The sequence below is a fragment of the uncultured Sphingomonas sp. genome (genome assembly GCF_964237335.1).
Taxonomy (GTDB): domain Bacteria; phylum Pseudomonadota; class Alphaproteobacteria; order Sphingomonadales; family Sphingomonadaceae; genus Sphingomonas.
The window spans coordinates 1-56306 of record NZ_CAXSHM010000006.1; the positions used below are offsets into that span (position 1 = coordinate 1).

Consider the following 56306-nt stretch of genomic DNA (forward strand, 5'->3'; position numbering starts at 1 on the left):
CGGGTGAGCTCGACGCGGTCCGGCAGCAGGATCAGCGGCGTCAGGCAGACCTGGTCAACGATGCCGCCGCGCCGCTCGAACTGCCATGCCGCCAGCGGCCTAGCGGTGGACCGGACGACCTCCAGCGCACGCGCGACCCTTGTCGTGTCGGCGGACGCCAGACGGGCTGCCGCCCCCGGGTCCTCCCGCCCGAGCGCCTCGTGAGCGTCGGCGACGGACAAGGCGCGGACGGCAGCGCGGATCGCGGGATCGATCGGCGGGACCGGCGCGATGCCGTCGAGCAACGTGCGCAGGTAGAGCCCGGTGCCCCCGACGAGGATCGGCAGGCGATCGGCCGCCCACGTCTCCTCGATCGCCAGCGTCGCATCGGCCGCCCAACCGGCGGCGTTGGAGGAGCAGGCACCGTCCACATAGCCGAACAGCCGGTGCGGTACGCGGGCCTCCTCCTCGGGCGACGGCCGCGCGGTCAGGACGCGCAGGTCGCGATAAACCTGGCTCGCGTCGGCGTTGATGATCGTGCCGCGGTGCTGCTCGGCCAGCGCCAGCGCCAACGCGGACTTGCCGCTCGCGGTCGGCCCTGCGATGACGACGAGGGGAGGGAGTGTCACGCTCTTATCCCCGTCCGTGCTGAGCTTGTCGAAGGACGTGCCACTCGCGCCTTCGTTCGAGGCGGTAGCGCGTGTTTCGACAAGCTCAACACAAACGGGTCTTTGGGGATAATGTCTCGGCCATGTTCATCGCAACGCTTGTAGCAGCGGGAGCCCTCCCCAAAGAACTGGTGCTCGCGGCAGGCAGTCGTCTGCTGCAAGCTGGCTGCGGTCCCGATCCATTTAGCTGGATTGAGTACGGACAAGCCGCCGATATCCCCTTCCAGTGGGGGCTGACGACCGCCTGTAGCGAATTGCACAGGTTGGCTGAAGGTGTCGACGTGGTCGTTCAGCCCTCCGGGTGTCGCGAGAAGAAGCTGCTCGTTGCCGACATGGATTCCACCATGATCACGGTGGAGTGTCTCGACGAGCTCGCCGATTACGCCGGGATCAAGCCGCAGATCGCCGCGATCACCGAGGCGGCAATGCGGGGCGAGCTCGGTTTCGCAGGTGCGCTCGATGCGCGGGTGGCGCTGCTCGCCGGGCTGGACGAGCGGGCGATCGATCGCTGCCTCGCCGAGCGTGTGCACCTGATGCCGGGCGCGGCCGAGCTGGTGGGCACCATGCGCGCGCGGGGCGCGTACACCGTGCTCGTGTCGGGCGGCTTCACCCGCTTCGCCGAACCGGTCGGGCGGAAGCTCGGCTTCGATCGGGTGATCGCCAACCGGCTGGAGATCGCCGACGGCCGGCTGACCGGCACGGTCGCCAAGCCGATCGTCGACGCCGCCACGAAGCGCGCGACGCTGATCGAGGAACGGACGCGGCTAGGCCTGGGCGACGATGCGACGCTGGCGGTGGGTGACGGCGCGAACGACCTCGACATGATCCGTCTGGCCGGACTGGGCGTCGCCTTCCATGCCAAGCCGGTGGTCGCCGCCAGCGCCGCGGCGCGGATCGACCATTGCGACCTAACCGCGCTCCTCTACGCGCAGGGCATCCCACGCGCCGACTGGGTGCAGTCAGGGCACCACGACACAGCTTGACTCAGCGGCATGGCAGGCGCGCTCGGCATCGGCCCTGGTAGCGAACGGACCGGCCTGGAGCCGCGTGACCCCGCCCGCCTTGGCATAGCTGGGCTGCCCACCGACGCGCCCGGCGACCTTGGCCCATAGCGCATGCGCATTGCCCTCGTCTCGGAACGCGCCGAGCTGCACCCGCCAACGTCCGCCCGTCGCCACCGCCAGGCGAGGATGGAGCGGCTTGTCATGTGGCAGGGTTGCCGCAGCAGTGTGCCGCTCCGGCTTTGGCTGGACCACCACGGCAGGCGCCGGTCCTGCATCGGTCAGCGGCATACCATGTGTTCCGGGCGGCGACAGGCGCTTCGATGCGGACGAGGGCGGCAGATCGGCCGTCGCGATCGAGCCTGGTGCTGGCCGGTCAATGCGAGGGGTGGTTATGGCGTGGGCGGGAGCCGGGAGTTGTCCGATCGGGCCACCGACGCCGCGCACGGCCGACGGGGTCGCGAGCGCCGCCATCTGCGCCGATCGGCCCTGGTCGGCGATGCGGGTCGCGAGCGCGATACCCTGCTGGCGCTGTTCGGGGCTGAGATAACCATCCATCTGGGCGAGTGTCTGCGACGCCTGCGGCAGCCCCTGCTGCGACGAACGATTGACCAGCCCATAGGCGCGGACCCAGTCCTTGGGCACCGCGTCGCCGTTGAACAGCATGTCGCCCAACACGAGCTCGGCACGCCTCTCGTCGCGGGCGACCGATTTCTCCAGCCACGGCAGCGCGTCGGCCGCGTGGCCGTCCTGGAACAGCGCGAGCCCGAGATTGTCCTGCGCCATCGTGTGCCCCTGCGCAGCCGCCTTCTCATACCAGGACTCGGCTTGAGTAAGATCGGCCGGGACCCCGCGCCCCAGCTTGTACGCTTGCCCCATGTTGTATTCGGCGTCGGGATCGCCCGCGAGAGCGGGGCCGCGCCACTCGGCGACGGCGCGCGCATAGTCGCCCCGGTTCCAGGCGTCGACGCCCGCCTTGACGTCGGCGAGCGCGGGGACGGCGGCCGTTGCCATCGTTCCTGCCACCAGCCAGCGCCAGATCATCCGTGTCCTCGTCATGACCGTCCCCGCCTCGCCACGTGGCCTTATCATGACGCGTCCGCGCGCGAATGGCAAAGGCGGCGTTCACCTCAGTCCCGGAGCGGTACGGCGACGCGTTAACCCGATGTTAGCGCCCCCCGTGCGACCCAGCCGATCGAATAACACCACGGGGGCACATGCGCGTTCTGGCCTTGGCATCGCAGAAGGGGGGATCGGGCAAGACGACCTTGTCCGGGCATCTCGCCGTCCAGGCGCAGGCGGCGGGCGCGGGTCCCGTGGTCCTGATCGATATCGATCCGCAAGGCTCGCTCGCCGACTGGTGGAACGAGCGCGAGGCGGAGTATCCGGCGTTCGCCCAGACCACCGTCGCGCGGCTCGCCGCCGATCTGGAGGCGCTGCGCCATCAGGGCTTCAAGATGGCGGTGATCGACACGCCGCCCGCCATCACCATGGCGATCCAGAGCGTGATCGCGGTCGCCGAGCTGATCGTCGTGCCCACGCGCCCGAGCCCGCACGACCTGCGCGCCGTCGGTGCCACGGTTGATCTATGCGAGCGCGCCGGCAAGCCGCTGGTGTTCGTCGTCAACGCAGCGACCCCCAAGGCCAAGATCACCTCGGAAGCCGCCGTGGCGCTGTCGCAGCACGGCACGGTCGCGCCGATCACGCTGCACCAGCGCACGGACTTCGCCGCGTCGATGATCGACGGGCGCACGGTGATGGAGGTGGACCCGAAGGGCAAATCCGCCGCCGAGGTCGCGGCGCTGTGGGTCTATGTCGCCGACCGGCTCGAGAAGAACTTCCGTCGCACGGTTTTCGCCGCGCCCAATTCGGCCGCGGGCCGGTTCGCGGGCAGCGGGTTCGGCCGGCGCGGGGTGGCGTGATGCTGGGCGGCATCCGGCCGATCGCGACGCTGTCGTCGGGCCTCCTCGCCCGCAAGGGCCATGCGCGTCCGGCGATGCGGCCGCAGGGGTTCGCCGGACCGATCGTGCCGACGGTCGACGATCTTGGCTGGAACGACATGGGTGCCCCCGAACCGGCAGCCGAGCCATCGGCACTGCCCGCCTCAGAGGAGAGACCGGTCGTGGACCTGCCCCCCGTCCTGGTCGAACGATCCGTGCTGCTGGACGAGGTGGCCCGGATCGTCCCGTCGGAGCCCGCCGCCTCGGCACTTGTTGCCCTGATCCACCCCGACATCGCCCGTCCCGATATCGCCCGCACCGGCAAGGCTGCCTTCACGCTCCGGCTGGCGGCCGATCGTCACTTGCGCCTGCGCCTGGCCGCCGCCGTCACGCATCGGTCCGCGCAGGCCATCGTCACCGAAGCGCTCGACGCCTTTCTGTCCACGCTGCCCGAGGTGGAGGAACTCGCCGGGCGATGCTCCACGCCGGATCTATTGGGAAACCGCTCATGAACAAGCACTCCATCGTCTCGCTGTCACTGTCCGCCCTGATGCTGGGCGGCTCGGTGGTGGGTTGCGCGGGCGGCGGTGACCATGTCGCCTCCGCCGGCGACATGAGCCCGAAGGTCGCGGCGACCGCGGCCGATCAAGCCGGCAAGGCCCTGGTGCGCGGTCGCGCGGACGAGGCCGTGCGGCTTTCCGAGCAGGCCGTCGCCGCCCGACCGCAGCAGGTCGATTACCGCCTCCTGCTCGGGCAAAGCTATCTGAAGGCCGGTCGCCTGACCTCGGCGAGCCAGGCGTTCGCGGACGTGCTGCGGCTTCAGCCCGACAACGGCAAGGCCGCGCTCAACCTGGCTTTGGCGCAGACCGGGCTGGGCGACTGGGCCGGCGCGCGCACGACGCTGGACGCCCACGCGGCCACCATACCCGCTGCCGATCGTGGCCTGGCGATGGCGCTGGCGGGCGATCCCTCCGGAGCGGTGGAGCTGTTGACGGCGGCGGTCCGGTCGCCGGACGCCACCGTCAAGACGCGTCAGAACCTGGCCCTCGCCCTCGCGCTCGCCGGTCATTGGGCGGAGGCCAAGATGGTCGCCGCGACCGATCTTGCTCCAGCCGATGTTGATCGCCGGATGATGCAATGGGCTGCGTTCGCCCGGCCCGCTGGCGCGGCCGATCAGGTGTCCTCGCTGCTCGGCGTGGTACCGGTAGTCGACGCGGGGCAGCCGGTAGCGCTCGCGCTCGTCGCCCCCGCGTCGATCGGAGCCGAGCCTGTCAAGGTTGCAGACGCCCCGGTCGCGGTCGCACCGGAAGCCGCACCCGTCGAAGTGGCGGCGAGCCCTGTTCCGGTCAGCCCGGTCGTCGCGACGCCAGAGCCGCTGTCCACCAAGCCCGCGCCGGGGGATCATGACGTCGCTCTGGCGGCATCGTCGCCCCAGCCGGCGCGCGTCGCGTCCGTCCGCCACGCCGCGACCGGCAAGTGGTTTGTCCAGATCGGTGCGTTCCAGTCCGCGGGCATAGCGCGCAACGGCTGGACTCTGGCGTTGCGACGCGATGCGGCGCTCAGGGGGCTGATGCCGGAGGGCACCGGGTTTCGGGCACATACCGGTCAGGTCTATCGCCTGTCGGTGGGCGGCTTTTCGCGCGGCCAGGCGGATGCGATGTGCCGAAGCTATCGCGCGCGGGGCGGCGCCTGCTTCGTCCGGTCCGCGGCCGGGGACCAGATCGCGCAATGGGCGCGCAAGGACGTCCAGTTCGCGTCGCGCTGACGTCTAGCCTGCGATCTCCCGTCCGCCCTTCCACAGTCGCAGCGCGCGACCCTGAACCGGCAGGCCATCGAACGGCGTGTTGCCGGCAAGGCCGGGCAGCGTTTCGGCGTCGATCAGCCAGGGCCGGTCGGGATCGACCAGCACCAGGTCCGCCGGCGCGCCCGGCTCCAGCGTGCCGGCCGCGACCCCCAGCACGCGCGCGGGGTTGGCCGCGAGCAGCGCGAAGAGCCGGTCGATCGTCACCAACCCGTCGCGCACCAGCGTCAGCGCGAGCGCGAGCAAGGTAGCCGCGGCCGCCATGCCGGGGCTGGCATCGGCGAACGGCAGCCGCTTCTCCTCCGGCCCGCGCGGGTCGTGGCCCGAGGCGAGGACGTCGATCGTCCCGTCGGCGATGGCCGCCAGCACCGCGCCCCGGTCCGCCTCGTCGCGCAGCGGCGGCGAGAGGCGGGCGAAGGTGCGGAAGTCGCTGACCGCGATATCCGACAGCAGGAAATGCGCGGGCGTCACACCGCAGGTGACCTGCACACCCCGGCGCTTGGCGGCGCGGACCAAGTCGAGCGCCGCCGTGGTGGTCACCTGCCGGATGTGCAGCCGGGCGCCGGTCTCCTCCGTCAGCATCAGATCGCGCGCGACCGCCAGCGCCTCGGCGAGCCCAGGCGCGGCGGGCAGGCCCAGACGGGTGGCCGTCTCGCCCTCGGTCGCCACCGCCTCGCCCACCAGGCCGCCGTCCTCCCCGTGCGCGATCACCGCCAGGTCGAGATCGCGCGCATAGGCGAGCACGCGACGCATCACGCCCGCGTCCGCGATCCAGCCGATGCCAGTCCCCAACGCCCGCGCCCCGGCAGCGCGGCACATCGCCGCCTCCGCCAGTTCGGTGCCGGCGAGCCCGCGCGTGGCGGCGGCGATCGGGTGGATCCACAGGTCCGGCTTGCCGATCAGTGCCGCGCGCTGGACGAGGCCCGGTCCGTCCAGCACCGGTGACTGGTCCGGCATCAGCCCCACGCGGGTGATCCCGCCCGCCCGGCACGCCGCGCGGTCGATCGCGAACACGCCGAGGTCGACGATGCCGGGCGCGAGCAGCTTGCCCCGGCAATCGACCACCTGCGCGTCGGCTGGCACCTCGACCGGCCCGGCCGCCGCGATCGCGCCGCCGACGGCCAGCAGCGACCCCTCGCGGACGCCTCCGACCGGACAGACCAGCCGCGCGTTGACGAACGCGACGACAGTCGAGCCCGCGCTCACGCCCATCCCTCCACCCCGCGCGCGGCCCTCGTCAGCACGTCAAGGCAGGCCATGCGGACCGCGACGCCCATCTCCACCTGCTCGGTAATCGCCGAGCGTAGCGGATCGTCGGCGACGGACGAGCTGATCTCGACACCGCGGTTCATGGGTCCGGGGTGCATCACCAGCGCGTCCGGCTTGGCGCGCGCCAACCGCTCCGGCGTCAGCCCGTAGCGGGCGTGGAACTCGCGTGGGGAGGGGACGTAGGCGCCCGCCATCCGTTCGGTCTGCAGCCGCAGCATCATCACCACGTCCGCGCCGTCGAGCGCACGGTCGAAGTCGCTGAACGGCTCCGCGCGCATCCGTTCGATCGCGGCGGGCATCAGCGTCGAGGGCGCACACACCCGAACCTCGGCGGCCAGTGCCGACAGCGCCAGGATGTTCGACCGCGCGACCCGGCTGTGCAGCACGTCGCCGCAGATCACCACCCGCTGCCCCGCGACGCTGCCGCGCCGCCGCCGGATCGTCAGCGCGTCGAGCAGCGCCTGCGTCGGATGCTCGTGCCGCCCGTCGCCCGCGTTGATGACGGGGCAGTCCACCTTGTCGGCGATCAGCCGCACCGCGCCGGAGCTTGCGTGCCGGATCACGATCGCGTCGGCGCGCATCGCATTCAGCGTCTGCGCCGTGTCGATCAGCGTCTCACCCTTCTTCACCGAGCTGGTCGAGCCGTGCATATCGATCACGTCCGCGCCCAGCCGCTTGCCGGCGATAGCGAACGACAGCAATGTCCGCGTCGAGTTCTCGAAGAACGCGTTGATGACGGTCAGGCCCGCCAGCCTCTTGTCGGGCGCCGACCCGCCGCCGTGGCCGCGCGAGCGGTTCGCCTCCACCCATCCTTCCGCCTCGTCGAGCAGGAAGCGGATCTCGTGCGGCGCCAGGCCCGCGATGCCGGTCAGGTGCCGGTGCGGGAAGACGGCGCGTCCCGCGATCATCGTTCCGGGGCGGTGGTCCGAGCGGGTCATCGAGGGCGGCGCCTAGCCCGTGGCGCATCGTCCGGCAATGTACCGCTTGGCGGGGACTGGCGGACCGCCGCGGCTTGCGGCAGGGTGTCGCCGTCACAGGAGCGGGCGAATGGGCTGGTTCACACGATCGTCGAGGCTAAGCGACACCCAGATCGCACGCGATCGCGAATGGGGTATGGCGCTCGCCGCCGGCACGCTGCCCGCCCATGTCCAGCAGCGCCTGGGTGAGGCGCGGGCCGGGCGCGCGGCCTGGGTCGCGACAATGACGCCGGCCGAGCTGCTGCTGGGGAAAAGCCACGGCATCCGCCCTGTCGCGACGGTGTCGGGCACTTGCTGGTTCCAATATGGCTGGAGCTGGACGGAGGGTCATGCGCACGGCTGGCACACCGCGCTCGACCGGTTGCGGCAGGAGGCGCGGGCGGCGGGCGCGAATGCGGTGGTGGACGTGCGGATGCGGACGCTAAACCATCGGATGGGCGCGAGCATGGACTTCACGCTGATCGGCACCGCCGTCCGCATCGACGGCCTGCCCGCCAGCCCCGATCCCGCCGTCGCGACTGTCCCTGCGCTGGAGTTCGTGCGGCTGCTGGAAGCGGACATCGTGCCCGTCGGCATCGCGGTCGGCGCCCAATACGACTGGTTTCCACCACAATGGGGAAGCGGTCTTGGGAGCGGCGGCTGGGGTGCCGGCTGGCAGACGAACCGCGCGATCAACTCGTGGAGCTCGCAGGCGCTGCCCGAGCTGACGCAGTTCTGGGAGCGAATCCGCCGCGACGCGCATGCCGAGTTGCGCAAGGCGGCGGCGAGCCAGGGCAACGGCGTTCTCGCGCACACGCACTTCGGCCAGCTGATCCGGCAGGAGCGCGACAAGCAGCCGCCGCGCTATCTCGGCCGGCATATCGTGATCGGCACTGTGGTCGACACGCGGGCGGGCGCCCCCGTGCCGATGGCGATCGAGCCGGTGGTAGACATGGTGGACGGGCCGAGCCCGCTGGCACGCAGCGACGGCCCGCGGCACAGCGGCTATGGCGATCTGGGCGATACGGAAGGGGCGATCTGATGAGCGACGATCTGTCGACGAAGGCGGGGGCGATCCCGCAGCATGCGCTGGCCCGATTGCAGGGGCTGCGGCGCGAGGGGCACCCGGGCGGCATCTTCACGTCCGACTTCACGGTCAACGAGTTCCTGCTGGTCCGCAAGGCGGGATTCGAGCCGGTGGGCCTTTGCGTCGGATCGTGCATCTATCACCTGGGCTTCCAGTTCGCCGGCTGGTCGCCGAGCGTCGAGCTGGAGACGCTGTCGACCGCGATGTACGAGGCGCGTGCTTTGGCGATGGAGCGGATGCGGCAGGAGGCCGCGAACATGGGCGCGGACGGCATCGTCGGCGTGCGGCTGACGGTGAAGCGGCTGGAATGGGACAGCAAGGTGCTGGAGTTCGTCGCGATCGGCACCGGCATCGTCCACGCCGGCGGTCAGACGGCATTCAAGGGGCCGAACGGCCAGCCGTTCACCTCCGCGCTGTCGGGCCAGGACTTCTGGACGCTACTCAAGGCCGGCTATCGCCCGCTCGAAATGGTGATGGGAAGCTGCGTCTATCACGTCGCCCGGCGCGGCCCGCTCGCATCGCTCGGCAGCGTCGGGCAGAATGTGGAGCTGACGAACTTCAGCCTCGCGCTCTACGAGGCGCGCGAGATCGCGATGGAGCGGATGCAGCTCGAGGCGACGCAGGCGGGGGCGGAGGGCGTCGTCGGCGCGGACCTGCACGAGGGCAGCCACGGCTGGGCGAGCCACGTGATCGAGTTCTTCTCGATCGGCACGGCCGTGGTGCCCATCCCGGGCCATGAGCATGACGACATCCCCGATCCGGCGCTGGTGCTGTCGGTCAACGGGTAGGAGGCGGAGTGGTGAGATCGAAGCGGTACGCTTGCTTCTGATCCTCCCCCGCCAGGGGGAGGTGGCCGGCATAGCCGGACGGAGGGGGCGGAAGGGCTGACGTTTGGGGTGCCTCCCCCTCCACCGCCTTCGGCGGTCCCCCTCCCCCTGGCGGGGGAGGATGAGGAAGAGGCGACGGTCGCGGTGTTTTTGCGGGCGTCGACGAAAGTAGGTAACAGTAGGTAACACCAAAACGCGGTGTCCGGCCGATGTCGACGGGCCGGCCGCGCGTCGATCTGGCGGGTTGCGTGAGTGCGGCGATGGGAAAGAGCGGCAACATGCTGTCACGCGATTTCCAACATCGCAAGTCCGCTCGCGTCCGACTGTTCGTACTTCGTCAGGAGAGCGAATCGCCCGCCGGAGTGTCCCCGTACTTTCCCTCCAGATATCGGTCGTGCGTCGACAGGCCGTCGGCGGCGCCGGCGCCGATCCGGCGGGTGAGGTCGGTCAGCTGGCGGTCGACGACGGCCAGTCCGTGGAGCAGCCGCGCGTCCGGCGTGGCGCCGTCGTCGCGTGCCTCGCCGCGCAGGCCCGCCGGGATCGCGCGATACTGGTCGACCAGGCCGGGCAGTTCGGTGCCGACCAGCTTGCGCAGTTCCTCGGCCGGTGCGCCGGTCTCGTCCAGCGACGCCAATTGCGGGCGCAGGCCAGCGATCCGAAGGCCGATCGCGTCGAGCAGCGTCACTGCCGGCGCGGGCAGGGCGGGGCGCTGGGTCGCCATCCAGGCCTCGGTACGGTCGGGGAGCAGCGGCAGGTCGCCGGGGCCGACGGCGGGTTCGGCCGTCCGCTTCTCGCGCCCGAGGATCGCGACGAGCGCGCAGCCGAGCAGGAGGAAGGCTATCGCGATCGGGAAGCCGGTCGGCCCGAACGGGCCGATCGCGGCGCTGAGCAGATAATAACCCGCGATTACCGTCATAGCGACTGCGCCACACCGGATTGCCAGCCGGCGCGTCCGCCGCGCCCTGATCTCGCGCAGCCGCCGCGCCTCCGCCCGGCCTTGCGGGGAGACGCGGCGGATCATTGCCTGTGCCTGGTTCGCCTCTGCCAGCGCGTCGTCCATCGCCTCGCCCTCGTGGTTTGCCGCCAGCCTAGGGACTGATACGACCATGCTCAACGATTCTCGGCACCGTACCAAAACCGGACGTGCCGTTTTGACCCCGCGTTGCCGATGGTCCGAAATCCTGACGCGGCGTTAACAGGCGTCATGACCAGGAACCTAGTGCTCACCAACGAAGCCGCCCGCCATCCTTTCCGCGCCTCGCTGCCGCCGCCCAAACCCGTCATCGTCTCCAATGAGGATCAGGACTGGAAGCTATTCCTGCTCAGCTTTTTCGCTTTTTTCACTTGCTTCTACACGCTGATCTTCTGATCGCGCCTTAATGGCAGGCGCGGTGCAGCTTCTGCGCGAGCCAGGCCGCGACCAGGCACATGGCGGCGACCAGGAACAGCATGTCCTGCGACCGGACACCCAGGTAGCTGATCCCGAGCACCGCGCCCGCGCCAGCGACCATCGCGGCAGAGTTGACGACGTTGTTCGCCGCCACCGTCCGTGCCGTCTGGTCCTTGCCGACCGTGGTCGTCAGGAACGCATAGAGCGGCACGACGAACATGCCGCCGAACACCGCGATCGCGGTCAGCGAGCCCAGCACCGGGATCGCTCGCGGCTGCACGATGAATTCGCTCCAGGCGTATAGATGCCCCGCCGGCGCCGGCACCCATAGCCGCACGACGAACGAGAAGACGATCACGCACACCCCCATCGCGATGATCGAGGCGGGCGCATAGCGGGCGGAGATATGCCCCTTCAGCAGCGTGTTGATGACCACCGATCCGATCGCGATGCCGATCGACAGCGTGGCGAAGAACAGGCTCGCCACCTCCTGCGTCGTCGTCAGCACGTTCTTCACCAGCGGCGGGAAGATGATGATGAGCACCGCGCCGATCGTCCAGAACAGGCTGATCGAGCAGATCGCCAGGAACAGTCGCGGGATGTGCAGCGTCGCGCGGATCAGCCGCCATGACGAGGTGAACGGGTTGAAATTGACGCGCAACCGAGGTCCCATGCGCGGCGCTGCCGGGATCGCGCGGGCGGTGAACCAGCCGATGCCCGCGACCGCCAGCACCAGGATCGCGGTCGCCTCGATCGGCATCCAGCCCGCCAATATCGTGCCGAGCAGGATCGACAGATAGGTGCCAGCCTCGACCAGGCCGGTGCCGCCCAGCACGTCATCCTCGTGCAGATGCTGCGGCAGGATCGCGTATTTGATCGGGCCGAAGAAGGTCGAATGGACGCCGAGCAGGAACACCGCACCCAGCATCAGGATCAGGCTGGTATGCGCATGGCCGCGCTCGGCAACCAGCAACCCCGTCGCGCCCAGCAGCATGATGCCGATCTCGGCCGTCTTGACGATCCGGACGATGAACGCCTTGTCCAGCGTGTCGGCAAGCTGCCCCGCCAGCGCGGACAGCAGGATGAAGGGCAATGTCGAGATGCCGAACGCCAACGCGCTGAAGCTCGCCTCCGCGCGCGGATCGTGGAAGATGCGATAGGTCGCGAACAGCACCATCGCCTGCTTGAACAGATTGTCGTTGAACGCGCCCAGGAACTGGGTGCCGAACAGCGGCAGGAACCGGCGTTTCCTCAGCAATCCCAACGCATTGATCATGGCAGGCGGCGGATCCGGTTCGTGAAGACCCTGTCAGTCATCCGTCAGGCATAGCCGCGCCGGGCGCCCGCGCCAACGCCCGATCGCCATGCGATGCGGCTGCCAGATCGCGATGCATGGCGCTTGGCGCTCCGGCGGCGGCGGCGTAAAGCAGCCGTCGATGCTGACGCTTCCCAACCTGCTGACGCTCTCGCGCATCGTCGCCGTGCCGCTGCTGGTGGCGCTGTTGTGGTGGCCGCACTGGCCGTTGGGCTATGCGCTGGCGTTCGCGCTCTACTGCCTGATGGGCATCACCGATTATTTCGACGGCTATCTCGCGCGCGCGCAGGGGGCGGTGTCGCGGCTCGGCGTGTTCCTCGATCCGATCGCGGACAAGATCATGGTCGCCGCCGTCATCCTGATGCTGGTCGGCACGCGGCACGACGATGCGGCGCTCATCACCGGGCTGCCGCTGATCGCCGCGCTCATCATCCTGCTGCGCGAGATCGCGGTGTCGGGCTTGCGCGAGTTCCTAGCCGGCATCCAGGTGTCGCTGCCGGTGTCGAAGCTCGCCAAGTGGAAGACGACGCTGCAACTCGTCGCGTTCGGCGCACTGATCCTCGCCGGCGCGGTGCCGGATCGGCCGTGGGTCAAGGAGGTGGGACTCGCCTGCCTGTGGGCGGCGGCGGCGCTGACACTGGTGACGGGCTGGGATTACCTGCGCGTCGGTCTGAAGCACATGGACTGAGCCATTGATCCGCCTGGTCTATTTCTCCTGGGTGCGCGAGGCGATCGGGGCAGGCGAGGAGCTGCTAGATGCGCCGCCCGACGTCGCGACGGTGGACGCGCTCATCGACTGGCTCGCCACGACGAGCGCGGGCCATGCACGCGCGTTCGCGGACCGCGGCCGGTTGCGCGCGGCAGTGGACCAGGTCTTCGTGGAGCTCGACGCATCGATCGAGGGCGCGCGCGAGATCGCGGTCTTCCCGCCGGTTACCGGTGGCTGAGGGTGCGATGATCCGCGTTGCCGTCCAGCGCGAGCCGATCGACGTCGCGGCCGAGCTGGCGGCGATCGAGGCGACGGGGGCGGGCGGCATCGCCACCTTCTCCGGCCACGTCCGCGCCGACGACGGGGTGGCGACGCTGGAGCTGGAACATTATCCGGGCGCGACCGAGGCGGCGCTGATGCGCCTCGCGGAGGGCGCGGTCGCCCGCTGGTCGCTGACGGGCGCGAGCGTCGTCCACCGCGTCGGGCCGATGACGCCGGGGACACGCATCGTGCTGGTGATCGCCGCCGCCCCGCATCGCGCCGCCGCGCTGGAGGCGTGCGCATATCTGATCGATCGGCTGAAGACCGATGCGCCGTTCTGGAAGCGGGAGGTGCGGGGCGACGCGGCGCGCTGGGTGGAGGCGCGCGGGACGGACGACGCGGCGGCGGCGCGGTGGGGGTGAGTTTCCATCCGTCACCCCGGCCGTGTGCCGGGGTCCAGCGTCGGCCGCGGTCCACCATCTGACGATCGAGGGTCAGGGCTCGCACGAAGCTGGATCCCGGAACAAGTCCGGGATGACGACAGGTGTTTATCGATCGGACGTCGAAGCCACACCCGGTTCGATCGACCGCGGTGCGACGATGCCGTCGAGCAGGATCAGGTCGCCATCCGTGGCCCCGGTCTTGCCAGCGACTCTCGCGATCCGGCGATCCGCATCGACGAAGGCGATCGTCTCGCGGGGATCGCCTGCGACGTGCAGCGGCTCGCCTTCGAGCGTCGGGACGGGGGCGCCCGTCGTCGCCCGCGCCGCCAGCGTGTCGGCGGACAGGGCGCCCGGCGCGACCCAGAAATGCAGCAGGTGCAGCAGCGACGGCCGGTTGCCCGGGAGTAGCAATGCCTTCACCGTCCCAGGTGCCAGCCGCGCGAACGCAGCGTCTGTGGGGGCGAGGACCGTCACCGGTCCGCGGCCCGCAATCAGCGCATTGAGACCGCCGGCCGCGGCCAGCGCGCGGAACCGCGACAGCTCCGGCTCTCCGGCGATCAGCGCCGCGAGCGGCTGGCGCGCGACGAAGGTGTCGGCGGCGGGCCCATTGGGTGCCGGCCGTTCCTCCGCCTGCTCGGGCAGGATCGGGCGGCGAGCAGCCGGCGCGACGCACCCCGCCAGCGCCAGCGTTGCCGCCAAAGTCGCCGCCGCCCTCATTCGCCCCACCCTCACGCCAGCGTCGCCAGCACATCGGCGAGCAGCCGGAAGTCCTTCTCGCGCGGGCTTGCGCGACGCCAGACCAGCGCGATCTCGCGGCTGGCGCCCGCGGCGGCGAGCGGCCGGGCGGTGACGCGGGTGTGGTCAAGGATGCCCGCGTCGATCGCCATGCCCGGCAGCATCGTCACGCCGAGCCCATTGTCCACCATCTGCACGATCGTGTGGAGCGACGTGCCCAGCATCGTCGCCTCGCCGCGCAGCTCCGGGCGGTTGCATGCGGCGAGCGCATGCTCCTTCAGGCAGTGCCCGTCCTCCAGCAGCAGCAGCCGCGTGGGGTCGATCGCCGAGGCCGGCACCTCCGCGTCCGCCGGCGGCCCCGCGCCGTCTGGGAAGGCGACGAACAGCGGGTCGCGGAACAGCGGCGCCACCATGACATCGCCGCACGTATAGGGCAGCGCGAGCAGCACGCAGTCGGCGCGTCCATGGTTCAGCCGCTCGCAGGCCGGCCCGCTCGGCTCCTCGCGCAGGTATAGCTTGAGGTCGGGATAATCCTGCCGGAGCCGCGGCAGGATGCGCGGCAGCATGAACGGCGCGATGGTCGGGATCACGCTCATCCGCAGCTCGCCCGACAGCGGGCGCCCGGCCGCGCGGGCGAGGTCGCCGAGCTCGTCCGCCTCGCGCAGCACGCGGCGCGCCTTGTCAGCGATCGCCTCGCCCACCGCGGTGAAGCGGACGATCCGGCGCGTGCGCTCCACCAGCGTCACGCCGATCAGCGTCTCCAGCTCGCGCAGCCCGGCGGACAGCGTCGACTGGGTCACGAAACACGCCTCCGCCGCGCGCCCGAAATGGCCGTGGTCGCGCAACGCCACCAGATAATGCAACTGCTTGAGCGTCGGCAGATAGGTCGCCGCCATGATGCCACCGGTCCGAAGGGAAGCGCACGCATAGCGCTGCGTCGCGCCGGCGCCAGCCCCGGGAAGTGTCCGACCGTTGCGATGCTGGCAATCGCGCCGGGACGGTCCTATGTCGCGCTGGCCACGCAGTGGGCGCCAGGGGAATGTCGATGATCGGTGATCTGGTCCGCTATCTCGATTCGATCCGGGCGCGCGATCCGGCCCCGCATTCGCGGGCGGAGGTGCTGACCTATCCCGGCGTCTGGGCGCTCGGCTGGCACCGGGTGGCGCATGCGCTGTACCGCCGGCGGCTGTTCCTGCTCGCGCGGATTGTCAATCACTGGTCGCGGATGATGACGGCGATCGACATCCACCCGGGCGCTACCATCGGCCGCCGCTTCTTCATCGACCATGGCTTCGTCGTGATCGGCGAGACGTCGCACATCGGCGACGACGTGACGATCTACCAGTGCGTGACGCTGGGCGGCACCTCGCCCGACGACGGCGTCCCGGGCAAGCGGCATCCGACGATCGCGGACGGCGCGATCATCGGCTCGGGTGCGCAGGTGCTGGGGCCGATCACCGTCGGCCCGCGCGCGCGGATCGGCGCCAATGCGGTGGTGACGCGCAGCGTGGCGGAGGGCGCTGTGATGGTCGGCATCCCGGCCCGTCCGACAACGGTCGCCGGTGGCCGCGCAGAGCCGGCGCCGTTCCTCGCCTATGGCACGCCGTGCCGCGAGATGTTCGACCCCGCGACGCAGAAGGTGGAGCTGCTACGCTGCGAGCTGGAGACGATGCGCCGGCGATTGGATGCGATGCTGGCGGCGGAAGAGGGTTGGAGCGGGCAGGGGCGGGAGCGCGATCGCGCCTGATGGGCACCGTCATGCCCTTTCCGCTGCAGCCGGGCCGCGCGGTCCTGCAGGTGGGGTTCGAGCGCGCGGAGCTCGCCCGCATCCTCGATCTCTACGGCCGGATGGTCGCGGCCGGGCATTGGCGCGACTATGCAATGGAGTTCGGGCGCGACGCGGCGGTGTTCTCCGCCTTTCGCCGCACCGCCGAGCGGCCGGAGGTCCGCGTGGAGAAGCGCCCGGCGCTGCGCGCGCGCCAGGGCATGTGGGCGCTGGTCGGCGAGGCGGGAGTGGTGCTCAAGCGCGGGCATGATCTGATGCCGGTGCTGGCCCCGGTCGAGCGCCGCCTGATGAAGCTGGTCGACGACTGACACGAAAAGGGCGCCCGAACCATGGTGGTCGGGCGCCCTGTCGTTGTCGGGTGCTAGTGCGCCCGGCGCTTACTTCTTGCCGCCGCGCTCGACGCAGCCGTCATACTGGCCCTTCTTGCAGGGCGGGTAGCTCGTCTTGGGCGCGGGCGCCGGATAGGCCTGCGACGGGCTGGGCGCGGGCTGGTACGTCGGCTGTACGCCCGGAGTCATCGTGCCCTGCATCGCCGGGCCGCTCGGCTGATAGCCGCCCGCCGGGGTGCCGGCCGACATCGGCTGCTGCATCGGCGCCTGCTGCATCGACGGATCACCGCCGGCCGGTGCCGCCTGCGCCGGTGCCGCGCTCGCGTCGGCGGGCGGGGTGGCGGTCGACGGGTCGGGCGCGGTCGTCGTGGGCGTCGTCTGGCCGGGCGTCATCTGGGCCATGCCCATCGCGGGCAGCGCGAGGGCGGCGGTCGCCGCGAGTAGGATGAGCTTCATGTCGTTCTCCTAGATCGGTAGCGCAGACAACCGTCCACTGCGCACCCCGGCCAACGCATCATGCCCGACTTGGGTCCTTCGTTTCGGTAGCGGTTCGGCTGCAGTCGGCTGGCGGTGCCGTTCAACCCGCGTCCGGATCGGCATCGAGCGAATAGCCAGCCGAGCGCACCGTGCGGATCAGGTCGACGCCGCCGCTGGCGTTCAGCGCCTTGCGCAGCCGGCGGATGTGGACGTCGACGGTGCGGATCTCGATCTCGCTGTCATGGCCCCACACCGCGTCGAGCAGCCGCTCGCGAGAAAAGACCCAGCCTGGATGCTCCAGGAAATGGCGAAGCAGCCGGAACTCGGTCGGCCCCAGTGCGACCGCCTCGCCGTTGCGGCGGACGCGGTGCGAGACCGTGTCCATCTCGACGTCGACATAGCTCATCACCTCGCCCGCCAGCGCAGGCCGCACCCGGCGCAGTACCGCGGCGACGCGCGCCACCAGTTCCCGCGGGGAGAAGGGCTTGGTGACGTAATCGTCCGCGCCCGTCTCCAGCCCGCGCACCCGATCCTCCTCCTCGCCGCGCGCCGTCAGCATGATGATCGGCACGTTGGCGGTGCCGGGCAGGCGGCGCAGTTGGCGGCAGACCTCCAGCCCCGACAGGCCCGGCACCATCCAGTCGAGCAGCACCACGTCCGGCGCCTTCTCGCGCGCCAGCAGCAGCGCCTCCTCGCCGTCGGCGGTGCGCGACACGCCGAACCCCTCGCGCTCGAAATGGAACGCCACCAGTTCGGCGATCGCGGGATCGTCCTCCACCAGCAGCAGCGTCGCGCGAGGCATACGGCGTCCTCCCCTCAGCCCGCGGCGGCGCCGCGCTGCCGGTCCGTCATCTGCTCGCCGGTGGCGGCGAAATACACCATTTCTGCAAGGTTGGTCGCATGGTCGCCGATCCGTTCGAGGTTCTTGGCGACGAACAGCAGGTGCGCGGCCTGCTCGACCGTCGCCGGGTTGGCGGCCATATGCTCGACGAGCGTCCGGAACACGCCGGCGTGGACCTCGTCCAGCGCCTGGTCCCGCCGGCAGACCTCGGCGGCGGAGGCGGGGTCGCGCGCGGCGAAGGCATCGAGCGCGTCGCGCACCATCTCGCCCGCCATCCGCCCCATTGACGGAAATGCGTCCGGCGGCCGCAGCCGCGCGTCGGTCGCGATCAGCGGCACGCGCTTGGCGATGTTCTTGGCATAGTCGGCGATCCGCTCGATCACCGCCGCGATCTTGAGCGCGGCGATCGCCTCGCGCAGGTCGATGCCGCCGGGCACGCCGCGGGCGAGGATGCGGACCACCGCGCGCTCCACCTCCGCCGCCATGGCATCGATCCGGCGGTCGGCGGCGCGGATCGAGGTGGCAAGCTCGGTATCGCCGCGCGACAGCGCGGTCATCGCCTCAGCGATCGCCTGTTCGGCAAGGCCGCCCATCTGCGCCACCAGCCCGCGCAGCCGCCGGATGTCGTCGGACGGCGGCACCCCACGTTCGGGCCCGATCCCGTTCTGAAGCCCGATGCCGGTCGCCATGTCGCCTTATTGCCCCTCGCCGCCGCCACACCGCCTGAAGGAGGCGCGTTGCCCTTTTATGACAAGCCGTTCCGTGGCGGTTCTTCTCGTCGATTGTCAAAGCTTAGCGCCTCGCGCGATCGGCGATGTGTCCGATCATCTCCTCGGTGGAGCCTGTCTCGCCGAACCGCTTGAAGACGCGCTCGACGCAGTTCGCGTGGACGACCGGGTCCATGTCGGTCATCGCGTCGATCGCCAAAGTGACGTTGAAGCCCAGCTCGTACGCCTGCCGTGCGGTCGTCTCGATGCCCGTTCCGGTCGCTACGCCTGCGATGACGACCTGGCTTATGCCCTCACCGCGCAACCAGGCGTCGAGGCCAGTCGCCGTGAACGCGCCCGGCGATCGCTTGGTGATCAGCCGGTCGGAGGGCTGCACATGAAGCGCGGGCACCAGCTCGGTCCACCCGGGGAACTGCGGGATCGCAGGCGCCTGTTCGCGTCGGCCCGGCGCTCCGCCGTCGGTGTTCACCAGGATCACGGGAAGGCCAGCGGCCCGGAACGCGTCGGCCAGCATCGCCGCTCGCGCCGCGACATCCTCGAACAGGTCGGCGAACGGCAATCGCGCGAGACCCGCCTGGAGGTCAATGACGATTAACGCCGTCCGCGGATCGATGCAGCTGACCGTCATGTGCCTGCTCCCGTGCCGAAGATGCCGTCGGTCAAACTCGATCGGGGGTCACGATCGCCCGCGGCGCGGCGGCCGGCAGCGTCGCGCTGACCCGCGTGCCCTCTCCGGGGGTGCTCGCGATCTCCAGTCGGCCCCGGTGCCGCTCGACGATGTGCTTCGCGATCGCAAGACCGAGCCCGGTGCCGCCGAGCGACCGGCTGCGCGCGGAGTCGACCCGGAAGAACCGCTCGGTCAGCCGCGGCAGATGCTCGGGCGCGACGCCCTCGCCCTCGTCGGCGACGGTCAGCCGCCACGATGCGGAGCCCACGCCTTCGACCCGGACCGTCACCGGCGTACCCAGCCGCCCGTATTTCATCGCGTTGCCGACGAGGTTGTGGAGGAGCTGCGACAATTGCGTCCCGTCGCCCGCCACCTCCGCCGGTCCGTCCGGGCACTCGATCACCAGGTCCGCGCCGCGCCCGTCATGCGCGTCGCGGCGCTCGCGGCAGACCAGCGTCGCGAGCGCGGCGAGGTCGACGACGTCGGACGGCGCGCGATATTGCTCGGCCTCGATCCGCGACAGCGAGATCAGGTCGTCGATCAGCCGCTGCATCCGCCGCGCCTCGTCCTCCATGATGCCGAGAAACCGCTGCCGCACCGCTACCGGCGGCTCGCGCGGGTCGCGCAGCGTCTCGATATAGCCGAGCAGCGAGGCGAGCGGCGTACGCAGCTCGTGGCTCGCGTTGGCGACGAAATCGACGCGCATCCGTTCGGCGGCATGTGCGGCGCTGCGGTCCGCAAGCTGCACGACGCGGCGGTTTCCCGACAGCGCGGCAACTCGCATCTCCCACCGCCGCTCGCGTCCGCCGAGCCCTGAGAGGATCATCGGCTCGGGATCGGCGTCGTCCAGTCGCTCGGCCGCACCCGGGTTGCGCAGCGCCACGCGTGCGTCCTCGCCCAGAATATGATCGCCCAGCAACGTCAGTGCGGCGGCGTTCGCATGCGTGACGGTGCCGTCCGCCACCACCAGCACCGGCTCCGCGATCGCGTCCACCACTTCGCCGGCAAGCGGCTCGCTCGCGGCCGCGGCGATGGCGACAGGGGCGGAAGCCCGCTTCGAGGTCCATGTGGCGACCAGTCCGACGACGAGGGAGACCAGCGCTGCCGGCACGCTGCCGGTCGTCACGAACACGGTTTCCGCCCCGGCGAGCACGAGCAACGACAGAAGCAGGGTACGCGCCATCACTCTCCCTAACGCCCGACGTCCCGTTGCGGAACGCCCACGTCGCTTGAATAGGCTTCACCAGTGTGAAAGAGCGATGGTGCGAAAGGAGGGGCCATGGACGATCACGAACCCGATCACCGGTCCGCGCGCTCCGTCGACGCGTCGCTTCCGACCGAGATGGCGCCGACATCAACGCGGCGTCGCGCGCTGATGCTCGGCGCGGTCGGGGCGGCGGCGGTGGTGTCGATCCGCCCGGCGCTCGCGCAGACGCATGCGTCCGTCCTCACCTGCGAGATCCCGGTGCCCGACGCGGGCCGCGCGGGCAGCTACATCGCCGCCGACGGCACCACCGTCCCCGCCGGCACCGCGGGCGCCTTCGCGCCGCCCGGCCACGCGCTGAAGGGCGAGGACGTGCGCCAGGCGCTGTCGGGCGGCGGAACGCTGCCGGGCGTCGAGTATCAGCGCAGCCAGGCGTATATGAACTATATACGTCGGTTGCAGCGCGGCACCGGCGGTTTCACCTGCTTCGCCTCGTTGCAGATGCCGCGCGGCTGAGCCGATGCCGCCGGTCGCGGGGGCCACGCCGCGCTACCGTGCCGCGCGCGCCGAGGTGCTGCGGATCGAGCCGCTCGGCGACGGGCTAACCGCCGTCTTCCACCGCGCGTCGGGCATCACCCACCTGCTGGCCGAACCCGCGCCGGAGATTCTAGCGGCCTTGGCCGACGAGTGGCTGACGCAGGCTCGGCTGTTGGAGCGGCTGAGCGAGACATTCGACCTTGCCGGCGACACGGGTGTGCTGTCCGGGCGGCTGGACGAGTTGGTGGCGGCGGGCCTGGTCGAGGGGCGCGCGGCATGAGGCATGCGTTCGGCGTTCGCGTCGGGCCGTTCGGCTTCCGGGTGGGATCGGACTGGCGCGCGCCGATCGCGGCGCTGGAGCGGCTGTACGCCGGCTATCCGGGGTGCGAGCTGCCCGACGCCACCGTCCGGCTGGAGGCGGCGCGGCCGTGGCGGCGGTGGCTGCGCCCGGCGGTGACGATCGCGGGCGACTGGTGGCTGCCCGGCACCGCGCCGCTGCCGCTCGCGCAGGGCCTGCTGGCGGCCGAGATGGGAATGAACCTCCAGATCGCATTGGGTTGCCGGCGTTTCCTGCTGCTGCACGCGAGCGTCGTGGAGCGGGGCGGACGGGCATTGGTGATGACCGGCGAGTCCGGATCGGGCAAGTCGACGCTGGCCGCGCTGCTGTCGACCAGGGGCTGGCGACTGCTCGCCGACGAGTTCGCGCTCGTCGAGCCGGCGACCGGCCTCGTCCACCCATTCCCGCGCCCGATCAGCCTGAAGAACGCGTCGATCGTGCTGCTCGCGGGCGCGGTGCCGGCCGCGAGGCTCGGGCCGCTGATGATCGGCACGCCCAAGGGCGACGTGCGGCATCTGGTGCCCGACGCCGACGCGATCGCGCGGATGGACGAGGCCGCCATGCCGGCGCTGCTGCTGTTCCCCCGCTTCGGCGCCGCGCGCGCGATCCGGCCGGTAGGGCCAGGCGAGGTGTTCGTGCGGCTGACGCAGGCGTCGACCAACTATCATGCGCTCGGCGAGCCGGGGTTCGACGCGCTGCTGCGCATCGTGCGCGAGGTGCCGGCGCGGGCGATCGACTATCCCGACACGGCGAGCGCGCTGGCGCTGGTGGACAATCTGTGGCGCTGAACCCAGCCTGGCTCCTCGCCCGCGCGCTCACCGACCCAGCTTCGACGGCGGGCCTGGACGCGGCCGGCTGGACGCGGCTGTTGACGGTCGCGCGCGCCGAACAGTTGATCGGCTCGCTTGCGCATCGGCTGCACGGCTTGCCGCTGCCCGGTCGCGTCGCGGCGATCCTGGCGGACGCGCGCTCCGCCGCCGAACAGGGCAGGATGGCGGCGCTGTGGGAGGCGGAGATGGCGCGGCGCGCGCTCGGCGACCTCGGCATCCCCGTCTTGCTGCTCAAGGGCACGGCCTATGTCGCCGCCGGGCTGTCGGCGGGGCAGGGCCGGTCGATCGGCGACCTCGACCTGCTGGTGCCCGCCTCGGCGCTCGCGGACGCGGAGACGGCATTGCTCGCGGCCGGGTGGGAGTGGGTGAAGGCGGACGCCTATGACGACGCCTATTACCGGCGCTGGATGCACGAGCTGCCGCCGCTGATCCACCGCGAGCGCGATCGGATGGCGGACGTTCACCACACGATCCTGCCCCCGACCGCGCGGCGGACGCCCGATGCGGCGGCGCTGATCGCCGACGCGGTGCCGCTCGGCGAGGCACCGGGAGGCCTGTCGGTGCTGTGCCCGGAGGACATGGTCGTCCATGCAACGCTGCACCTGTTCGCCGACGGCGATCTGGCGGGCGGCCTGCGCAACCTGTGGGACATCGACCGGCTCTTGCGCGAGTTCGCGGATGCGCCGGGCTTCTGGCCGCGGCTCGACGCGCGGGCCGGGCGTCATGACGCCATCGGATTGGTGGATCGCGCCATGCGGCAGGCGCACGCGCTCTACGAGACACCGGTCCCCGAGCGATGCCGGACGCAGCGCCCGGTCGATCGCCTCTACCGCCGCCGCCTGCTCGCACGCGACGGCTGGGGACGCCAGACCCGCCCCGTGACACGCTTGGCCTTCTATGTCCGCTCGCACTGGCTGCGTATGCCGCCGGCGATGCTCGCGCGCCACCTGTGGACCAAATGGCGGGCGGGCAGGCGCTAATCCGCGCCCAGCCGCTCCAGCGCGGGCAGCAGTTCGTCGTAATGATCGATCACCGCGTCGGCGCCCAGCGTCTCGACCTGCTGATGGAGGAAGCCGAAGCTCACCGCCACTGCAGGCAGCCCGGCGTTGTGCGCGCCCTCCACGTCATAGATCGAGTCGCCGACGAACGCCGCGCGCCCGCCGCCACAGCGATGCACCATCTCCAGGATCGGCTCGGGCGCGGGCTTGCCCTTGCCGACCGTGTCGCCGCCCACCACCGCCGCGAACCGCCCCGACAGGCCGAGCGCGTCCAGCAGCTTCACCGCCAGATGCTCGACCTTGTTGGTCATGATGCCGATCGTCACGCCCCGCGTCGCCAGCGCGTCCAGCGCGTCCAGCACGCCGGGGAAGGGGCGGGTGTGGACGGCGATGTTCCCCTCGTAATAGCTCAGCAGCCGGGCCGTGAGCACGTCGAGCTGCGCGTCGGTGCAGCCGCCGGTCGCCTGCATCCCCTGCGCCAGCATGTGGCGCGATCCGCCGCCGATCATCGGCCGGATCGCCTCGACGCTCAGCATCGGGCGCCCGGCGGAGGCGAGCGCGTCGTTGACGGCGGCGGCGAGGTCTCCGCTGGTGTCGAGCAGCGTGCCGTCGAGGTCGAAGCCCACGACGCGAAAGGGGAAATCGGTCATGGCGCCCGCGCCTGACAGCATCGGGCTGGTCATGGCAAGGTGCCCGTGGCACCCCCGCCGCGCAGCAATCAGGCCAGCAGTCTGGAGTGACCATCTTATGCCGATCGCCCCCCTCGCCGCGATCGTCCTCGCCGCCGGCAAGGGCACGCGGATGAAGTCCGATCGGCACAAGGTGCTGCACCCGGTGGCGGGCCGGCCGATGCTGCTCCACCTGCTCGCCAGCGTCGCCGAGCTGAAGCCCGAGCGGACGGCGGTGGTGGTCGGCGCCGGACGCGAGCAGGTCGAGGCCGCGGTCGCGCCGCTCGGCGCACCCCTCGCCGTCGAGGTGGTGGTGCAGGCCGAGCAGCTCGGCACCGGCCATGCGGTGGCGCAGGCGCGCGGCGTGCTGGCGGGGTTTGAGGGCGACGTGCTGGTGCTCTATGGCGACGTGCCGCTGGTGGGCGCGGCGACGATGCGGCGCATGATCGATCGGCTGCACGCGCCCGACGCGCCGGCCGTCGTGGTGCTGGGCTTCCGCGCTGCCGATCCGGGCGCTTATGGCCGGGTGATCGCGCATGCCGACGGCCGGATCGAGCGGATGGTCGAGTTCAAGGACGCCTCGTCCGAGGAACGTGCCGTAACCCTCTGCAATTCCGGGCTGATGGCGGCGCAGGCGGGCGATCTGTTCGCGCTGCTCGCCCGCGTCGGCAACGCCAATGCGGCCGGCGAATATTATCTGCCCGACATCGTCATGCTCGCCGCCGGGGACGGCCGCGCCTCCGCGGTGATCGAGACGGACGAGGCGGAGGTGACCGGCGTCAACAGCCGCGGCGAGCTCGCCGCCCTGGAAGAGGCGTGGCAGCGCCGCCGGCGGGCGCAGGCGATGGCCGACGGCGCCTCGCTCGTCGCGCCGGATACGGTGTGGTTCGCGCACGACACGCTGCTCGGCCGCGACGTGACGGTGGAGCCCAACGTCGTGTTCGGGCCGGGCGTGTCGGTAGCGGACGGCGCGACGATCCGCGGCTTCAGCCACATCGAGGGCGCGACGATTGGGCGCGGCGCGACGATCGGGCCGTTTGCGCGACTGCGCCCCGGCGCCGTGGTGGGCGAGGAGGCACACGTTGGCAATTTCGTCGAGATGAAGCAGGCGGTGCTCGGCAAGGGCGCGAAGGCCAACCACCTGACGTATCTGGGCGACGCCAACGTCGGCGCGGGCGCGAACATCGGTGCGGGTACGATCACCTGCAATTACGACGGGTTCTTCAAATACCGTACGAATATCGGCGCCGGAGCGTTCATCGGTTCGAACAGCGCTTTGGTGGCGCCCATCAACATCGGCGCGGGCGCGATCGTCGCGGCGGGATCGGTCGTCACCACCGACGTGGAAGCGGACGCACTGGTCCTCGTCCGCCCGCCGCAGGTCAGCAAGCCCGGCTGGGCGGCCCGCTTCCGCGAGCGGATGCGGGCGCGCAAGCGGGGCTGACAGCCATGCCGCCCGCCAGAGGAGGCGTCGTCCTGCTGCACGGTCATGGCCGTCGGGGCGCTTCGCTCGGGCGCCTGGCCCGCGCCGCTGCACGACAGGGTTATGCGACGCTGGTGCCGCGCTACCGGCATCGGCGATCGATGCGGGCGATCCTCGACGAGGTGGCGCCGCAGGTCGAGGCGTTCGCTGCCGAGATCGAGCGGCCTGTCCACTTCATCACCCATTCGCTCGGCGGCCTCGTGGCTCGCGCGCTGATCGCGCGCGGCGCATCGCCGACCGGGCGGCTGGTGATGCTGGGGCCGCCCAATGCCGGGAGCGAGTGGGCCGACCTGTTGCTGGCGCTCCGGCTTGATCGCCTGGTGCTAGGCGCGATCGGGGCGCACCTGCGCACGACGAGGGCACCTGCCGACGAGGCGCTGCTCGGTGCGTCGACCGATGGCGTCGGCATCATCGCTGGCACCCACGCGCTCGATCCGCTCTTCCCGCGGCTGTTGCTGCCGGGGCCGAACGACGGCAAGGTAACGGTTGCGGCGACGCGGCTTGACGGCGCCGATCACCTCGAACTGCCGGTCAGCCACACGTTGATGGTCTACGACCGCGAGGTCGCGCGGCAGGCGATGTGGTTCCTGGAGCGCGGGTTCTTCGATCGGGAGGCAAAACCAACGGCTGGACGATGATATCGCCCGATGATATCGCATCAACATGAGAACCCTGGTCGACATTCCCGACGATGACGTGCGATGGCTCGACCTGCGGGCGACTGCGCAAGGGAAGTCACGCGCCGCGCTCGTGCGCGATGCCGTGACGGCGTATCGCGCGGAAGCGGTGAAGAGCGGGATCGCCGGGGCGTTCGGTATCTGGAAGGACCGCACCGACATCGGGGACGCGGTCGACTGGCAACGACGTGAACGCGCCGGCTGGACCCGCCCCTGGGACCATGACTACGATGAGGTTCGAGCCGAGTTCCCGGACCTTTTCAGCCCGGATGAGGACCGCGAGCGACGATATTGGAAGGATGTCGAGGAGCGTCGGCGGCACGAGAGGGGCGAGTGACAATCTGCTCGTTCGACAGCAACATTCTGATCGATTCTCTGAATGGCCTGGAGGTCGCGAAGGCCGAACTGGAGGCGGCGGCCTCACGCTGGATCAGCCGCGTGTCCTGGATCGAAGTAATGTCGAAGGTGAGGCCAGAAGACGGTCGCCTGATGGAAGGCTTCTTTGCCGATTTCACGATTGATGAAGTGACGGTCCCGATAAGCCGTCACGCGGCCGTACTGCGCCTGCGCAGGCCGGCACTAAAACTGGCTGATGCCGTTATACTGGCCTCAGCGCAGGTTCATGACCGCGTGCTAGTGACCCGTAACACGAAGGATTTCCCGCCGGGCATGGCCGGCGTCCGCATTCCTTATTCTCTTCCCTGACTGGATAGCGCCATGTGTGGAATTGTTGGCATCGTGGGCGCGGAGGACGTGGCCGACCGGCTGCTCGATGGGCTGCGGCGGCTGGAATATCGTGGCTATGACTCGGCCGGGATCGCGACCGATCACGGCGGCGCGATCGAGCGGCGGCGCGCGTCGGGCAAGCTCGTCAACCTGGCCAAGGAGCTCGCCGCGCACCCGCTGCCCGGCACCACCGGCATCGCGCACACCCGCTGGGCAACGCATGGCGGCCCCACCACCAACAACGCACACCCGCATGCGACGGACGAGGTTGCGGTCGTCCACAACGGCATCATCGAGAACTTCAAGCCGCTGCGCGAGGAGCTGATCGCGCGCGGCCGCGTCTTCACCAGCGAGACCGACACCGAAGTCGTCGCGCATCTGATCAGCGAGAAGGTGGAGGCGGGGACGGCGCCCGCCGATGCGGTGCGCGAGGTTCTGCCGCGGCTGCACGGCGCGTTCGCGCTCGGTATCCTGTTCCGCTCGCATCCCGATCTGCTGATCGGCGCGCGGCTGGGTTCGCCGCTTGTCGTCGGCCATGGCGAAGGAGAGACATACCTCGGCTCCGACGCGCTGGCGCTGGCGCCGCTCACCCAGCGGATCGCCTATCTGGAGGAGGGCGACTGGGTCGTCTGCACCCGCGATGGCGCGCAGGTGTACGACCGCGCGAACAACCCCGTCGAGCGGGCGATCACCATCTCGGGCGTCACCGGAGAGCTGATCTCCAAGGGCAACCATCGTCACTACATGCTCAAGGAGATCTACGAGCAGCCGATCGTCGTCGCGCAGACGCTGCGTTCGTACCTCCAGCGGATGGAGGATCGGGTGACGCTGCCGATCCCGGACTTCGACCTGTCGACGATCCGGCGCGTGACGATCGTCGCCTGTGGAACGAGCTTCTACGCCGGCATGGTTGCCAAATACTGGTTCGAGCAGTTCGCGCGCGTGCCCGTCGACCTCGATGTGGCGAGCGAGTTCCGATACCGCTCGCCGGTGATGGAGGAGGGCGGCCTCGCGCTGTTCATCTCGCAGTCGGGCGAAACGGCGGACACGCTCGCGGCGCTCCGCCACGCGCGCGCCGAGCGGCAGACGATTGCGGTCGTCGTCAACGTGCCGACCAGCACGATGGCGCGCGAGGCAGACCTGCTGCTCCCCACCCACGCGGGGCCGGAGATCGGCGTCGCCTCGACCAAGGCCTTCACCTGCCAGCTCGCGGTGCTGGCCGCGCTCGCCGCCAACCTCGCGCGCGCCAAGGGCACGCTGAAGGCAGGCGAGGAGCGCGGCATCGTGCGCCATCTGAGCGAGGCGCCCGCCGCGCTCAACGCGGCGCTCGCCTATGACGAGGCGATCGAGGCGATGGCGCACACCGTCGCCGCGGCGCGCGACGTGCTGTACCTGGGGCGCGGCACCGATTATCCGCTGGCGCTGGAGGGCGCGCTGAAACTGAAGGAAATCAGCTACATCCACGCCGAAGGTTATGCGGCGGGCGAGATGAAGCACGGTCCGATCGCGCTGATCGACGAGCATGTGCCGGTGATCGTCATCGCGCCGTCCGGGCCGCTGTTCGACAAGACGATCAGCAACATGGCGGAGGTGCAGGCACGCGGCGGCAAGGTGATCCTCATCAGCGATTACGATGGCATCCAGGCGGCGGGCGAGAACTGCCTGGCGACCATCACCATGCCCAAGGTCCACCCGCTGATCGCGCCGCTGGTCTATGCGGTGCCGGTGCAGTTGCTGGCGTACCATGTCGCGGTCACCAAGGGCACGGACGTCGACCAGCCGCGCAACCTCGCCAAGTCGGTGACGGTGGAATGAGTGCGGATGTCCTGGTCTCCATAGACGGCCAGGTCGGCCGGCTGCGGCTCAACCGGCCGAAGGCGCTCAACGCGCTGACCATGCCGATGGCCGAAGCGATGCTGGCGGCGCTCGACGGGTGGCGGACCGATCCGGGCGTGGCGGCGGTAATGATCGACCATGCGCCTGCGCCAGACGGCGATCCCAAGACATCGCGGGGTTTTTGCGCGGGCGGCGACATCCGGATGCTCGCCGCCTCCGGCGTGGGCGACGGAGCGGCGGCGCGGGCGTTCTTCGCGACCGAATATCGGCTCAATCACCGGCTGTTCACCTATGCCAAGCCGACGATCGCGGTGATGGACGGGGTGACGATGGGCGGCGGCGTCGGCCTGGCGCTGCCGTGCCGGCATCGCATCGCGACGCAGAACACGCGGCTGGCGATGCCGGAGACCGCGATCGGACTGTTCCCCGACGTCGGCGGCGGTTGGCATCTGTCGCGGTTGCCCGGGCGGATCGGGCAGTATCTGGCGCTGACCGGCGCGCGGCTGAACGGCGCGGAATGCCTCGCACTCGGCCTGGCGACCCACTACACCCTGAGCGACAGGCTGGACGAGACAAAGCAACTGCTTGTCGAGCGTCCTTCCGGTGAAATCGAGATCATCCTTGCCGGCGCGACGCAGGTGCCCGACGGCGCCGACATCCTCGATCACCGCGCCGACATCGACCGGCTGTTCGCCTCGGACGATCTGGAGGAGGTGCTCGCGGCGCTCGCGGCGGACGGCGGCGACTTCGCCCGGAAGACGCTGGCGACGCTGCGCACCCGCTCGCCCCTGTCGATGAAGGTCAGCCTCAAGCTGCTGCTCGACGGCCATGCGATGCCGACGTTCGAAGACGAGATGCGGCAGGAATATGCCGTCGCCACGCACATGGTGCAGCGCCCGGACTTCGCGGAAGGCGTGCGCGCGGTGATCGTCGACAAGGACAACGCGCCGCGCTGGGACCCGGCGACGCCCGGGGCGGTGAGCGATCACCTGATCGACCGCATCTTCGCCCCGCTGGACGAGGCGGATGCGTGGAACCCCGCCTGACGCCGCCCGTCTAAACGCGAGGCGCGCGTCGGTGGCGCGCGGGAGGGGACGGCATGGCACGGATCGGCATCATCGGGCTCGGCAACATGGGCAGCGGCATGGCGGCGAAGCTCGCGGGCGCCGGGCACGACGTGCGCGCGTTCGACGTGTCCGACGGGGCGCTGGCCAGGGCAGTGGCGGCGGGCTGCACCGCCGGCGCCAGCGCGGCGGCGGTGGGCGACGACGTGGAGGCGGTCGTCACCATGCTGCCTGCGGGCACGCACGTCGAGCAGGTCTATCGCGACAGCCTCGTCGGCCGCGTCGCGCCCGACACGCTGCTGATCGACTGTTCGACGATCGACGTCGCGACCGCGCTCCGGGTCGCGGAGCTGGCGGCGAAGGCGGGGCTGCCGGCGGTGGACGCGCCGGTGTCGGGCGGCATCGCGGCGGCGGCGGCGGGCACGCTCACCTTCATGGTCGGCGGCACTAGGGAGGCGTTCGATCGCGCGCAGCCGGTGCTGGCGACGATGGGCAAGTCGGTGATCCGCGCAGGCGCCGCCGGCGCCGGCCAGGCGGCGAAGATGTGCAACAACATGATCCTGGGCGCGACGATGATCGCGACGTGCGAGGCGTTCGCGCTCGCCGAGCGGCTGGGGCTCGACGCGCAGGCGTTCTACGACATCGCCAGCGTCTCGTCGGGGCAGAGCTGGTCGATGACGAGCTATTGCCCCGTTCCCGGCGTCGGCCCGGTGACGCCGGCGGACAAGGGCTATGACGGCGGGTTCGCCGCCGCGCTGATGCTGAAGGACCTGCGGCTCGCGATGGCGGCGGCGGGCGACTGCGGCGCGACCACTCCGATGGGTTCGCGCGCGGCGGAGCTTTACGAGGCGTTCGTCGCCGCCGGCCATGGCGGGCGAGACTTCTCGGGCATCATCGAGACGCTGCGCCCGTGACGCCGTCGCTCGCCGACGCGAGGGCGCTGGACGCCGCCGATCCGCTCGGCCCGATGCGGGCGCGGTTCGCGCTGCCCGCGGGCGTCGTCTACCTCGACGGCAACTCGCTCGGCGCGCTGCCCGCCGCGACGCCCGCGCGGGTGGCGGCGGTGGTGGCGGAGCAATGGGGCCGGGACCTGATCGGCAGTTGGAACGTCCACGACTGGATCGGCGCCGCTGCCCGGGTCGGCGCGCGCATCGCGCCGCTGATCGGCGCTGCACCGCACGAGGTGGTGGTGGCGGACTCGACCTCGGTGAACCTGTTCAAGCTGATCGCCGCCGCGATGGCCGCCCGGCCGGGCCGCATGACGATCCTGTCGGAAGCCGGCAATTTCCCGACCGACCTCTACGTCGCTGACGGGGTCGCGTCGATGCTGCCGCACGCACGCGTCCGGCTGGCGCAGGCGGACGATATCGCGGCGGTGGTGGACGAGGACACGGCGGTCGTCGTCCTGACCCACGTCCACTACAAGAGCGGCCGCATGCTCGACATGGCGGCGCTGACGCGGGCGGCGCAGGCGGCGGGCGCGCTGGTACTCTGGGACCTCAGCCACTCGGTCGGCGCGGTGCCGGTGGCGCTGAACGCGTGCGGCGCCGATCTCGCGGTCGGCTGCGGGTATAAATACCTCAACGGTGGGCCGGGCGCGCCGGCGTTCCTGTTCGTCGCCGAGCGGCACCAGGCGACGCTGCGCTCGCCGCTCTCAGGCTGGATGGGCCATGCCGCGCCGTTCGCCTTCACCGACGAGTATCGGCCCGCGCCGGGCATCGACCGGTTCCAATGCGGCACGCCGTCGATCCTGGGCCTCGCCGCGCTGGAGGAGGGCGTCGCGATGTTCGAGGACGTGTCCTTCGCCGATCTGGTCGCTAAGTCGCGGGCGTTGACGGCCCTGTGGATCGATTGCGTCGAGCAGCGCAGCGCCGGCCACGGCTTCGCGCTCGCCAGCCCGCGCGATCCCGCGGCGCGCGGCAGTCATGTGTCGTTCGCGCATCCCGATGCCTATCCGATCTGCCGGGCGCTGATCGCACGCGGCGTGATTGGCGACTTCCGCGCGCCCGACGTGCTCCGCATGGGCTTCACGCCGCTCTATACGTCGTTCGAGGACGTGTGGTGCGCCGGCGACATCCTCGCCGACGTCATGGCGACGGGCGCGTGGGACCATCCCGAATATCGCACCCGCGCCGCCGTCACCTGAGGTTCCGTCACGTCCAGTAGAGGATGCGCGCCCGCGGCAGGCGCGCGGCGATCTCCGTCTCGAAGAACGCGCGCAACTCGCGCATCGCGGCGGCGTCGTAGACGAACTTGACTGAGCCGAACTTGGTCCGCTTCTCCGTCCGGCCCGCGGCGCCCATGTCGAGCCGCGAACCCGGATACCAGCTCTCCAGCACCGCCTTCGACCCCGGGGTATAGCGATGCGTGATGAGCTCGACCGTCAGGTCCGCCGTATCGGGCACGCCCATCAGCGCCGCGGCGGCATCCGCGATCAGCGCGCCATAGGCCTCGCGCCAGCCCGCTGCGGCGATGATCGGCGCGATCGTCAGCCCGAGCCTGTAGCCGGCCCCGCCCATCCGCGCGAGCGCCGCCAGCCGCGCGGCGACCGGATCGGTCCCGCCCTCGAACCGCGCATAGGCCACCGGATTGATCGACGCGCGCATCCGCGTCCGGCCGCCGTGATCCAGGCCGACGAGCGGCGCGACGTCCGCGAACTTGCTGGTGAAGCGAAGCTGCGCGTCGGCCTCCCATTGCCCGAACCAGGCCACGAGCGCGGACAGCGATCCCGTCAGCGGCTCGATCCCGAGCGGGTCGGTGTAGCAGGATGCCTCGAACGTCGTGCCCTCATGGGCGCGGCTGCGCGAGCGCGAGGTGATCGTGCCCGCGCCCAGCCGGGGCGGCAGCTCCGCCAGTATCTCGGGCAGATTGGCATAGGCGCGCGTGATCGGTGGCCCCTTGAGGGAGCCGGCGAGATAGCAATAGCCACAATGCGCGGGGCAGCCCTCGGCAAGATCAACCCGCCAGTCGGCGCTTGGCGCGATCGGCTGGAGCCGGCGCTTCGACGGTGGAGCGACCGTCACCGCCAGCGTCGCCTTCGCCTCGGCATAGGCGCGGCGCGGATCGTCGGGAAAGGCGAGCGCGAGGCGGTCGGTCGGCAGCTCGACGACGTCGATCCCAGCCGCCGCCGCGCGTTCCGCAATGCCGCGCCCGTGCGCCCAGTCGAGCGCCGAGCGGGTCACGAGCACGCGGCGCGGGCGCCACGCGCGGGCGGGGGTAAGGCGAGGGAGGGGATCGGCATCGGCCATGGTGAAGCAACGAGCCGCGGCGAGCTTACGATCCGAACAGCCGCCTTTCGTCACCCCAGCGAACGCTGGGGTCTCCTCGCGTGTCGGGCCTCGCAACGACGAGATCCCAGCTTGCGCTGGGATGACGGTTTGGAGATGCCATGCTCATCACGATCTGCAAGGCTAACGCTAGAGGAGTGATTTAATCCATGACCGCCTCATCGCCCGCTTCCCGGCCTCCCGTCGTCGCCGGGATCGAGCTAGGCGGCACCAAGTGCATCGCCATGCTGGGGTCCGGGCCGGACGACATCCAGGACGAGGTGCGCGTGCCCACGACCACGCCCGGCGAGACGCTCGCCGCGCTGGAGGCGGTGCTCGATCGGTGGAGCGGGTTCGCCGCGGTCGGCATCGCGAGCTTTGGCCCGGTGTCGGTCGATCGCGCCGCGTCGGACTGGGGATCGATCACCACCACGCCCAAGCCGGGCTGGGCGGACACCCCGATCGCGCCGCAGCTCGCAGCCCGCTATCGGGTACCCATTGGCTTCCACACCGACGTCGTCGGGGCGGCGCTTGGCGAGGGGGCCTATGGCGCTGCCATGGGCCTGGCCGACCATGCCTATATGACGGTTGGGACCGGCATCGGCGTCGGGCTGGTCGCGGGCGGCGCGCCCGTCGCCGGCATGACGCACCAGGAACTCGGCCACCTCCGGCCGGTCCGCGTGAAGGGCGACGACTGGCCCGGCATCTGCCCGTTCCACGGCGCCTGCGTCGAGGGTCTGGCTTCCGGCCCCGCCATCGTCGCGCGCACCGGAACGCCCGCGCCCGATCTGCCGGTTGATGATCCCGCGTGGGACCTCGTCGCCCATGCCATCGCTCAGGCCTGCGCCGCGGTGGTGCTGACCGGCGTGCCGCGCCGGATCGTGATCGGCGGCGGGGTGATGGTGGGCACGCCGCACCTGTTCCCGCGCGTCCGGCGGATGCTGCACGACAGCCTCGCCGGCTATCTGGTGACGGCAGAGCTCGCGGAGCTCGATAGCTATGTCGTCCCGCCGCGGTTGGGCGGGCAAGCGGGTCCGCTCGGCGCTCTGGTCCTCGCCCACCGCGCGCTGGCGGGTTAGCCCTTACGAACCCTTAACCCTGTACCGCGTACCCCGTCCCGACGAGCGAAGTGGCGACGAGGGTAATTGACGATGCGTGTTCTGATCGTGGACGACGAGCCGGGCATGCACGACAGCTACCGGCGGAGCTTCGCGCCCGCTCCGGCGGAGGTCGGCGCGCTGTCGGCGATGGCCGCCGAGCTGTTTGGCGACGATGACACCCCGGCCGATCAGCCCGACGATCCGGCGGATTTCGCGCTGACCCATTGCATGCAAGGGCTGGACGCTGTCGCGGCGGTGGAGCGCGCGCTGGCGGAGGGCACGCCCTATCCGGTCGCGTTCATCGACGTGCGCATGCCGCCCGGCATCGACGGCAAGGAGACCGCCCGCCGCATCCGCGCGCTCGACCCTGAGATCAACCTCGTCATCGTCACCGGCTTTTCCGACTTCTCCCCGCTCGAGATCAGCCGCGCCGCCGGCCCTGCCGACAAGATCTTCTACATCGCCAAGCCGTTCGAGGTCGCCGAAGTGGTGCAGACCGCGACCGCGCTCGGCAAGCGCTGGGAAGTGGACCGCGAACTCGCCGCCGCGCGCGCCCGTCTAGCCGACCAGGTCGCGCAATTGCAGGAACAGGGACTGGAACTCGCCGCAAACGAGAGCCGCGCCATCCATATCGCCACGCACGATCCACTGACGGACGCGCCCAACCGCCTCGCCTTCCAGCGCGCGCTTGCCGAGCGGGTGCGACGGCCGGGCGCCTTCGCGGTCGCGATGCTCGACCTCGATCGGTTCAAGCTCGTCAACGATACGCTCGGCCATCTTGCCGGCGACGAGTTGCTTCGTGAGGTCTGCACGATTCTGGTCGCGACGGTTCCGGACGGCGCGCTGGTCGCCAGGCTCGGCGGCGACGAGTTCGGCCTGATGTTCGACAGTCCCGGCGACCAGGCCGCGGTGATGGCATGCGAGCGGGTGGTGCATGCCTGTTCGGGAACGATGAAGCTGTTCGGCAACTCCGTCCAGGGCGGCGCCTCGACGGGCGTCGTCGTCCGCGCCGACGACGACAGCCGCGACGTCGTCGACCTGATGCGCCGCGCCGATCTGGCGCTCAACGACGCCAAGCGCGCCGGCCGCGGCGTCGTTCGGCTGTTCGACGAGAGCATGGACGAGAGCATTCGCTTCCGCCGCCGCGTCGAGACCGGCCTCGGCCAGGCGATCAAGCGGGGCGAGCTAGGCCTCGTCTACCAGCCGATCGTCGCGCGACAGGGACTGGAGGTCGCCGGGTTCGAGGCGCTGCTGCGCTGGCACACCACCGAATATGGGCCGATCAACCCCGCGACCTTCATCCCGATCGCGGAGGAGTCGAACCTGATCCACGAGCTGGGCGATTGGGTGCTGCACGAGGCGCTGTCGGTGCTGGGCGACTGGCCGGGGCAATATGTGTCGGTCAACTTCTCGCCGCGCCAGTTCCGGCGATCGAACTTCGTCGGCTACATCATGGAAGCTGTCCAGCGCGCCGGCGTCTCGCCCGAACGGCTCCAGATCGAGATCACCGAAACCGCGATCTTCGACGATGCCGATCGTGCGGCGGAGACGCTGTACCGGTTGCGGCAGATGGGCTTCCGCATCGCGCTCGACGATTTCGGCACCGGCTATTCCAGCCTCTACAACATCCGCAAGTTCGCGCTCGACAGCCTCAAGATCGACAAGAGCTTCATCGACGGCATGGGCCGCGAACGCGAGTCGGCGGCGATCGTCCATTCGATCATCCATCTGGGCCAGGCGCTCGGGCTCGGCGTGATCGCGGAGGGCGTTGAGACGGAGGCGCAGGTCGCGCTCCTGCGCGCCGCCGGGGCGAGCCACCTGCAGGGCTATTACTTCTCGCGGCCGGTGCCTGCGACGCAGGCGCGCGTCATCGCGGCAAGCCGGTTCGCGGCGGATGGGTCGATCGACGAGGCCGGCACCGGAACCGACGGCTGATGGCGGCCGTCCTCGGGCGATGGCGCGCCGGATCGCGCGCGCTGCGCCGGCCGCGATCGCTGGGCGCCAAGCTCGTCCTGATCCTGACGATCGTCGGCATCGTCGGCGCGCTGGGCATCACCGCATTGCTCGCCAGCCTCATCATCCCGAGCTTCAACACGCTGGAAGCGCGCTCGGTCGACGCGCATGTCGAACGGACGCACGCAGTACTCGCCGAGTTCGCCAGCAAGGCCGAGAGTGCGGTGCGCGACTATGGCGACTGGAACGCCAGCTATGACTATATGGCGCGCCCCTCGCCGGCGTTCGAGCGCGAGAGCTTCTCGCCGCTCGCGATGACGAACCTGGGCGTCAACGGCATGGCCTATCTCGCGCCCGATCGGCACGTGGTGATCGCGCGCTGGATCGACGGCAGTGCGGCGGTCGAGGACGACGGCGCCCGCGCGCGCTTTGTCGGCGCGCTTTCGCGGATCGACTTCTCGCACGGGCTCGGCGCGCGCCATTCGCGTTCCTTCTATCTCAAGCTCGGCAGTGAGGTGGCTGCGGTCGCGGTGGCGCAGGTGCGGCGCAGCGATGGCAGCGGCACGCCGCGCGGATGGGTGGCGATGGCGCGCGAGCTTCCGGCGACCCAGGTCGCCGACCAGCTTCAGCTCGCCGCACACTTCGATCCCGTTGCGACCGGCCCGGCGGTGACGGTCGGGCGTCGCCGCGCGACGATGCGGATCGGCGTCCCGATCCTCGGGCCCGATGGCCAGGCCGTCGCCGCGGTCTCGTTCGTCATCCCGCGCGACGTGTCGCTGTTGGGTCAACGGATGCTGATGATGGCGGTGGCGGGGACGACCGTGCTGCTGCTGATCGTGCTGGTGACGCTGCGCCGGATCATCACCCACATGGTGCTGAGACCCCTGCACCGCGTCGAGCGCCACATGCAGGTGGTTCGCCAGTCGGGATCGCTCGGGCTGCTGGACGCCGAGGTGGAGGGGGAGCGGCGTGACGACGAGATCGGATCGCTCGGGCGCAGCTTCAACTCGATGCTGCGCCAGCTGAACGACCTGCGCGAGCAGATCGAGGTGCAGAGCTTCGCGCTCGGCCGGTCCGAAAGCGCGGTGGCGGTGATGCACAACGTCCGCAACGCGCTCAATCCGATCACCACGATCCTGAGCCACGGCCTGTCCCAGCCGTCGCCGATCGACCGCGCGACGCTCGATCGCGCGGTCGGCGAGCTGGCGCGCGACGACCTGCCCGACCTGCGCCGCCGCAAGCTCGCCGCCTTCGTCGCCGCCGCGATCGAGGCGGAGGGCGCCGCCCGCACCGCGCAGATCGATGAACTGCACGTCGGCCGCGAGGCGATGGCGCATGTGCTGGAGATCATCGGCCAGCAGCAGCGCCAGGCGCACGAACGGCCCAGCCTGGAGCGGTGCGACATCGTCGAACTGGTCTCGCGCAACGCCAACATCGCGCGCTATGCCGGCGTGGGCGGCGGCGACGGCGCGATCGGCTTCACCTTTCCCGCGCTGCCGTGCCCGGTGCTCGCCAACCGCGTGATCCTGAGCCAGGTGATCGGCAACCTGTTCTCCAACGCGGCCGAGGCGATCGTCGCCGGCGGCGCGGGGCAGGGGACGATCGCGGTGTCGGTCAGCCAAGCGGCCGGCGAGACGATCGAGGTCGCCATCCACGATTCGGGCGAAGGCTTCGATCCGGAGGTCGGCCGCACGTTGTTCCAGCGCGGGTTCTCGACCCGGCCGCACAAGTCGGGCGGGCTCGGGCTTCACTGGTGCGCCAATTCGATGGTCGCGATGGAAGGGTCGCTGCGGCTGGAGAGCGAGGGGCGCGGCTGCGGCGCGACGGCGATCCTGACGTTGCGCGCCGCGCCGGCGCAGGAGCACGCCCTGGCCGCCTAAGGGTCAGGCCGCGCGGTCGCGGCGCCAGATCCGGTCGCGACGACGCAGATAGGGCGCGACGAGGTTGCGCGCGCGGAACCATTCCTGTCGCTCGGGCGACAGCGTCTCGAACGCGCCGATCGTGCCCCGGCAGTCGGACGCGCCGCACGCGCAGACCATCTGCCAGCTGCGATCGGTCAATGTCGTGGAATAGTCCCAGGCGATCTCCTCGCCCACCGCGATGTCGCGGATCGCGATCAGGAAGACGCCGGCCTCGCCGAACCGGAGACCCGCATTGGGCGCGCAGCTGTGATTGATGAGGTCGTCGATCGCGCCGGATGGACCCATATACTGGTCGGCGCTCACCTGCACGAACCGGTCGCGGCGGCCGACCAGGCGGGTGGGCACGCGGCTCGCGGCCACCCGCGGGCCCGAGAAGCGGGTAAGCACCTCGCCTTCACGAAAAGCGCGGGCTGCGTGAACCGCCTTGCCGAGATGTGTCTCGCCGATCCGGAACAGCTCCGCGCCCCCCAGGCCGCGGACGATCCTCGGCCGCGCCCGCGTCCAGCCGAACGGGCGTCCGACCGGCCGCAGCACGATCAGCCATACGGCGGCGTGACAGGCGAGCTCGACCGCTAGATAGCCGTAAACGCCCGCCGCCTGCGCCAGGCCCGTGCCGCCGCTCGGCGCGCGAAGGGCGACGGCCAGCGTCGCGGCGTCCCCGATCGTCCACCAGCTCCAGGCGGACGACCGCTCATGGTCGGGATCGGCCACCGCGCCCCGCCAGGTCGGCCAGAAGCTGACCGGTACCGCGAAGATGACCAGCATGTGCGCCCAGTAGGCCTGATCGAAGGCGAGCCACAGCATGATCGCGCCGAGGCACGACAGGACGCACGCGAGATCACCCGCCGACAGGGCGGACCAGCGCGCCCGCACCCAGATCGCCGCGGTGACGAGGACACAGGCCAGCGCGCCGGCGACGAACAGCCAGCGCTGCGGTGCGACCGGATTGACCGCGGCATAGGTGGCAGCTTCCACGGCGGTGGTGGCGCTCCAGATGAGCCACGAGGCGCGGCTCGGGACCACCGAACCGGTCTGTAACGCCCGCGCGTAGACGAGGTAGCCGCCAAGCCCGGCGATGAGTGCACCCAGGAACCAGGGATCGACGGTCATCACTCCCCGCCTCGACGTGGTTAACCGGTGTTAGCCCGTCGTGGCCGGCTCGTCCATCGCCGGTGCGTGGTGCCTAATTACTGCTTTGAGTCTCCCGGGACAGGGTCTTGCGTGGGAGAAGGAGCCGGAACGACCGACGGCGCCGCCGCCGGAACGGCGCCCAGGTTCGCCGCGCGCGTCGCCTCTGTCTCCGGGTCGATGGCCGCTGCCCTCGCGGTGGACTTGGCCGCATCGAGATTGGACGCGTAGTCGATCGGCAGCCCCGGCGCACTCGCATCGTCTATGATCGCGACGTGGGCGCCCATCGAGGTGATCGCATAGAGCTGGCGCGCAAAGGCGAGCGGGACGCGCACACAGCCGTGGGATGCGGGATGACCCGGATCGCGGCCGCCGTGGATCGCGATCCCGTCCCACGTCAGCCGCTCCATGTAGGGCATCGGCGCGTCGCTGTATTTGTTCGAACGGTGGTCCACGTCCTTCTGCAGGATCGTGAACTCGCCGGTCGGGGTCTCATGCCCGGGCGAGCCCGTCGAAACGGCCGATACCGCGATCAGCGCGTCGCCGCGATATACGAACAGCTGCTGCAGCGGGAGGCTGACGACGATGGTGACCGGCTTGCCGCGCGTGGGACTGACGCCCCAGGCGAACTGGCCGGCGCCCAAAGCGGCCGCTGTCGTGGTCAGCGGCTGTGCCACCGCGGCGTACGCCGGCATGGCGACCATCGCGAGGGCACCAAGGCCCGTGGTTCGGACGAACGATCGCATCATTGTGGCTCCCCTGCCTGTGCCGCTCAACGCGCAGCAGTGTTGTTGGTGCCGGACAGCCGCGCCACCAACGTCGGACCGCAAGAATGCCGACCGCGTCAACGGGTAGGCGACGGATCAAACCTCGATTGTGGCGGATCAACATTAACCGGTTTTCATGAACATGGTCCTACACGGGAGCCTTCCCGGTCATTCTCGGTTGAGTCCGCCGTCCCGGGATGAGCCACGCCTTGCCTCTTGCAGGAGCTGGCCGTGGGTGCTGTTCCGGCAATGGTGAGGGCGATGCACCGCCAGGGGCAGGAGAGCGGGCGATGGTGGACAGGCGAGGGCAGCCGCTGGCGCGCGAAGCGATGGCCTATGTGCTGGCGGGCGGACGCGGCAGCCGGCTGATGGAACTGACCGACATGCGCGCCAAGCCGGCCGTGTATTTCGGCGGCAAGTCGCGCATCATCGATTTCGCGCTGTCCAACGCGATCAACTCGGGCATCCGCCGGATCGGCGTCGCGACCCAGTACAAGGCGCACTCGCTGATCCGCCACCTGCAGCGCGGCTGGAACTTCCTGCGGCCCGAGCGCAACGAGAGTTTCGACATCCTGCCCGCCTCGCAGCGCGTGTCGGAGACCGAATGGTATGCGGGCACCGCCGATGCCGTGTTCCAGAACATCGACATCATCGAAAGCTACGCGCCCGAATATATGGTCATCCTTGCGGGCGACCACATCTACAAGATGGATTACGAGCTGATCCTGCGCCAGCATTGCGAGACGGACGCGGACGTCACGGTCGCCTGCCTGGAGGTTCCGCGGGGCGAGGCGAGCGGCTTCGGCGTCATGGCGACGGACGAGAACGGCCGGATCACCGCCTTCGTCGAGAAGCCGGCCGCCCCGCCGGCCATGCCCGGCAATCCCGACGTGTCGCTCGCCTCGATGGGCATCTACGTCTTCAAGACGCGACTGCTGATCGACGAGTTGCGCCGCGACGCCGGCGAGCCGGGGTCGAGCCGCGACTTCGGGCACGACATCATCCCGCACCTCGTCACCCACGGCAAGGCGGTGGCCCATCGCTTCTCCGAATCCTGCGTCCGGTCGGCGGGCGAGAGCAACGCCTATTGGCGCGACGTCGGCACCGTCGACGCCTATTGGGCGGCGAACATCGACCTGACCGACGTCGTACCCCAGCTCGACCTGTACGAGCGCAACTGGCCCTTGTGGACCTATTCGGAGATCACGCCGCCCGCCAAGTTCGTCCACGATGTCGACGGACGACGCGGCTCGGCTGTGTCCAGCCTCGTGTCCGGCGACTGCATCGTGTCGGGCGCGAGCATCCATCGCAGCCTGCTGTTCACCGGCGTCCGCGCCAACAGCTTCGCGAGTCTGGACGAGGCGGTGATACTGCCCAGCTGCATCATCGGACGTGGTGCCCGGCTCACCAAGGTGGTGGTCGATCGCGGTGTCGTGATCCCGAACGGACTGGTGGTGGGCGATGATCCGGAGCTGGACGCGATCCGTTTTCGGCGTACCGAGAGCGGCATATGCCTCGTCACCCAGGACATGATCGACCGACTATGACGCCGGCCGTTCCGCTGTCCATCCTGTCGGTCGCATCCGAGGCATTTCCGCTGGTCAAGACAGGTGGGCTTGCAGACGTGGTCGGTGCGCTGCCGGCCGCCGTCGAGCCGCACGGCATCGCGATGACGGTCATGCTGCCCGGCTATCCGGCGGTGCTCGGGCGGATCGGGCCGGTGCGGACCGTCCATCGCTGGCCCGACCTACTCGGCGCGGAGGCGCGGCTGCTCGCGACGCAGGTCGACGGGTTCGCGCTGCTCGTGCTCGACGTGCCCGAGCTGTTCGGCCGCCCCGGCACGCCCTATGCCGATGCCGATGGCGCGGAGTGGAGCGACAACGGCCTGCGCTTCGCCGCGCTGGGGCTGGCGGCGGCGCAGGTCGCCATGGGGAGCGTTCCCGGCCTGTCGTTCGATGTGCTGCACGCTCACGATTGGCAGGCGGCGATGGCGGCCGCCTATCTGCGCTACCTTGCGCCGGACCGGCGGGTGGGCAGCATCGTCACGATCCACAACATTGCCTTCCAGGGCCGGTTCGACGCTGACTTGTTCGGCTCCCTTGGCCTGCCCGCGGAGGCATGGTCGATCGACGGCGTGGAATATTACGGCGGCGTCGGCTTCCTGAAAGCGGGGTTGCTGGCCGCCGATGCGATCACGACCGTCAGCCCAAGCTACGCCGACGAGATCCGCACGCCCGCCTTCGGCATGGGACTGGAGGGGTTGATCGGCGGGCGGCGCGACCGGCTGTCCGGCATCGTCAACGGTATCGACCCCGTGGTGTGGAGCCCGGTCAGCGATCCCGACCTGCCGCAGCGGTATTCGGCCGATACGCTCGATCTGCGCGCAGCCAACAAGCGCGCGCTGGAGGAGGAGTTCGGGCTTGAGCGTGGCGACGGCCCGATCTTCATCGTCGTCAGCCGCCTCGCCTGGCAGAAGGGGATGGACCTGCTGATCGACTGCCTGGACCAGATCGTCGCCTTGGGTGGCCGTCTCGCGATCCTCGGGTCGGGCGACGCCGATCTGGAGCGCGGCTTCATCGACGCCGCCGATCGTCATCCCGGCCGGATCACCGTCCGCATCGGCTATGACGAGCCGCGCTCGCACCTGATGCAGGGCGGGGGGGACGCAATCTTGGTACCGTCACGGTTCGAGCCATGCGGACTGACGCAGCTCTATGGCCTCGCCTATGGCTGTGTGCCGGTGGTGGCGCGCACCGGCGGGCTCGCCGATACGATCATCGACGCCAACGAAGCGGCACTGGCCGCCGGCGTGGCGACGGGGCTCCATTATGATCCCGCCGCGGTTGACGGCCTCGACCGCGCGATCCGACGCGCGATCGACCTGTTCGCGCAACCCGACGTCTGGCGGACGATGCAGCGCGCGGGCATGGGAGCCGACTTCACCTGGGCCGAGAGCGGGCGGCGCTATGCGCGCCTGTATCGCGATCTGGTCCGCCACCGCGTGAGCGAGGGAACAGCATGATCCGTACCGTTCCGACGACGCCCTTCGACGACCAAACCCCCGGCACGTCGGGGCTGCGCAAGAAGGTCGGTGTGTTCCAGCGCCCGAACTATGCGGAGAACTTCGTCCAATCGGTGTTCGACGTCGCCGAGCGGCCGGCCGATCCGGTGCTGGTGATCGGCGGCGACGGCCGCTTCCACAACGACGTAGTGATTCAGTCGGCGATCCGCATCGCCGCCGCCAACGGCTATGCGCGCGCGATCGTCGGGCAGGGCGGCATCCTCTCCACGCCGGCGGCCAGCCATCTGATCCGCCTGCACGGCGCGAGCGGCGGACTGATCCTGTCCGCCAGCCACAACCCGGGCGGGCCCGACGGCGACTTCGGCATCAAGTACAACATCGCCAACGGCGGCCCCGCGCCCGAGCATGTGACCGAGGCGATCGCCGCGCGCACCCGCGTCATCGATCGATGGCTGACGGTCGACACGCCGGACGTCGACCTGTCGCGGCTCGGCGAGGTGCAGGTCGGCGGGCTGGTGGTGGAGATCGTCGATCCGGTCGCAGACTATGCCGCGTTGATGGAGACGCTGTTCGACTTCGCCGCGATCCGTACGGCGGTGGCGGGTGGCCTCACCATGGCGTTCGACGCGATGAGCGCGGTCACCGGCCCCTATGCGACCGAGATACTGGAGCGGCGGCTGGGCTTCGCGGCCGGCACGGTGCGCAACGGCACGCCGCTCCCTGATTTCGGCGGCCACCATCCCGATCCCAACCTCGTCCACGCGCATGATCTGTACCAGACGATGATGGCGCCCGACGCGCCGGACTTCGGCGCCGCTTCGGACGGGGATGGCGACCGCAACCTCATCATCGGCCGGAACCGCTTCATCACGCCGTCGGACAGTTTGGCGATGCTCGCGGCCAGCGCGCATTGCGCGCCCGGCTATGCCGGCGGCCTCAAGGGCATCGCGCGGTCGATGCCGACCAGTGCAGCCGCGGACCGCGTCGCCGCCGCGCTCGGCGTCGGGTCGTACGAGACGCCGACCGGGTGGAAGTTCTTCGGCAATCTGCTGGATGCGGGCAGGGCGACGATCTGCGGCGAGGAGAGCGCCGGCACCGGCTCGGACCATGTGCGCGAGAAGGACGGGCTGTGGGCCGTGCTGCTGTGGCTCAACATCCTCGTCGCGCGCGGGCTGTCGGTGGACGAACTGGCGCGGGATCATTGGGCGCGGTTCGGGCGCAATTACTACGCGCGGCACGATTACGAGGGCGTCGAGAGCGAACGCGCCGACGCGCTGATGGCCGCGCTACGCAATCGGTTGCCGGGGCTGCTCGGCAGCATGGTGGCCGGGCTGACGATCGCCGCGGCGGACGATTTCGCCTATCACGACCCCGTCGATGGCTCGACCAGCCGCAAGCAGGGCGTCCGCGTGCTGTTCGCCGACGGATCGCGGGTCGTCCTGCGCCTGTCAGGCACGGGCACGTCGGGTGCGACCTTGCGCGTGTACCTCGAGCGGTACGAGCCCGCCGCCGGAGAGCTCGACGCAGAGGTCGCGACCATGCTGGCGTCGGTGATCGCCGCGGCCGAGGAGATCGCCGGCATCGCCCATCATACCGGGCGAGCCGAGCCTGACGTTATTACCTGATGCCACCTCTCGCCCCGGGGGAGCGGCTGACGATCCCGCTCGTTACAGGCGATCGACACGGCAGGACCATCCGATGAGCCAAGAACGAGACGATCTGATCCGTGAGCGGGCGCATGCGATCTGGCAGGCGGAAGGCTGTCCCGACGGCCGGCAGGACCAGCATTGGCAGCAGGCCGCCGCCGAACTGTCGCAGGCGCAGGCCGAGGCGGCACAGGGCGACGAGACCGTGCTCGCCAGCGAGGACATCGTCACATCGGGCCAGCCGAGCGCCGTAGCCAAGCCGGCATCGGCGAAGACAAAGGCGTCGTCGACGCGGGCACCCCGCAAGGTCGCTGATCCTGCACCGGCGACCGCGAAAGGGCGACGCAGGAAGGGCGCCTGATCGGAACGGCGCGTCGGGATGGCTGGGTGCCGTTCATGGCTGCCGGCGGAACGTTGACAGTCAGGGCGGGTTCTCCCGTGACCTGACCCAAGCCGTCGGAGCCTTCGTGCCGTCCTCCCGTCCTGCCCCGCCGACCAAGGGTTCTTCACTGCCGACCGATCCGAGCCGCGAGGCGGCCTCGCGCGCCGCCGCGGCACCTCGACTCGTCGTCGAGGAGGTGCATCCCAGGATCGAGGGCGGCGACTTTCCGGTCAAGCGGACGGTCGGCGACGCGGTCGATGTGACCGCTCTCGTCTTCGCCGATGGTCACGAGCAGCTTGCGGCGGATCTCCTCTGGCGCGGGCCGGGGGAGGAGGGCTGGAACCGGGTGCCGATGGCCTCGCTCCCCAACGACCGCTGGACGGCGACCTTCACCCCCGATGTGCTCGGCCGCCACGAGTTCAAGATCGAGGCGTGGTTGGACCGTTTCGGCGGCCTCCAGCGCGATCTCGGCAAGAAGGTCGCCGCCGGCGTCGCCCTGCCGGTTGACGTGGCCGAAGCGTCGCTGCTCGTGCGCGCCGCCGCCGAGCATAGCGCCGACGCCGCGTTGGTCGAGGCGAGCGCCCGCTTGTCCGAGCTTGGCGACGATGAGGACGCCGCGAGCTTGTTGTTGTCGGTGGACCTAGCCCTCGCGATGCGCGCCGCCGAGGAACGCCATCATCCCGCGACCAGCGAGCGCCAGTTGCTCGATGCCGAACGGATCGCGGCGTCTTACTCGAGCTGGTACGAGCTGTTCCCTCGCTCGGTGACGGACACGCCCGGTCGTCACGGGACCTTCGCCGACGTGATCGCGGAGCTGCCGCGCGTCGCCGCCATGGGATTCGACACGCTTTATTTTCCGCCGATCCACCCGATCGGCAGCAGCAATCGCAAGGGGCCGAACAACACGTTGACGCACGCCGCCCACGACGTCGGTAGCCCCTATGCCATCGGCGCGGCGGAGGGCGGGCACGACGCGATCCACCCGGCGCTCGGCACCTTCGCGGACTTCGACCGGCTGGTGGCGGCCGCTGCCGGGCACGGCCTGGAGATCGCGCTCGACTTCGCGGTCCAGGCATCCCCCGACCATCCCTGGCTGACCGAGCATCGCGGCTGGTTCGCGTGGCGGCCCGACGGGTCGATGAAATACGCGGAGAACCCGCCCAAGAAGTATCAGGACATCGTCAACCTCGACTTCTACGGGCCGGACGCGGTCCCGGGGCTGTGGCTGGGCCTACGCGATGTGATCGAGCTGTGGATCGACCATGGCGTCAAGACGTTCCGGGTCGACAATCCCCACACCAAGCCACTGCCGTTCTGGGAGTGGATGATCGCCGACATCCGCGCGCGCCACCCCGAGGTGATCTTCCTGGCGGAGGCGTTCACGCGGCCGACGATGATGTACCGGCTGGCGAAGATCGGCTTCTCGCAAAGCTACACCTATTTCACCTGGCGCGACCGCAAGCAGGAGCTGATCGACTATATCGTCGAGCTGACGACGACGGCGCCGCGCGAGTTCTACCGCCCGCATTTCTTCGTCAACACGCCCGACATAAACCCGATCTTCCTCCAGTCGTCGGGCCGCCCCGGCTTCCGCATCCGCGCCGTGCTGGCGGCGACGCTGTCGGGGCTGTTCGGCGTCTATTCCGGTTTCGAGCTTTGCGAGGCGGCGGCGCTGCCCGGCAAGGAGGAGTATCTCGACTCCGAGAAGTACGAGATCCGCGTGCGCGACTGGGACGCGCCGGGCAACATCGTCGCCGACATCACGCTCCTCAATCGGCTGCGGCGCGAGAACGATGGGTTGCAGACGCACCTCAACACGCGCTTCTACGAAGCCGACGACGAGAACATCATCTATTACGCCAAGCCCGGTGCCGACCCGGACGACCTGATCCTCGTGATGGTCAACCTCGACCCGCATGCCGCCCATCGCTGCCGCTTTGAGGTGCCGCTTTGGGAGCTGGGCATCGGCGACGACGGCAGCGTCGATGTGGAGGATCTCGCCGAGGGATATCGCTTCCGCTGGCAAGGCAAGTACCAGACGATCACCATCGACCCCGCCCAACCTTATCGCATCTGGAGACTCCGTCCGTGAGCCAAGTCACACACGCGGCGGCGATCGACCCGGACCCGCTATGGTACAAGGACGCGGTCATCTACCAGGTCCACGTCAAGTCGTTCTCGGACTCGAACGGCGACGGGATCGGCGACTTCGCCGGGTTGATGAGCAAGCTCGACTATATCGCCGACCTCGGCGTCACTGCGATCTGGCTGCTGCCCTTCTACCCCTCACCGCGACGCGACGACGGATATGATATCGCCGAATATGAGGACGTCAGCGCCGACTACGGCACGATGGACGACGCGCGCGCCTTCATCGACGCGGCGCATGCGCGCGGCATCCGCGTAATCACCGAGCTCGTCATCAACCACACGTCGGACCAGCATCCCTGGTTCCAGGCCGCGCGCCGGGCGCCCCGCGGCAGCCCGGAGCGGGACTTCTACGTGTGGTCCGATGATCCCGAGCTTTACTCGGGCACGCGGATCATCTTCCTCGACACCGAGAAGTCGAACTGGACGTGGGACGAGGTCGCGGGCCAGTATTTCTGGCACCGTTTCTATTCGCACCAGCCCGACCTCAACTTCGACAATCCCGCGGTGCTCGCCGAGGTGCTGCGGGTCATGCACTTCTGGCTCGACCTCGGCATCGACGGGCTCCGGCTCGACGCGATCCCCTATCTGATCGAGCGTGACGGCACGTCGAACGAGAACCTGCCCGAGACGCATCAGGTGCTCAAGAAGATCAGGGCCGATCTCGACGCGCATTATCCGGACCGGATGCTGCTCGCGGAGGCCAACATGTGGCCCGAGGACACGCAGCAATATTTCGGCGACGTGAGCGCGGACGGCCACAGCGACGAGTGCCAGATGGCGTTCCACTTCCCGCTGATGCCGCGGATGTACATGGCGGTGGCGCAAGAGGACCGCTTCCCGATCACCGACATCATGCGCCAGACGCCGGAGATCCCGCCCGACTGCCAATGGGCGATCTTCCTGCGCAACCACGACGAGCTGACGCTGGAGATGGTGACGGACGCCGAGCGCGATTACCTCTGGAACACCTATGCCGCCGACAAGCGCGCGCGGATCAACCTCGGCATCCGCCGCCGCCTCGCGCCGCTGATGGAGCGGGACCGGCGCCGCATCGAGCTGATGAACGCGCTGCTGCTGTCGATGCCCGGAACGCCGGTGTTGTACTATGGCGACGAGATCGGGATGGGCGACAACGTCTACCTCGGCGACCGCGACGGCGTACGAACGCCGATGCAATGGTCGTCCGACCGCAACGGCGGGTTCAGCCGCGCCGACCCGCAACGGCTGACGCTGCCGCCGATCCAGGACGCGCTCTACGGCTATCAGGCGATCAACGTCGAGGCGCAGGAGGGCGATCAGCAGTCACTGCTCAACTGGCTGAAGCGGATGCTGGCCGTGCGCCGCGAGCATCAGGCGTTCGGGCGCGGCACGCAGCGGTTCCTGCGCCCGGCGAACCGCCGCATCCTGGCGTATCTGCGCGAGCTGGGCGACCCCGAGAAGGACGGGGACGTCATCCTGTGCGTCGCCAATCTCGGTCGCACCGCGCAGGCGGTGGAGCTGGACCTCGCGGCGTACGAAGGTCTGGTGCCGGTCGAGCTGCTGGGCGGCGCCGCCTTCCCGGCGATCGACACGACGCCCTATTCGCTGACGTTGCCGCCGTACGGTTTCCTGTGGTTCCGCCTTTCGGCGGCGACCGACGCGCCCGGCTGGGCGAGCACGGCGACGCCGGCCGAGATCGAGCGGTTCACCTTCGTGCTGCGCCCGTCGCTGTCGGACGTCACGATCGGCAGCAACCGCGGCGTGATGGAGCATGACATCCTGCCGGCCTACGTGCCGCTGCGGCGCTGGTTCGGCGGCAAGGACGAGGCGATCGAGCAGGTGAAGCTCGCCCGCACCATCACGCTGCCCGGTGTTGAGGACCTGCTGCTGGGCGAGCTGGAGGTCACGACCGGTGCCGGCTGCGCGACCTATTCGCTGCCGATCGGCATCGCATGGGAAGGCGATGCTCAAGGTCCGTTCGCAGCCGGGCTCGCGCTCGCGCGGGTGCGGCGCGGTCGCCGCGTCGGCCTACTCACCGACGGCTTCGCGCTCCCGAGCTTCGCGCAGGGCGTCCTGTCGGCGATGAAGGACGGCCTGACGCTGCCCGACGGCACGGGCGAGCTGCGGTTCGAGGCGTTCGACGGCTTCGACGTGCCGGTGGATGCGGAGCCGACATGGCTGGCGGCCGAACAGTCGAACAGCACGGTGTCGCTCGGCGAGGTCGCCGTACTGAAACTGCTGCGCCGGATGGCGCCGGGCCTCCATCCGGACCTCGAGATGATCCGCCACCTGACTCAGGCGGGCTACACGCAGGTGCCGCCGATGCTGGGCACGGTGACGCGGGTCGAGAACGGCAGGATGAGCCTCGTCATGCTGGTCCAGCGCTTCGCCTACAACCAGGGCGACGGCTGGGCGTGGACGCTGGCGGCGCTGGAGCGGCTGGCGACCGACGATCATTTCACCTTCTCCAACTACGCCAATTTCGCGCGCACGCTCGGCATCCGGCTGGCGGAGATGCATGCGGTGCTGGCACGGCCGAGCGACGACGCGGCCTTCGCACCCGAGCCGCTCGACCTGGCTGGCGCCGTCGCGCTGGGCGAGCGGGTAGTGACGCAGTTGAACCGGGCGCTGGCGCTGATGCCGGCGGGTGCCGTCAGCGGGACCGCCCTCGAAACCGTGGACAAAGTTCGCACGCGGATCGTAGCGGTCGCCCGCGCCGCGGAGGGCCAGCTCCGGACTCGCATCCACGGCGATCTTCACCTCGGCCAGCTGCTGGTGGCCGGCAACGACGTGATGTTCATCGATTTCGAGGGCGAGCCGGTGAAGTCGATCGACGAGCGTCGCGCCAAGGACATCGCGCTGCGCGACGTCGCCGGCATCCTGCGCTCGTTCGACTATGCCGAGGCGGTGGCGGCGCGGACACGGCCCGCGGGCGCGGAGACGCAGGAGGTGCGCGCGGGCGAGCGGTCGGCGCGGTTCCGCGAGCGGGCGGCGGCGGCGTTCATGGCTGGCTATCTCGGCGAGGAGGAGCCCGCGGAGGGCGTTGGCGTGCGCCGCGATCCGCTGCTGGCGTTGTTCCTGCTCGAGAAGGCCGCCTACGAGGTGGCGTATGAGGCCGCGAACCGGCCCGACTGGATCGCCGTCCCGATCGCCGGGCTGATCCGCATCGCCGAGCGGCTGATGGCGGAGGATGGTTCGTGACCGATCTTGTCGAGGCGGCAGCGCTGCTTGAGCGGGGCGCACTCAACGATCCGTTCGCCATCCTCGGTCCGCACGACGATGGTGGGCAGATGGTGGTGCGGACGTTCCAGCCGGGCGCGGAGGCGGTGACGGTGGTCAGTGAGGACGGAGGCGACCTTGGCGAACTGGATCACGTCGCCGGTGGCCTGTTCGCCGGCCCTATCGCGACCGACGGCGCCTATCGATTGCGCATCCGATGGCCCGGCGGCGTGGTGCAGGAGACCGAGGACGCCTACAGCTTCGGCGCTGTCCTAGGCGACCTCGACATCCATCTGTTCAACGAAGGACGACACTGGGACCTGCCACGTGTGTTCGGCGCGCAGCCGCGCGCGATGGACGGCGTCGACGGCGTCGCCTTCTCCGTCTGGGCACCCAATGCGCGGCGCGTGTCGGTGGTCGGGGACTTCAACGGCTGGGACGGGCGGCGCCTGCCGATGCGGCTGCGGCATGGTGCCGGTTTGTGGGAACTGTTCGTGCCGCGGATCGGCGCGGGCACGGTGTACAAGTTCGAGGTCGCGGGTGCGGACGGCAGCGTCGTCCAGAAAGCCGACCCGATCGCGCGCCAGGCGGAACAGCCACCACGCACGGGCTCGATCGTCGCGGCGGCCCCCGGATTCGACTGGAACGATGCCGACTGGATGGCGTCGCGGGCGGCCCGGCAACGGCCCGATGCGGCGATCTCCGTCTACGAGATCCACGCGGGCTCGTGGCGGCGGCCCGACGGCGGTGGAACGCTGGATTGGGCAGGACTCGCGGCGCGGCTGATCCCGTATCTCACCGACATGGGCTTCACTCATGTCGAGCTGATGCCGATCATGGAGCATCCGTTCGGCGGCTCCTGGGGCTATCAGCCGCTCGGCCAGTTCGCGCCATCGTCGCGCTACGGCAGCCCGGCGGACTTCGCCGGCTTCGTCGATGCGTGCCACCGCGCCGGGATCGGCGTGATCCTCGACTGGGTGCCCGCGCATTTCCCGACCGACGCGCATGGCCTGGCGCGGTTCGACGGGACGCCGCTCTACGAACATGGCGATCCGCGCGAAGGGTTCCATCAGGACTGGAACACGCTGATCTACAATCTGGGGCGGCGCGAGGTGTCGGGCTTTATGCTCGCCAGCGCATTGTGGTGGCTGGAGGCGTTCCACATCGACGGGCTTCGCGTCGATGCCGTCGCCTCGATGCTGTACCGCGACTACAGCCGCAAAGCCGGCGAATGGGTGCCCAACATCGATGGCGGGCGCGAGAACCTCGAGAATGTCGCGTTCCTCAGGCAGTTGAACGTTGTCGTCGCCGAGCGCTGCCCCGGCGCGATCACGGTGGCGGAGGAGTCCACCTCCTGGCCCGGCGTCTCGGCGTCGGTCGGCGAGGGCGGGCTCGGCTTTTCGTACAAGTGGAACATGGGGTGGATGCACGATTCGCTCCAATATTTCGAGCGCGAGCCGGCGCATCGCGGCTGGCATCATGACGAGCTGAGCTTCAGCCTGATCTATGCCTTTTCCGAGCGGTTCGTGCTGCCGATCAGCCATGACGAGGTCGTCCACGGCAAGGGCTCGCTGCTCGACAAGATGCCGGGCGACCGCTGGCGCAAGTTCGCCACCCTGCGGGCGTACCTCGCGTTCATGTGGACGCATCCCGGCAAGAAGCTGTTGTTCATGGGCTGCGAGATCGCCCAGCCCGCCGAATGGAACCATGACGGCGAGTTGGCCTGGGGTGTCCTGGACCAGCCCGAGCATGCCGGCGTCCAGTCGCTCGTCCGTACGCTCAACGGCCTCTACCGAACCGAGCCCGCGCTTCATGCCCTCGACGCCGACCCGGCCGGTTTCCGCTGGATCATCGGCGACGACCACGCGAACAGCGTCTTCGTCTGGTCCCGCCACGGAAACGACGGCGCCGCGCCGCTGGTGATCGCACTCAACATGACGGCTGAGCCCCGGCGCGACTATCGCGTCGGCCTGCCCGCCGCGGGTCGGTGGAGCGTGGCGCTCAACAGCGATGCGGCCGACTTCGGCGGGTCGGGCGCAGGTGACATGGACGACATCATCGCGGAACCAACGCCGTCGCACGGGCTTCCTTCCGGTGCCGCGCTGTCCCTGCCGCCGCTCGGCTGCCTCGTCCTTCGCCATCAGGAAAGCTGACCATCGTGACATCGCCCGACCGGCTCGAAGCCGGTTTGCCCTATCCCCTCGGCGCAACGTTCGACGGGGAGGGGGTGAACTTCGCCGTCTTCTCCGCCCATGCGACCAAGATGGAATTGTGCGTCTTCGATCCCGCCGGCAGGCGCGAGACGAAGCGGTACGCGCTGCCCGAATGGACCGACGAGGTATGGCACGGCTATCTGCCCGATGCCGGGCCAGGGATGGTCTATGGCTATCGCGCGTCCGGCCCGTATGAGCCGGAACAGGGCCACCGCTTCAACCCCAACAAGCTGCTGCTCGATCCCTATGCGCGCAAGCTGATGGGCGAGGTCCGCTGGACGGACGCGCTGTCGGGTTATCAGGTCAACTCCCGGCGCGGCGACCTGTCGTTCGACAAGCGCGACAGCGCGCCCGCGATGCCCAAGGCGGTGGTGGTCGACGACCATTTCGACTGGTCGCAGGACCGCCGCCCCCACACGCCTTGGGCCGAGACGGTGGTGTACGAGGCGCACGTCAAGGGGCTGACCAAGCTGTTCGATCTGGTGCCCCCGCGCGAGCGCGGCACCTTCGCGGCGCTCGGCCATCCCAAGGTGATCGATCACCTCAAGCGGCTGGGCGTCACCGCGCTGGAGCTGATGCCGATCCAGGCTTTCACGCAGGATCGATTCCTGCAGGAAAAGGGCCTGCGCAACTATTGGGGCTACAACACGCTCGCCTTTTTCGCGCCCGAGCCGAGCTACATGGCGGGCGACAGTCAGGACGAGTTGCGCCGCGCCGTCCGCCGCCTGCATCGCGCCGGGATCGAGGTGATCCTCGACGTCGTCTACAACCACACGTGCGAGGGGTCGGAGAAAGGCCCGACCCTGTCGTGGCGCGGCCTCGACAACGCGACCTACTACCGGCTGGTCAAGGACGACCCGCGCTATTGCATCAACGACACCGGCACCGGCAACACGCTGAATACCGACAAGGCGCGCGTCATCCAGATGATCGCCGACTCGCTGCGTTATTGGGCGACGAGCTTCGGCGTCGACGGGTTCCGCTTCGACCTCGGGCTGACGCTCGGGCGGACGGCGGATGGGTTCGACCCCGGCCACGCCTTCTTCGACGTGCTGCGGCAGGACCCGCTGCTGAGCCGGCTCAAGCTCTCGACCGAGCCGTGGGACATCGGGCCGGGCGGCTATCAGCTCGGCAATTTCCCGCCTGGTTTCGCCGAGTGGAACGACAAATATCGCGACACCGTGCGAAAATACTGGCGCGGCGATCCGTCGCAGCGCGGCGATCTGGCGGCGCGATTGTCTGGGTCTGGCGACTTGTTCGAGCATCGCGCGCGACGGCCGTGGGCGAGCGTCAACCTGCTCGACGCGCACGACGGCTTCACGCTCGCCGATACCGTGTCCTACGAGGAGCGACACAACGAGGCGAACAAGGAAGACAACAAGGACGGACATTCGGAGAACTATTCCCACAATTGGGGCGTCGAGGGGCCGACCGACGATCCGGTGATTCTGGAGCAGCGAGGCCGGGTGATGCGCTCGATGCTGACGACGCTGTTCGGGTCGCACGGCACGCCGCTGATCGTCGCCGGCGACGAGTTCGGGCGGACGCAGAACGGCAACAACAACGCCTATTGCCAGGACGACGAGATAAGCTGGCTCGACTGGTCGTTGGCGCAAGCGGAGCCGGGCCGATCGCTGCTCGCCTTCACCAGCAAGCTGATCGCGCTGCGCAAGAAGCATGAAGTGCTTCGCTCGACGCGGTTCCTGCATGGCGAGGATTCGCCCGGCTATGGCGTCGACGACGTCGAATGGTGGGACGAGCGCGGGCAGAAGCTGTCGGCGGAGGATTGGAACAACCCCGAGGGCCGCGCCCTCGTCATGCGGCGCGCGCTGAAGCTGGACGACGGGACGGTGGAGGTCATCAGCCTGCTGCTCAACGCCGCGCCCGATCCGATCGTTTTCCACCTGCCGGCGCCCGGCAAGGACCGCACGCTGCTGCTCGACAGCGCGCGGCCCGATACGGGTGACGAAGCCGTCGGTGACGACTACCAGCTTGCGCCCCAGGGCGCGGCGCTGATCCTGTGGACGCTGGACAAGGTCCTGTGACAGGCGCGCCGTCGACCTGCTGGGGGCCGCTGGTGCTGGCCGAGGGCGGCGTGCGGTTCCGGCTCTGGGCACCCGATCGCGACGCGGTGACGCTGGAGATCGATGGCGGCGGCCCGTCGCCGATGACGCGCACCGACGACGACTGGTTCGCGGTCGACGCGGAGGCGGCGCCGGGCACGCGCTATCGCTTTCGGCTCGACGCCGACACGGCGGTGCCCGATCCGGCGGCGCGCGCGCAGTCGGGCGGCGTCCATGGCTGGAGCGTCGTGGTCGATCCCTTCGGCTATCGATGGCGGCATGACGACTGGGTCGGCCGACCGTGGGAGACGATGGTGGTGCTGGAGGTCCATACCGGGCTGCTCGGCGGGTTCGCGGGTGTCGCCGAGCGGCTGGAGGGCTGGGCCGCGCTCGGCATCACCGCGATCGAGCTGATGCCGGTGGGCGCGTTCGGCGGCACGCGCGGCTGGGGCTATGACGGCGTCCTGCCGTTCGCGCCGCTGGAACGGTACGGCACGCCGGACGAGCTTCGCGCGCTGATCGATCATGCGCACGGGCTGGGCGTCTCGGTGTTCCTCGACGTCGTGTACAATCACTTCGGGCCCGACGGTAATTACCTGGGCGCCTATGCCGCCGGCTTCTTCGACGAGGAGGTGCATACGCCGTGGGGCGGCGCGGTCGCCGTGGACAAGCCACCGGTGCATCGCTTCTTCGCCGAGAACGCGCTGATGTGGCTCGGCGACTATCGCATCGACGGGCTGCGGTTCGATGCGGTGCATGCGATCGGCAACGACGGCTTCCTGGACGAACTCGCCACCGAACTGCGCGCCGCGCTGCCGGGCCGGGCCGTGCATCTGGTGCTGGAAAATGAGAAGAACGACGCCGACCGGCTTTCGCCCGACCGGTTCGACGCGCAGTGGAACGACGACTTCCACAACGTGCTGCACGTCCTGCTGACCGGCGAGGCGCACAGTTATTACACCGATTTCGCAGAGGCGCCCGCCGATCGGCTCGCGCGCTGCTTGTCGGAAGGCTTCATCTACCAGGGGCAGGGCTCGCCCAACCACGACGGCAAGCCGCGCGGCAAGCCGAGCGGCCACCTGCCGCCGACGCGCTTCGTGTCGTTCCTGCAGAACCACGATCAGGTCGGCAACCGTGCGCTGGGCGAGCGACTGACCGCCATGGTTAGCGAGGATCGCCTGCGCGCGGCGACGCTGCTGCTGCTGCTCGCTCCCCAGATCCCGCTGCTGTTCATGGGGGAGGAAGAGGGATGCGACGCGCCGTTCCTGTTCTTCACCGACTTCCACGACGAGCTTGCCGACGCGGTGCGGGAAGGGCGGCGCAAGGAGTTCGCCGGCCATCCCGGCTTCGACGACGAGGGTGCGCGCGAGCGGATACCCGATCCCAACGCGCACGGGACGTTCGAGCGGTCGCGGCCGGTGACGGGCTCGCGCGGCGAGCGGTGGCGGACCTTCTACCGCGACCTGCTGGCGATCCGGCGCGAACGGATCGTGCCGGGGCTGGCCGACGCGCGCTCGGCGGGCGCCGAGGCGATCGGCCCCGCCGCGGTCGTCGCGCGCTGGCGGCTGTCGACGGGCGAGACGCTGACGATCGCGATCAATCTAGGTGACGAGCCGGTCGCGTTCCCGAATGGCGAGCCGATCGCGTCGGTCGGCACGTCGGGAGCGCCCGCCAGCGCCGCGGCGTGGCTCGCATGACCGCGCTGCACGATCTGGCGCGGGCGGCGGGGCTGCAGGTCGACTGGCAGGACGCGTTGGGCAAGCGCCAGCGCGTCGGGGACGATACGCTGGTCGCGATCCTCGCCGCGCTCGGCTATCCCGCCGACGAAGACCGCGCGATCGCCGACAGCCGCCGGCGCGCCGACGACCATGGTCGTGGCGGCTTCCTGTCCGCCGATGTGGACACGCCCGTGGCGCTGCCCGACGG

At 70.0% G+C, this 56306-nt stretch carries 54 protein-coding genes (1 of these 54 running past the window's edge); 37 read left to right on the forward strand and 17 right to left on the reverse strand.

The window, feature by feature from the left end; translation table 11 throughout:
- Window positions 1-608, reverse strand: a 608-nt coding sequence (locus tag ACFE65_RS04820; RefSeq protein ID WP_375381213.1) for a tRNA (adenosine(37)-N6)-dimethylallyltransferase, incomplete at its 3' end; no start/stop codon positions are given.
- Window positions 609-730: 122 nt separating this feature from the next.
- Between ACFE65_RS04820 and serB the strand changes: the two genes are divergently transcribed.
- The gene (serB, locus tag ACFE65_RS04825) at window positions 731-1630 is read left to right on the forward strand and encodes a phosphoserine phosphatase SerB (protein WP_375381214.1); all 900 of its coding nucleotides are present in this window, start codon (window positions 731-733) and stop codon (window positions 1628-1630) included.
- Here serB and ACFE65_RS04830 read toward each other — a convergent pair.
- Window positions 1607-2707: an SPOR domain-containing protein gene (locus ACFE65_RS04830; protein ID WP_375381215.1), complete on the reverse strand. Its 1101-nt coding sequence runs from the start codon at window positions 2705-2707 to the stop codon at window positions 1607-1609. The genes serB and ACFE65_RS04830 overlap by 24 nt on opposite strands.
- 158 nt (window positions 2708-2865) lie before the next feature.
- Here ACFE65_RS04830 and ACFE65_RS04835 point away from each other — a divergent pair, with 158 nt between their 5' ends.
- Genes ACFE65_RS04835 through ACFE65_RS04845 form a run of 3 tightly spaced genes read left to right on the forward strand, consistent with a single transcriptional unit; the run spans window position 2866 to window position 5353 of the window.
- Window positions 2866-3570 (forward strand): AAA family ATPase, encoded by a 705-nt coding sequence (locus ACFE65_RS04835; RefSeq protein ID WP_375381216.1) that lies wholly within the window; start codon window positions 2866-2868, stop codon window positions 3568-3570.
- On the forward strand, window positions 3570-4100 hold the full coding sequence (locus ACFE65_RS04840) for a hypothetical protein (RefSeq protein WP_375381217.1): 531 nt from the start codon (window positions 3570-3572) through the stop codon (window positions 4098-4100). Before ACFE65_RS04835 ends, ACFE65_RS04840 begins: the two co-directional genes overlap by 1 nt.
- A complete protein-coding gene (locus ACFE65_RS04845; RefSeq protein WP_375381218.1) occupies window positions 4097-5353 on the forward strand; it encodes a tetratricopeptide repeat protein in 1257 nt (418 codons plus the stop codon). The genes ACFE65_RS04840 and ACFE65_RS04845 overlap by 4 nt, the downstream gene beginning before the upstream one ends.
- A 3-nt stretch (window positions 5354-5356) precedes the next feature.
- Here ACFE65_RS04845 and ACFE65_RS04850 read toward each other — a convergent pair whose 3' ends face one another.
- Both ACFE65_RS04850 and ACFE65_RS04855 read right to left on the reverse strand, forming a co-directional pair.
- Window positions 5357-6595, reverse strand: coding sequence for an amidohydrolase family protein (locus ACFE65_RS04850; RefSeq protein ID WP_375381219.1), 1239 nt, complete (start codon window positions 6593-6595; stop codon window positions 5357-5359).
- Window positions 6592-7596, reverse strand: a complete 1005-nt coding sequence (locus ACFE65_RS04855) for an aspartate carbamoyltransferase catalytic subunit (protein WP_375381220.1) — start codon at window positions 7594-7596, stop codon at window positions 6592-6594. Before ACFE65_RS04855 ends, ACFE65_RS04850 begins: the two co-directional genes overlap by 4 nt.
- Window positions 7597-7705: 109 nt before the next feature.
- Between ACFE65_RS04855 and ACFE65_RS04860 the strand changes: the two genes are divergently transcribed.
- Window positions 7706-8656 (forward strand): heavy metal-binding domain-containing protein, encoded by a 951-nt coding sequence (locus ACFE65_RS04860; protein WP_375381221.1) that lies wholly within the window; start codon window positions 7706-7708, stop codon window positions 8654-8656.
- The gene (locus ACFE65_RS04865) at window positions 8656-9489 is read left to right on the forward strand and encodes a heavy metal-binding domain-containing protein (protein ID WP_375381222.1); all 834 of its coding nucleotides are present in this window, start codon (window positions 8656-8658) and stop codon (window positions 9487-9489) included. Before ACFE65_RS04860 ends, ACFE65_RS04865 begins: the two co-directional genes overlap by 1 nt.
- A 376-nt stretch (window positions 9490-9865) precedes the next feature.
- On the opposite strand, the gene ACFE65_RS04870 is transcribed toward ACFE65_RS04865, so the two are convergent.
- Window positions 9866-10636 (reverse strand): tripartite tricarboxylate transporter TctB family protein, encoded by a 771-nt coding sequence (locus ACFE65_RS04870; protein WP_375381223.1) that lies wholly within the window; start codon window positions 10634-10636, stop codon window positions 9866-9868.
- A gap of 111 nt (window positions 10637-10747) precedes the next feature.
- Here ACFE65_RS04870 and ACFE65_RS04875 point away from each other — a divergent pair, with 111 nt between their 5' ends.
- A complete protein-coding gene (locus tag ACFE65_RS04875; protein WP_375381224.1) occupies window positions 10748-10897 on the forward strand; it encodes a hypothetical protein in 150 nt (49 codons plus the stop codon).
- Window positions 10898-10904: 7 nt separating this feature from the next.
- On the opposite strand, the gene ACFE65_RS04880 is transcribed toward ACFE65_RS04875, so the two are convergent.
- Window positions 10905-12194 (reverse strand): MFS transporter, encoded by a 1290-nt coding sequence (locus tag ACFE65_RS04880; RefSeq protein WP_375381225.1) that lies wholly within the window; start codon window positions 12192-12194, stop codon window positions 10905-10907.
- A gap of 160 nt (window positions 12195-12354) precedes the next feature.
- Here ACFE65_RS04880 and pgsA point away from each other — a divergent pair, with 160 nt between their 5' ends.
- The 3 genes from pgsA to ACFE65_RS04895 are packed head-to-tail and all read left to right on the forward strand — an operon-like array spanning window position 12355 to window position 13625.
- Window positions 12355-12921 (forward strand): CDP-diacylglycerol--glycerol-3-phosphate 3-phosphatidyltransferase, encoded by a 567-nt coding sequence (pgsA, locus tag ACFE65_RS04885; RefSeq protein ID WP_375381226.1) that lies wholly within the window; start codon window positions 12355-12357, stop codon window positions 12919-12921.
- A 7-nt stretch (window positions 12922-12928) separates the two neighbouring features.
- Window positions 12929-13180, forward strand: coding sequence for a molybdopterin converting factor subunit 1 (gene moaD / locus ACFE65_RS04890; protein WP_375381305.1), 252 nt, complete (start codon window positions 12929-12931; stop codon window positions 13178-13180).
- A 7-nt stretch (window positions 13181-13187) separates the two neighbouring features.
- Window positions 13188-13625, forward strand: a complete 438-nt coding sequence (locus tag ACFE65_RS04895) for a molybdenum cofactor biosynthesis protein MoaE (protein WP_375381227.1) — start codon at window positions 13188-13190, stop codon at window positions 13623-13625.
- 126 nt (window positions 13626-13751) lie between these two features.
- On the opposite strand, the gene ACFE65_RS04900 is transcribed toward ACFE65_RS04895, so the two are convergent.
- Together ACFE65_RS04900 and ACFE65_RS04905 are read right to left on the reverse strand one after the other, a co-directional pair.
- Window positions 13752-14363, reverse strand: a complete 612-nt coding sequence (locus tag ACFE65_RS04900; protein ID WP_375381228.1) for a fasciclin domain-containing protein — start codon at window positions 14361-14363, stop codon at window positions 13752-13754.
- 11 nt (window positions 14364-14374) lie between these two features.
- Window positions 14375-15277 (reverse strand): hydrogen peroxide-inducible genes activator, encoded by a 903-nt coding sequence (locus ACFE65_RS04905; RefSeq protein ID WP_375381229.1) that lies wholly within the window; start codon window positions 15275-15277, stop codon window positions 14375-14377.
- A gap of 149 nt (window positions 15278-15426) precedes the next feature.
- Between ACFE65_RS04905 and epsC the strand changes: the two genes are divergently transcribed.
- Window positions 15427-16128, forward strand: coding sequence for a serine O-acetyltransferase EpsC (gene epsC, locus ACFE65_RS04910; RefSeq protein ID WP_375381230.1), 702 nt, complete (start codon window positions 15427-15429; stop codon window positions 16126-16128).
- A complete protein-coding gene (locus tag ACFE65_RS04915) occupies window positions 16128-16475 on the forward strand; it encodes a DUF2794 domain-containing protein (RefSeq protein WP_375381231.1) in 348 nt (115 codons plus the stop codon). Before epsC ends, ACFE65_RS04915 begins: the two co-directional genes overlap by 1 nt.
- 69 nt (window positions 16476-16544) lie before the next feature.
- Here ACFE65_RS04915 and ACFE65_RS04920 read toward each other — a convergent pair whose 3' ends face one another.
- The 5 genes from ACFE65_RS04920 to ACFE65_RS04940 form a co-directional block, all read right to left on the reverse strand.
- Entirely contained in the window at window positions 16545-16952 is a 408-nt protein-coding gene (locus tag ACFE65_RS04920; protein ID WP_375381232.1) for a hypothetical protein, read from the reverse strand.
- Window positions 16953-17073: 121 nt separating this feature from the next.
- Window positions 17074-17775 carry a phosphate regulon transcriptional regulator PhoB gene (gene phoB / locus ACFE65_RS04925; RefSeq protein WP_375381233.1) on the reverse strand — a complete coding sequence of 234 codons (702 nt, stop codon included), beginning with the start codon at window positions 17773-17775 and terminating at the stop codon, window positions 17074-17076.
- Between the two features lie 14 nt (window positions 17776-17789).
- On the reverse strand, window positions 17790-18503 hold the full coding sequence (phoU, locus tag ACFE65_RS04930; RefSeq protein WP_375381234.1) for a phosphate signaling complex protein PhoU: 714 nt from the start codon (window positions 18501-18503) through the stop codon (window positions 17790-17792).
- 103 nt (window positions 18504-18606) lie between these two features.
- Window positions 18607-19170, reverse strand: a complete 564-nt coding sequence (locus tag ACFE65_RS04935) for a cysteine hydrolase family protein (protein ID WP_375381235.1) — start codon at window positions 19168-19170, stop codon at window positions 18607-18609.
- Between the two features lie 31 nt (window positions 19171-19201).
- Window positions 19202-20392: an ATP-binding protein gene (locus tag ACFE65_RS04940; protein WP_375381236.1), complete on the reverse strand. Its 1191-nt coding sequence runs from the start codon at window positions 20390-20392 to the stop codon at window positions 19202-19204.
- Between the two features lie 159 nt (window positions 20393-20551).
- Between ACFE65_RS04940 and ACFE65_RS04945 the strand changes: the two genes are divergently transcribed.
- From ACFE65_RS04945 to ACFE65_RS04960, 4 genes are read left to right on the forward strand one after another with little or no spacing between them, the layout of a single operon-like run.
- Window positions 20552-20929 carry a hypothetical protein gene (locus tag ACFE65_RS04945; RefSeq protein WP_375381306.1) on the forward strand — a complete coding sequence of 126 codons (378 nt, stop codon included), beginning with the start codon at window positions 20552-20554 and terminating at the stop codon, window positions 20927-20929.
- Window positions 20930-20933: 4 nt separating this feature from the next.
- Window positions 20934-21230, forward strand: coding sequence for an HPr-rel-A system PqqD family peptide chaperone (locus ACFE65_RS04950; RefSeq protein WP_375381237.1), 297 nt, complete (start codon window positions 20934-20936; stop codon window positions 21228-21230).
- Window positions 21227-22075 (forward strand): HprK-related kinase A, encoded by an 849-nt coding sequence (locus ACFE65_RS04955; RefSeq protein WP_375381238.1) that lies wholly within the window; start codon window positions 21227-21229, stop codon window positions 22073-22075. Before ACFE65_RS04950 ends, ACFE65_RS04955 begins: the two co-directional genes overlap by 4 nt.
- A complete protein-coding gene (locus ACFE65_RS04960) occupies window positions 22072-23097 on the forward strand; it encodes a nucleotidyltransferase family protein (RefSeq protein WP_375381307.1) in 1026 nt (341 codons plus the stop codon). Before ACFE65_RS04955 ends, ACFE65_RS04960 begins: the two co-directional genes overlap by 4 nt.
- Here ACFE65_RS04960 and ACFE65_RS04965 read toward each other — a convergent pair.
- Window positions 23094-23765: an HAD family hydrolase gene (locus tag ACFE65_RS04965; RefSeq protein WP_375381308.1), complete on the reverse strand. Its 672-nt coding sequence runs from the start codon at window positions 23763-23765 to the stop codon at window positions 23094-23096. The two genes, ACFE65_RS04960 and ACFE65_RS04965, sit on opposite strands and share 4 nt — an antisense overlap.
- A gap of 97 nt (window positions 23766-23862) precedes the next feature.
- Between ACFE65_RS04965 and glmU the strand changes: the two genes are divergently transcribed.
- From glmU to kynU, 8 genes are read left to right on the forward strand one after another with little or no spacing between them, the layout of a single operon-like run.
- A complete protein-coding gene (glmU, locus tag ACFE65_RS04970; RefSeq protein ID WP_375381239.1) occupies window positions 23863-25227 on the forward strand; it encodes a bifunctional UDP-N-acetylglucosamine diphosphorylase/glucosamine-1-phosphate N-acetyltransferase GlmU in 1365 nt (454 codons plus the stop codon).
- Window positions 25228-25232: 5 nt separating this feature from the next.
- Window positions 25233-25904 (forward strand): esterase/lipase family protein, encoded by a 672-nt coding sequence (locus ACFE65_RS04975; RefSeq protein WP_375381240.1) that lies wholly within the window; start codon window positions 25233-25235, stop codon window positions 25902-25904.
- Window positions 25905-25929: 25 nt separating this feature from the next.
- Window positions 25930-26280: a ribbon-helix-helix protein, CopG family gene (locus tag ACFE65_RS04980; RefSeq protein WP_375381241.1), complete on the forward strand. Its 351-nt coding sequence runs from the start codon at window positions 25930-25932 to the stop codon at window positions 26278-26280.
- Entirely contained in the window at window positions 26277-26648 is a 372-nt protein-coding gene (locus ACFE65_RS04985; RefSeq protein ID WP_375381242.1) for a type II toxin-antitoxin system VapC family toxin, read from the forward strand. Before ACFE65_RS04980 ends, ACFE65_RS04985 begins: the two co-directional genes overlap by 4 nt.
- 12 nt (window positions 26649-26660) lie before the next feature.
- Window positions 26661-28484, forward strand: a complete 1824-nt coding sequence (glmS, locus tag ACFE65_RS04990) for a glutamine--fructose-6-phosphate transaminase (isomerizing) (RefSeq protein ID WP_375381243.1) — start codon at window positions 26661-26663, stop codon at window positions 28482-28484.
- The gene (locus ACFE65_RS04995; RefSeq protein WP_375381244.1) at window positions 28481-29551 is read left to right on the forward strand and encodes an enoyl-CoA hydratase/isomerase family protein; all 1071 of its coding nucleotides are present in this window, start codon (window positions 28481-28483) and stop codon (window positions 29549-29551) included. The genes glmS and ACFE65_RS04995 overlap by 4 nt, the downstream gene beginning before the upstream one ends.
- A 53-nt stretch (window positions 29552-29604) precedes the next feature.
- The gene (mmsB, locus tag ACFE65_RS05000; RefSeq protein WP_375381245.1) at window positions 29605-30483 is read left to right on the forward strand and encodes a 3-hydroxyisobutyrate dehydrogenase; all 879 of its coding nucleotides are present in this window, start codon (window positions 29605-29607) and stop codon (window positions 30481-30483) included.
- Window positions 30480-31715, forward strand: a complete 1236-nt coding sequence (gene kynU, locus ACFE65_RS05005; protein ID WP_375381246.1) for a kynureninase — start codon at window positions 30480-30482, stop codon at window positions 31713-31715. The genes mmsB and kynU overlap by 4 nt, the downstream gene beginning before the upstream one ends.
- A gap of 7 nt (window positions 31716-31722) precedes the next feature.
- Here the strand turns inward: kynU and ACFE65_RS05010 are convergent, their stop codons facing one another.
- Complete coding sequence (locus ACFE65_RS05010) at window positions 31723-32817, reverse strand: radical SAM protein (RefSeq protein WP_375381247.1); 1095 nt, start codon at window positions 32815-32817, stop codon at window positions 31723-31725.
- Between the two features lie 188 nt (window positions 32818-33005).
- On the opposite strand from ACFE65_RS05010, the gene ACFE65_RS05015 reads away from it, so the two are divergent.
- The 3 genes from ACFE65_RS05015 (at window position 33006) to ACFE65_RS05025 (ending at window position 37768) form a co-directional block, all read left to right on the forward strand.
- Window positions 33006-33914 carry an ROK family protein gene (locus ACFE65_RS05015; protein ID WP_375381248.1) on the forward strand — a complete coding sequence of 303 codons (909 nt, stop codon included), beginning with the start codon at window positions 33006-33008 and terminating at the stop codon, window positions 33912-33914.
- Between the two features lie 72 nt (window positions 33915-33986).
- A complete protein-coding gene (locus ACFE65_RS05020) occupies window positions 33987-35870 on the forward strand; it encodes a putative bifunctional diguanylate cyclase/phosphodiesterase (protein WP_375381249.1) in 1884 nt (627 codons plus the stop codon).
- On the forward strand, window positions 35870-37768 hold the full coding sequence (locus ACFE65_RS05025; protein WP_375381250.1) for a CHASE4 domain-containing protein: 1899 nt from the start codon (window positions 35870-35872) through the stop codon (window positions 37766-37768). The genes ACFE65_RS05020 and ACFE65_RS05025 overlap by 1 nt, the downstream gene beginning before the upstream one ends.
- Window positions 37769-37771: 3 nt before the next feature.
- On the opposite strand, the gene ACFE65_RS05030 is transcribed toward ACFE65_RS05025, so the two are convergent.
- Window positions 37772-38920 carry an SET domain-containing protein gene (locus tag ACFE65_RS05030; protein WP_375381251.1) on the reverse strand — a complete coding sequence of 383 codons (1149 nt, stop codon included), beginning with the start codon at window positions 38918-38920 and terminating at the stop codon, window positions 37772-37774.
- Between the two features lie 77 nt (window positions 38921-38997).
- Complete coding sequence (locus ACFE65_RS05035; protein WP_375381252.1) at window positions 38998-39687, reverse strand: L,D-transpeptidase family protein; 690 nt, start codon at window positions 39685-39687, stop codon at window positions 38998-39000.
- A 311-nt stretch (window positions 39688-39998) separates the two neighbouring features.
- Here ACFE65_RS05035 and glgC point away from each other — a divergent pair, with 311 nt between their 5' ends.
- The 10 genes from glgC to malQ form a co-directional block, all read left to right on the forward strand.
- Window positions 39999-41252, forward strand: coding sequence for a glucose-1-phosphate adenylyltransferase (gene glgC / locus ACFE65_RS05040; protein WP_375381309.1), 1254 nt, complete (start codon window positions 39999-40001; stop codon window positions 41250-41252).
- Window positions 41249-42727 (forward strand): glycogen synthase GlgA, encoded by a 1479-nt coding sequence (gene glgA / locus ACFE65_RS05045; protein WP_375381253.1) that lies wholly within the window; start codon window positions 41249-41251, stop codon window positions 42725-42727. Before glgC ends, glgA begins: the two co-directional genes overlap by 4 nt.
- Window positions 42724-44352 carry an alpha-D-glucose phosphate-specific phosphoglucomutase gene (locus tag ACFE65_RS05050; RefSeq protein ID WP_375381254.1) on the forward strand — a complete coding sequence of 543 codons (1629 nt, stop codon included), beginning with the start codon at window positions 42724-42726 and terminating at the stop codon, window positions 44350-44352. Before glgA ends, ACFE65_RS05050 begins: the two co-directional genes overlap by 4 nt.
- Before the next feature lie 73 nt (window positions 44353-44425).
- A complete protein-coding gene (locus tag ACFE65_RS05055) occupies window positions 44426-44734 on the forward strand; it encodes a DUF2934 domain-containing protein (protein WP_375381255.1) in 309 nt (102 codons plus the stop codon).
- 106 nt (window positions 44735-44840) lie between these two features.
- Window positions 44841-46847: an alpha-1,4-glucan--maltose-1-phosphate maltosyltransferase gene (locus ACFE65_RS05060; protein ID WP_375381256.1), complete on the forward strand. Its 2007-nt coding sequence runs from the start codon at window positions 44841-44843 to the stop codon at window positions 46845-46847.
- Window positions 46844-50086 carry a maltose alpha-D-glucosyltransferase gene (gene treS / locus ACFE65_RS05065; protein ID WP_375381257.1) on the forward strand — a complete coding sequence of 1081 codons (3243 nt, stop codon included), beginning with the start codon at window positions 46844-46846 and terminating at the stop codon, window positions 50084-50086. Before ACFE65_RS05060 ends, treS begins: the two co-directional genes overlap by 4 nt.
- Window positions 50083-52257: a 1,4-alpha-glucan branching protein GlgB gene (gene glgB / locus ACFE65_RS05070; RefSeq protein ID WP_375381258.1), complete on the forward strand. Its 2175-nt coding sequence runs from the start codon at window positions 50083-50085 to the stop codon at window positions 52255-52257. Before treS ends, glgB begins: the two co-directional genes overlap by 4 nt.
- A gap of 5 nt (window positions 52258-52262) precedes the next feature.
- Window positions 52263-54362, forward strand: coding sequence for a glycogen debranching protein GlgX (gene glgX, locus ACFE65_RS05075; RefSeq protein WP_375381259.1), 2100 nt, complete (start codon window positions 52263-52265; stop codon window positions 54360-54362).
- Entirely contained in the window at window positions 54359-56077 is a 1719-nt protein-coding gene (gene treZ / locus ACFE65_RS05080) for a malto-oligosyltrehalose trehalohydrolase (protein ID WP_375381260.1), read from the forward strand. The genes glgX and treZ overlap by 4 nt, the downstream gene beginning before the upstream one ends.
- Window positions 56074-56306 carry the 5' end (the start) of a 4-alpha-glucanotransferase gene (gene malQ, locus ACFE65_RS05085; protein ID WP_375381310.1) on the forward strand. The gene runs 1738 nt beyond the window's last position, so the window shows 233 of its 1971 coding nt (coding positions 1-233); it begins with the start codon at window positions 56074-56076; its stop codon lies off the right edge, out of view. The genes treZ and malQ overlap by 4 nt, the downstream gene beginning before the upstream one ends.

Coding starts and splice junctions, on each gene's coding strand:
- ACFE65_RS04835 (WP_375381216.1), top strand. CDS start 2,866: ATGCGCGTTCTGGCCTTGGCATCGCAGAAGGGGGGATCGGGCAAGACG.
- mmsB (WP_375381245.1), top strand. CDS start 29,605: ATGGCACGGATCGGCATCATCGGGCTCGGCAACATGGGCAGCGGCATG.
- ACFE65_RS05020 (WP_375381249.1), top strand. CDS start 33,987: ATGCGTGTTCTGATCGTGGACGACGAGCCGGGCATGCACGACAGCTAC.
- ACFE65_RS04950 (WP_375381237.1), top strand. CDS start 20,934: ATGCCGCCGGTCGCGGGGGCCACGCCGCGCTACCGTGCCGCGCGCGCC.
- ACFE65_RS04965 (WP_375381308.1), bottom strand. CDS start 23,765: ATGACCGATTTCCCCTTTCGCGTCGTGGGCTTCGACCTCGACGGCACG.
- ACFE65_RS04855 (WP_375381220.1), bottom strand. CDS start 7,596: ATGACCCGCTCGGACCACCGCCCCGGAACGATGATCGCGGGACGCGCC.
- ACFE65_RS04865 (WP_375381222.1), top strand. CDS start 8,656: ATGAGCGACGATCTGTCGACGAAGGCGGGGGCGATCCCGCAGCATGCG.
- ACFE65_RS05050 (WP_375381254.1), top strand. CDS start 42,724: ATGATCCGTACCGTTCCGACGACGCCCTTCGACGACCAAACCCCCGGC.
- ACFE65_RS04995 (WP_375381244.1), top strand. CDS start 28,481: ATGAGTGCGGATGTCCTGGTCTCCATAGACGGCCAGGTCGGCCGGCTG.
- ACFE65_RS05010 (WP_375381247.1), bottom strand. CDS start 32,817: ATGGCCGATGCCGATCCCCTCCCTCGCCTTACCCCCGCCCGCGCGTGG.
- ACFE65_RS04980 (WP_375381241.1), top strand. CDS start 25,930: ATGAGAACCCTGGTCGACATTCCCGACGATGACGTGCGATGGCTCGAC.
- glmU (WP_375381239.1), top strand. CDS start 23,863: ATGCCGATCGCCCCCCTCGCCGCGATCGTCCTCGCCGCCGGCAAGGGC.
- ACFE65_RS04945 (WP_375381306.1), top strand. CDS start 20,552: ATGGCGCCGACATCAACGCGGCGTCGCGCGCTGATGCTCGGCGCGGTC.
- epsC (WP_375381230.1), top strand. CDS start 15,427: ATGATCGGTGATCTGGTCCGCTATCTCGATTCGATCCGGGCGCGCGAT.
- ACFE65_RS05015 (WP_375381248.1), top strand. CDS start 33,006: ATGACCGCCTCATCGCCCGCTTCCCGGCCTCCCGTCGTCGCCGGGATC.
- ACFE65_RS05030 (WP_375381251.1), bottom strand. CDS start 38,920: ATGACCGTCGATCCCTGGTTCCTGGGTGCACTCATCGCCGGGCTTGGC.
- phoU (WP_375381234.1), bottom strand. CDS start 18,503: ATGGCGACCGGCATCGGGCTTCAGAACGGGATCGGGCCCGAACGTGGG.
- ACFE65_RS04955 (WP_375381238.1), top strand. CDS start 21,227: ATGAGGCATGCGTTCGGCGTTCGCGTCGGGCCGTTCGGCTTCCGGGTG.
- serB (WP_375381214.1), top strand. CDS start 731: ATGTTCATCGCAACGCTTGTAGCAGCGGGAGCCCTCCCCAAAGAACTG.
- ACFE65_RS04870 (WP_375381223.1), bottom strand. CDS start 10,636: ATGGTCGTATCAGTCCCTAGGCTGGCGGCAAACCACGAGGGCGAGGCG.
- glmS (WP_375381243.1), top strand. CDS start 26,661: ATGTGTGGAATTGTTGGCATCGTGGGCGCGGAGGACGTGGCCGACCGG.
- ACFE65_RS04840 (WP_375381217.1), top strand. CDS start 3,570: ATGCTGGGCGGCATCCGGCCGATCGCGACGCTGTCGTCGGGCCTCCTC.
- ACFE65_RS05035 (WP_375381252.1), bottom strand. CDS start 39,687: ATGATGCGATCGTTCGTCCGAACCACGGGCCTTGGTGCCCTCGCGATG.
- ACFE65_RS04905 (WP_375381229.1), bottom strand. CDS start 15,277: ATGGCGGCGACCTATCTGCCGACGCTCAAGCAGTTGCATTATCTGGTG.
- ACFE65_RS04880 (WP_375381225.1), bottom strand. CDS start 12,194: ATGATCAATGCGTTGGGATTGCTGAGGAAACGCCGGTTCCTGCCGCTG.
- ACFE65_RS04830 (WP_375381215.1), bottom strand. CDS start 2,707: ATGACGAGGACACGGATGATCTGGCGCTGGCTGGTGGCAGGAACGATG.
- ACFE65_RS04935 (WP_375381235.1), bottom strand. CDS start 19,170: ATGACGGTCAGCTGCATCGATCCGCGGACGGCGTTAATCGTCATTGAC.
- ACFE65_RS04940 (WP_375381236.1), bottom strand. CDS start 20,392: ATGGCGCGTACCCTGCTTCTGTCGTTGCTCGTGCTCGCCGGGGCGGAA.
- ACFE65_RS04860 (WP_375381221.1), top strand. CDS start 7,706: ATGGGCTGGTTCACACGATCGTCGAGGCTAAGCGACACCCAGATCGCA.
- glgA (WP_375381253.1), top strand. CDS start 41,249: ATGACGCCGGCCGTTCCGCTGTCCATCCTGTCGGTCGCATCCGAGGCA.
- ACFE65_RS05025 (WP_375381250.1), top strand. CDS start 35,870: ATGGCGGCCGTCCTCGGGCGATGGCGCGCCGGATCGCGCGCGCTGCGC.
- ACFE65_RS04895 (WP_375381227.1), top strand. CDS start 13,188: ATGATCCGCGTTGCCGTCCAGCGCGAGCCGATCGACGTCGCGGCCGAG.
- ACFE65_RS04920 (WP_375381232.1), bottom strand. CDS start 16,952: ATGAAGCTCATCCTACTCGCGGCGACCGCCGCCCTCGCGCTGCCCGCG.
- ACFE65_RS04845 (WP_375381218.1), top strand. CDS start 4,097: ATGAACAAGCACTCCATCGTCTCGCTGTCACTGTCCGCCCTGATGCTG.
- pgsA (WP_375381226.1), top strand. CDS start 12,355: ATGCTGACGCTTCCCAACCTGCTGACGCTCTCGCGCATCGTCGCCGTG.
- ACFE65_RS04900 (WP_375381228.1), bottom strand. CDS start 14,363: ATGAGGGCGGCGGCGACTTTGGCGGCAACGCTGGCGCTGGCGGGGTGC.
- ACFE65_RS05055 (WP_375381255.1), top strand. CDS start 44,426: ATGAGCCAAGAACGAGACGATCTGATCCGTGAGCGGGCGCATGCGATC.
- phoB (WP_375381233.1), bottom strand. CDS start 17,775: ATGCCTCGCGCGACGCTGCTGCTGGTGGAGGACGATCCCGCGATCGCC.
- ACFE65_RS04915 (WP_375381231.1), top strand. CDS start 16,128: ATGGGCACCGTCATGCCCTTTCCGCTGCAGCCGGGCCGCGCGGTCCTG.
- ACFE65_RS04975 (WP_375381240.1), top strand. CDS start 25,233: ATGCCGCCCGCCAGAGGAGGCGTCGTCCTGCTGCACGGTCATGGCCGT.